The 49,309-nt window shown below is 67.9% G+C and carries 49 protein-coding genes and 1 pseudogene; 22 read left to right on the top strand and 28 right to left on the bottom strand.

What is annotated here, in order from left to right:
• Window positions 1-284: hypothetical protein (locus ADBZ5N_RS02875; protein ID WP_526255981.1), on the top strand; the 284-nt coding region annotated here is incomplete at its 5' end.
• Between the two features lie 30 nt (window positions 285-314).
• Here the strand turns inward: ADBZ5N_RS02875 and abmR are convergent.
• Window positions 315-869: an ATP-binding transcription factor AbmR gene (gene abmR, locus ADBZ5N_RS02870; RefSeq protein ID WP_526255980.1), complete on the bottom strand. Its 555-nt coding sequence runs from the start codon at window positions 867-869 to the stop codon at window positions 315-317.
• Between the two features lie 105 nt (window positions 870-974).
• Here abmR and ADBZ5N_RS02865 point away from each other — a divergent pair, with 105 nt between their 5' ends.
• Window positions 975-1,178, top strand: coding sequence for a hypothetical protein (locus ADBZ5N_RS02865; protein WP_526255979.1), 204 nt, complete (start codon window positions 975-977; stop codon window positions 1,176-1,178).
• Here ADBZ5N_RS02865 and ADBZ5N_RS02860 read toward each other — a convergent pair.
• Window positions 1,175-2,293, bottom strand: a complete 1,119-nt coding sequence (locus ADBZ5N_RS02860) for an adenylate/guanylate cyclase domain-containing protein (RefSeq protein WP_526255978.1) — start codon at window positions 2,291-2,293, stop codon at window positions 1,175-1,177. The genes ADBZ5N_RS02865 and ADBZ5N_RS02860 overlap by 4 nt on opposite strands.
• Before the next feature lie 15 nt (window positions 2,294-2,308).
• The gene (locus tag ADBZ5N_RS02855) at window positions 2,309-3,700 is read right to left on the bottom strand and encodes an amidase (protein WP_526255977.1); all 1,392 of its coding nucleotides are present in this window, start codon (window positions 3,698-3,700) and stop codon (window positions 2,309-2,311) included.
• A 50-nt stretch (window positions 3,701-3,750) separates the two neighbouring features.
• Between ADBZ5N_RS02855 and ADBZ5N_RS02850 the strand changes: the two genes are divergently transcribed.
• Entirely contained in the window at window positions 3,751-4,191 is a 441-nt protein-coding gene (locus ADBZ5N_RS02850; protein WP_526255976.1) for an HIT family protein, read from the top strand.
• Window positions 4,188-4,625 carry a nitroreductase family deazaflavin-dependent oxidoreductase gene (locus ADBZ5N_RS02845; RefSeq protein WP_526255975.1) on the top strand — a complete coding sequence of 146 codons (438 nt, stop codon included), beginning with the start codon at window positions 4,188-4,190 and terminating at the stop codon, window positions 4,623-4,625. The genes ADBZ5N_RS02850 and ADBZ5N_RS02845 overlap by 4 nt, the downstream gene beginning before the upstream one ends.
• On the opposite strand, the gene ADBZ5N_RS02840 is transcribed toward ADBZ5N_RS02845, so the two are convergent.
• The gene (locus ADBZ5N_RS02840; RefSeq protein WP_526255974.1) at window positions 4,622-5,440 is read right to left on the bottom strand and encodes a uracil-DNA glycosylase; all 819 of its coding nucleotides are present in this window, start codon (window positions 5,438-5,440) and stop codon (window positions 4,622-4,624) included. The genes ADBZ5N_RS02845 and ADBZ5N_RS02840 overlap by 4 nt on opposite strands.
• A gap of 20 nt (window positions 5,441-5,460) precedes the next feature.
• On the opposite strand from ADBZ5N_RS02840, the gene tap reads away from it, so the two are divergent.
• Both tap and ADBZ5N_RS02830 read left to right on the top strand, forming a co-directional pair.
• The gene (tap, locus tag ADBZ5N_RS02835) at window positions 5,461-6,690 is read left to right on the top strand and encodes a multidrug efflux MFS transporter Tap (RefSeq protein ID WP_526255973.1); all 1,230 of its coding nucleotides are present in this window, start codon (window positions 5,461-5,463) and stop codon (window positions 6,688-6,690) included.
• 9 nt (window positions 6,691-6,699) lie between these two features.
• Window positions 6,700-8,067 carry an FAD-binding oxidoreductase gene (locus tag ADBZ5N_RS02830; RefSeq protein ID WP_526255972.1) on the top strand — a complete coding sequence of 456 codons (1,368 nt, stop codon included), beginning with the start codon at window positions 6,700-6,702 and terminating at the stop codon, window positions 8,065-8,067.
• A 24-nt stretch (window positions 8,068-8,091) separates the two neighbouring features.
• Here ADBZ5N_RS02830 and ADBZ5N_RS02825 read toward each other — a convergent pair whose 3' ends face one another.
• Both ADBZ5N_RS02825 and ADBZ5N_RS02820 read right to left on the bottom strand, forming a co-directional pair.
• Window positions 8,092-9,228 (bottom strand): acyltransferase family protein, encoded by a 1,137-nt coding sequence (locus ADBZ5N_RS02825; protein WP_526255971.1) that lies wholly within the window; start codon window positions 9,226-9,228, stop codon window positions 8,092-8,094.
• Window positions 9,225-10,916: a DEAD/DEAH box helicase gene (locus tag ADBZ5N_RS02820; RefSeq protein ID WP_526255970.1), complete on the bottom strand. Its 1,692-nt coding sequence runs from the start codon at window positions 10,914-10,916 to the stop codon at window positions 9,225-9,227. The genes ADBZ5N_RS02825 and ADBZ5N_RS02820 overlap by 4 nt, the downstream gene beginning before the upstream one ends.
• Before the next feature lie 72 nt (window positions 10,917-10,988).
• Between ADBZ5N_RS02820 and ADBZ5N_RS02815 the strand changes: the two genes are divergently transcribed.
• Genes ADBZ5N_RS02815 through ADBZ5N_RS02805 form a run of 3 tightly spaced genes read left to right on the top strand, consistent with a single transcriptional unit; the run spans window position 10,989 to window position 14,038 of the window.
• Window positions 10,989-11,534, top strand: coding sequence for an LppP/LprE family lipoprotein (locus ADBZ5N_RS02815; RefSeq protein WP_526255969.1), 546 nt, complete (start codon window positions 10,989-10,991; stop codon window positions 11,532-11,534).
• 24 nt (window positions 11,535-11,558) lie between these two features.
• Complete coding sequence (locus ADBZ5N_RS02810; RefSeq protein ID WP_526255968.1) at window positions 11,559-12,680, top strand: calcium:cation antiporter; 1,122 nt, start codon at window positions 11,559-11,561, stop codon at window positions 12,678-12,680.
• Entirely contained in the window at window positions 12,677-14,038 is a 1,362-nt protein-coding gene (locus ADBZ5N_RS02805) for an FAD-binding oxidoreductase (RefSeq protein WP_526255967.1), read from the top strand. Before ADBZ5N_RS02810 ends, ADBZ5N_RS02805 begins: the two co-directional genes overlap by 4 nt.
• On the opposite strand, the pseudogene ADBZ5N_RS02800 reads toward ADBZ5N_RS02805, so the two are convergent.
• Window positions 14,034-15,488 (bottom strand): annotated as a pseudogene (locus tag ADBZ5N_RS02800) (DHA2 family efflux MFS transporter permease subunit); the annotation flags it as partial. The gene ADBZ5N_RS02805 and the pseudogene ADBZ5N_RS02800 overlap by 5 nt on opposite strands.
• Window positions 15,489-15,574: 86 nt before the next feature.
• On the opposite strand from ADBZ5N_RS02800, the gene ADBZ5N_RS02795 reads away from it, so the two are divergent.
• The 3 genes from ADBZ5N_RS02795 (at window position 15,575) to ADBZ5N_RS02785 (ending at window position 21,441) form a co-directional block, all read left to right on the top strand.
• Window positions 15,575-16,681 (top strand): Rv2629 family ribosome hibernation factor, encoded by a 1,107-nt coding sequence (locus ADBZ5N_RS02795; protein WP_526255966.1) that lies wholly within the window; start codon window positions 15,575-15,577, stop codon window positions 16,679-16,681.
• A 109-nt stretch (window positions 16,682-16,790) separates the two neighbouring features.
• Window positions 16,791-17,558 carry a hypothetical protein gene (locus ADBZ5N_RS02790; RefSeq protein ID WP_526255965.1) on the top strand — a complete coding sequence of 256 codons (768 nt, stop codon included), beginning with the start codon at window positions 16,791-16,793 and terminating at the stop codon, window positions 17,556-17,558.
• 118 nt (window positions 17,559-17,676) lie between these two features.
• A complete protein-coding gene (locus ADBZ5N_RS02785) occupies window positions 17,677-21,441 on the top strand; it encodes a multifunctional oxoglutarate decarboxylase/oxoglutarate dehydrogenase thiamine pyrophosphate-binding subunit/dihydrolipoyllysine-residue succinyltransferase subunit (RefSeq protein ID WP_526255964.1) in 3,765 nt (1,254 codons plus the stop codon).
• Between the two features lie 12 nt (window positions 21,442-21,453).
• Here ADBZ5N_RS02785 and ADBZ5N_RS02780 read toward each other — a convergent pair whose 3' ends face one another.
• Window positions 21,454-21,921, bottom strand: coding sequence for a DUF732 domain-containing protein (locus tag ADBZ5N_RS02780; protein WP_526255963.1), 468 nt, complete (start codon window positions 21,919-21,921; stop codon window positions 21,454-21,456).
• Between the two features lie 18 nt (window positions 21,922-21,939).
• Here ADBZ5N_RS02780 and ADBZ5N_RS02775 point away from each other — a divergent pair, with 18 nt between their 5' ends.
• The gene (locus ADBZ5N_RS02775; protein ID WP_526255962.1) at window positions 21,940-22,770 is read left to right on the top strand and encodes an SDR family NAD(P)-dependent oxidoreductase; all 831 of its coding nucleotides are present in this window, start codon (window positions 21,940-21,942) and stop codon (window positions 22,768-22,770) included.
• Between the two features lie 22 nt (window positions 22,771-22,792).
• On the opposite strand, the gene ADBZ5N_RS02770 is transcribed toward ADBZ5N_RS02775, so the two are convergent.
• Window positions 22,793-23,629: a glycine betaine ABC transporter substrate-binding protein gene (locus ADBZ5N_RS02770; RefSeq protein ID WP_526255983.1), complete on the bottom strand. Its 837-nt coding sequence runs from the start codon at window positions 23,627-23,629 to the stop codon at window positions 22,793-22,795.
• The gene (locus tag ADBZ5N_RS02765; RefSeq protein WP_526255961.1) at window positions 23,629-24,798 is read right to left on the bottom strand and encodes an NAD(P)-dependent malic enzyme; all 1,170 of its coding nucleotides are present in this window, start codon (window positions 24,796-24,798) and stop codon (window positions 23,629-23,631) included. Before ADBZ5N_RS02765 ends, ADBZ5N_RS02770 begins: the two co-directional genes overlap by 1 nt.
• Window positions 24,799-24,896: 98 nt before the next feature.
• Between ADBZ5N_RS02765 and corA the strand changes: the two genes are divergently transcribed.
• Entirely contained in the window at window positions 24,897-26,000 is a 1,104-nt protein-coding gene (gene corA / locus ADBZ5N_RS02760) for a magnesium/cobalt transporter CorA (RefSeq protein WP_526255960.1), read from the top strand.
• 3 nt (window positions 26,001-26,003) lie between these two features.
• Here corA and ADBZ5N_RS02755 read toward each other — a convergent pair whose 3' ends face one another.
• From ADBZ5N_RS02755 to ADBZ5N_RS02730, 6 genes are all read right to left on the bottom strand, one after another.
• Entirely contained in the window at window positions 26,004-26,618 is a 615-nt protein-coding gene (locus ADBZ5N_RS02755; RefSeq protein ID WP_526255959.1) for a suppressor of fused domain protein, read from the bottom strand.
• Window positions 26,615-27,769 carry an ABC transporter ATP-binding protein gene (locus ADBZ5N_RS02750; protein ID WP_526255958.1) on the bottom strand — a complete coding sequence of 385 codons (1,155 nt, stop codon included), beginning with the start codon at window positions 27,767-27,769 and terminating at the stop codon, window positions 26,615-26,617. The genes ADBZ5N_RS02755 and ADBZ5N_RS02750 overlap by 4 nt, the downstream gene beginning before the upstream one ends.
• A 7-nt stretch (window positions 27,770-27,776) precedes the next feature.
• Entirely contained in the window at window positions 27,777-28,601 is an 825-nt protein-coding gene (locus ADBZ5N_RS02745) for a carbohydrate ABC transporter permease (protein WP_526255957.1), read from the bottom strand.
• 2 nt (window positions 28,602-28,603) lie between these two features.
• A complete protein-coding gene (locus ADBZ5N_RS02740) occupies window positions 28,604-29,569 on the bottom strand; it encodes a carbohydrate ABC transporter permease (protein ID WP_526255956.1) in 966 nt (321 codons plus the stop codon).
• Complete coding sequence (locus ADBZ5N_RS02735; RefSeq protein ID WP_526255955.1) at window positions 29,566-30,966, bottom strand: ABC transporter substrate-binding protein; 1,401 nt, start codon at window positions 30,964-30,966, stop codon at window positions 29,566-29,568. The genes ADBZ5N_RS02740 and ADBZ5N_RS02735 overlap by 4 nt, the downstream gene beginning before the upstream one ends.
• Window positions 30,967-31,040: 74 nt before the next feature.
• The gene (locus ADBZ5N_RS02730; protein WP_526255954.1) at window positions 31,041-31,571 is read right to left on the bottom strand and encodes a general stress protein; all 531 of its coding nucleotides are present in this window, start codon (window positions 31,569-31,571) and stop codon (window positions 31,041-31,043) included.
• 64 nt (window positions 31,572-31,635) lie between these two features.
• Here ADBZ5N_RS02730 and ADBZ5N_RS02725 point away from each other — a divergent pair, with 64 nt between their 5' ends.
• Window positions 31,636-32,406 (top strand): DUF4190 domain-containing protein, encoded by a 771-nt coding sequence (locus tag ADBZ5N_RS02725; protein ID WP_526255953.1) that lies wholly within the window; start codon window positions 31,636-31,638, stop codon window positions 32,404-32,406.
• On the opposite strand, the gene ADBZ5N_RS02720 is transcribed toward ADBZ5N_RS02725, so the two are convergent.
• Window positions 32,403-33,374, bottom strand: coding sequence for an HpcH/HpaI aldolase/citrate lyase family protein (locus tag ADBZ5N_RS02720; RefSeq protein ID WP_526255952.1), 972 nt, complete (start codon window positions 33,372-33,374; stop codon window positions 32,403-32,405). The two genes, ADBZ5N_RS02725 and ADBZ5N_RS02720, sit on opposite strands and share 4 nt — an antisense overlap.
• 24 nt (window positions 33,375-33,398) lie before the next feature.
• On the opposite strand from ADBZ5N_RS02720, the gene ADBZ5N_RS02715 reads away from it, so the two are divergent.
• The 5 genes from ADBZ5N_RS02715 (at window position 33,399) to ADBZ5N_RS02695 (ending at window position 39,219) form a co-directional block, all read left to right on the top strand.
• Window positions 33,399-34,706, top strand: a complete 1,308-nt coding sequence (locus tag ADBZ5N_RS02715; RefSeq protein ID WP_526255951.1) for a magnesium transporter MgtE N-terminal domain-containing protein — start codon at window positions 33,399-33,401, stop codon at window positions 34,704-34,706.
• Window positions 34,703-35,269 carry a DUF1003 domain-containing protein gene (locus ADBZ5N_RS02710; protein ID WP_526255950.1) on the top strand — a complete coding sequence of 189 codons (567 nt, stop codon included), beginning with the start codon at window positions 34,703-34,705 and terminating at the stop codon, window positions 35,267-35,269. Before ADBZ5N_RS02715 ends, ADBZ5N_RS02710 begins: the two co-directional genes overlap by 4 nt.
• Before the next feature lie 93 nt (window positions 35,270-35,362).
• Window positions 35,363-36,496, top strand: a complete 1,134-nt coding sequence (locus tag ADBZ5N_RS02705) for a lysozyme family protein (protein WP_526255949.1) — start codon at window positions 35,363-35,365, stop codon at window positions 36,494-36,496.
• Window positions 36,497-36,619: 123 nt separating this feature from the next.
• Window positions 36,620-38,029, top strand: a complete 1,410-nt coding sequence (locus ADBZ5N_RS02700) for a lytic transglycosylase domain-containing protein (RefSeq protein ID WP_526255948.1) — start codon at window positions 36,620-36,622, stop codon at window positions 38,027-38,029.
• Between the two features lie 47 nt (window positions 38,030-38,076).
• Window positions 38,077-39,219 carry a P-loop NTPase gene (locus tag ADBZ5N_RS02695; RefSeq protein ID WP_526255947.1) on the top strand — a complete coding sequence of 381 codons (1,143 nt, stop codon included), beginning with the start codon at window positions 38,077-38,079 and terminating at the stop codon, window positions 39,217-39,219.
• A 4-nt stretch (window positions 39,220-39,223) separates the two neighbouring features.
• Here the strand turns inward: ADBZ5N_RS02695 and tatB are convergent, their stop codons facing one another.
• From tatB to sigE, 4 genes are all read right to left on the bottom strand, one after another.
• Window positions 39,224-39,604 carry a Sec-independent protein translocase protein TatB gene (gene tatB / locus ADBZ5N_RS02690; RefSeq protein ID WP_526255946.1) on the bottom strand — a complete coding sequence of 127 codons (381 nt, stop codon included), beginning with the start codon at window positions 39,602-39,604 and terminating at the stop codon, window positions 39,224-39,226.
• A 5-nt stretch (window positions 39,605-39,609) separates the two neighbouring features.
• Window positions 39,610-41,118, bottom strand: a complete 1,509-nt coding sequence (htrA, locus tag ADBZ5N_RS02685) for a serine protease HtrA (protein ID WP_526255945.1) — start codon at window positions 41,116-41,118, stop codon at window positions 39,610-39,612.
• An 85-nt stretch (window positions 41,119-41,203) separates the two neighbouring features.
• The gene (gene rseA / locus ADBZ5N_RS02680; protein WP_526255944.1) at window positions 41,204-41,599 is read right to left on the bottom strand and encodes an anti-sigma E factor RseA; all 396 of its coding nucleotides are present in this window, start codon (window positions 41,597-41,599) and stop codon (window positions 41,204-41,206) included.
• Between the two features lie 118 nt (window positions 41,600-41,717).
• On the bottom strand, window positions 41,718-42,488 hold the full coding sequence (gene sigE / locus ADBZ5N_RS02675; RefSeq protein WP_526255943.1) for an RNA polymerase sigma factor SigE: 771 nt from the start codon (window positions 42,486-42,488) through the stop codon (window positions 41,718-41,720).
• Window positions 42,489-42,704: 216 nt separating this feature from the next.
• On the opposite strand from sigE, the gene ADBZ5N_RS02670 reads away from it, so the two are divergent.
• Both ADBZ5N_RS02670 and ADBZ5N_RS02665 read left to right on the top strand, forming a co-directional pair.
• Entirely contained in the window at window positions 42,705-43,382 is a 678-nt protein-coding gene (locus tag ADBZ5N_RS02670) for an O-methyltransferase (protein WP_526255942.1), read from the top strand.
• Window positions 43,382-43,966, top strand: a complete 585-nt coding sequence (locus tag ADBZ5N_RS02665; protein ID WP_526255941.1) for a DUF4126 family protein — start codon at window positions 43,382-43,384, stop codon at window positions 43,964-43,966. Before ADBZ5N_RS02670 ends, ADBZ5N_RS02665 begins: the two co-directional genes overlap by 1 nt.
• 4 nt (window positions 43,967-43,970) lie before the next feature.
• Here ADBZ5N_RS02665 and glgC read toward each other — a convergent pair whose 3' ends face one another.
• From glgC to ADBZ5N_RS02630, 7 genes are all read right to left on the bottom strand, one after another.
• On the bottom strand, window positions 43,971-45,185 hold the full coding sequence (glgC, locus tag ADBZ5N_RS02660) for a glucose-1-phosphate adenylyltransferase (protein WP_526255940.1): 1,215 nt from the start codon (window positions 45,183-45,185) through the stop codon (window positions 43,971-43,973).
• Window positions 45,186-45,354: 169 nt separating this feature from the next.
• Window positions 45,355-45,522, bottom strand: a complete 168-nt coding sequence (locus tag ADBZ5N_RS02655; RefSeq protein WP_003931055.1) for a DUF3117 domain-containing protein — start codon at window positions 45,520-45,522, stop codon at window positions 45,355-45,357.
• Between the two features lie 118 nt (window positions 45,523-45,640).
• Entirely contained in the window at window positions 45,641-46,240 is a 600-nt protein-coding gene (locus tag ADBZ5N_RS02650) for a DNA-3-methyladenine glycosylase I (protein WP_526255982.1), read from the bottom strand.
• Complete coding sequence (locus ADBZ5N_RS02645) at window positions 46,237-46,560, bottom strand: DivIVA domain-containing protein (RefSeq protein ID WP_526255939.1); 324 nt, start codon at window positions 46,558-46,560, stop codon at window positions 46,237-46,239. Before ADBZ5N_RS02645 ends, ADBZ5N_RS02650 begins: the two co-directional genes overlap by 4 nt.
• Window positions 46,561-46,606: 46 nt before the next feature.
• A complete protein-coding gene (locus ADBZ5N_RS02640) occupies window positions 46,607-47,542 on the bottom strand; it encodes a glucosyl-3-phosphoglycerate synthase (protein ID WP_526255938.1) in 936 nt (311 codons plus the stop codon).
• The gene (folP, locus tag ADBZ5N_RS02635) at window positions 47,539-48,429 is read right to left on the bottom strand and encodes a dihydropteroate synthase (protein ID WP_526255937.1); all 891 of its coding nucleotides are present in this window, start codon (window positions 48,427-48,429) and stop codon (window positions 47,539-47,541) included. The genes ADBZ5N_RS02640 and folP overlap by 4 nt, the downstream gene beginning before the upstream one ends.
• A gap of 188 nt (window positions 48,430-48,617) precedes the next feature.
• The coding region (locus tag ADBZ5N_RS02630; RefSeq protein WP_526255936.1) for an AMP-binding enzyme at window positions 48,618-49,309 on the bottom strand (692 nt) is incomplete at its 5' end.

Here is a 49,309-nt window from a genome sequence, read left to right as displayed (position 1 = left end):
GCGGCGACGACGACGGCGACGACGACGGCGACGACGACGGCGACGACGACGGCGGCGACGATGACGGCGGCGACGATGACGATGGCGGCGATGACGACGGCGGCCTCGAGGGACTGACCGGATTGAGCGAGAGCGACGCCGAAGCTGCAGCTGGGGAACTCGGACTGACCGTGCGGGTCGTCGCCCGTGACGGCGAGTTCTTCGCCGTCACGAAGGATTACCGGACAGATCGCGTCAACTTCGTGATCGAAAACGGGGTCGTCATCAAGGCGAGCATCGGCTGAACCCCTGGTAAGGCCAGCTGAGCAGCGGGATTAGAGACCAGGTCCCTGCGCCCGCAGATCGTCGACGTCGGACATGGCGGCCCGCAACTTGCCCAGCCATTCGTCGGCGTGGTCACCAACAAGCCTGACCGACCACGCCAACGCGTCGGATCGGGATCTCGCGACCCCGGCGTCGACCAGGGTGTCGAGCACCTGGCGCTCCGGCTGGCGCAGCCGGGTCATCACCGGCACCGCGATGTGGGTGAACAGGAATCTCCGGGGTTCATCACCGGCGGCGATCTCCACACCCCAGGAGACCTTGCGGCCGTACCGCTCCTGAGCCTCCTCGGCAATGCGCATCCGTTCGCCCCGCGTCTCCTCGCGGAACCTCGATGCCCGGCCGGCCGCCCGGGACGCTGTTTCGTCGACGTCGGCGGGCAGCAGGCCGATCACGGTGATCTCCTCGCGGTCGACGATCACGGTGGGATCCGCGCTGAACCACCCGTCCGGGAGGCGGCCGGCGAACCACTCGCCGGCATCCCCGGCGTCGGGTTGATCGCCCAATTGCCAGCCCCCGGACCGGTGGTTATGCAGGTTGCGTTTCATGAATTACATGATTACATGCTTTCACTGAAGCCTGACATGGGTTCGCTCAGGGATGAACCGAGGAGTTCCGATGAATGTCGGCGGGCGCATCGGGATAATGGTGGTGTGGCAGGTAAAGAGATCGATCCTCAGCGCGCCCAGGCCGCCCGTGACGTCGTCCGTCAGCATCCGGCGATGGCGCTGTTCGCGGCGTCCCCCGTCCTCCTGGCTGCCGGGGTGGTGTGGTGGTTGGCCGGCCCCGGCTGGGCGATCGTCCTGCTGGTGGTCGCGTTGGTCGCCGGCGGGATGGCCGTCCTGCGCAAGCGCTAAGCGCCCTGGTCGACCCGGCGGGCACGGTACACCTTCACCTCGCCGGCGATGCCCTTGAACCGTTTCGTGCCGGCGAACGACCACCGGAACCGGTACTCGTCGCCGATCTCGTCGCGGGCCGGTCCGGACACCAGCACCGCCCCCGGCCGGGCGGCGGCCGTGACCCGGCTGGCCAGATTGACCGGGCTGCCGAACCAGTCGCCGGCGCGGCTCACCGCCGACCCGTAGGCCACTCCGACCCGCAGCCGGGGCAGCGACTCGTCGGCCGCCGCGGTGTCGAGGAGTGCCAGCACCGCATCCAGCAGCTCCGCCGGTTCCGGTGACACGAACATCACCGCGTCGCCGATGGTCTTGATGAACCGCACCGGCGGCTGTGCGACGTCGTGGGCGAGCTCGGCCAGCCGGTTGGCCAGCTGCTCGAGCTGCTCGGGTGGCAATTCCTCACCCAACGCGGTGAAGCCGACCAGATCGGCGAACGCCGCGCCGACCATCTTGGCCTCCGGCCGCGGTGTGCCGGCCGCACGCTCGTCAGCGTTGACCGCTTCGGTCTGCAGCGTGTTCCGAAGCTGAAGCAGCAAAAGATCATTGATCGTCGGCCCGAGTAGCGGGGCTGCGGCGCTGACCAACGCGTGGGTGCCCTGGGCGGTGTCCCGTTCGCTGGCCCCCGGCCGAAGCACCGCGGCCAGCGCCGCGACGCTCATGACTTCACAGGCGTTGGCCAGTCCCTGGGCCAGGACCCGCACGATGCCCAGCAGCAGATCGGGGTCGATACCCAGGTCGAGGAAACGTTTGACGTGGACGGCGGTGTCGGCATCGCTTTGCAGGAACACCCGCGCGTCGGGATCGTCGACCGCCGGTAGCCCCGCCGCGCGCTGAAAACGGATCAGTTGGTCAAGCTGCAGGCCGGTCTTCTGGCTGGTCTCGCGGGCCGACACGTAGTGACCGTCGTCGCCCAGTGCCCGCCGGGCCGCCAACAGCATCGGTGAAAACGAGGACTTGATCTCATCGACGGAGAAGCCCTGCTGCACAAGCCAATCGACCAGTTCGGCCCGTTCGGCACGGGCCTTCCCGGTCAATCCGTCCAACAGTCCGGAGGTGTCTTCGTCGGCGGCCATGACGTGTCACCCAACTCAGGAGACGGCCGGGTGCCGGTCCGCCCAGGGCCGGGCCTTCTCGATCTGGGAACTCAGCGACAGCAGGATCGCCTCATCGGAGGGCCGCCCGACGAGTTGCACCGACACCGGGAGGTTCTCACCCTCCAGAAACCACGGCACCACTGCGGCGGGTTGCCCGGTGGCGTTGAAAATGGCGTTGAACGGCGTCCGCGCGGCCACCAGAGACAGCGTGCTCACCCCACCGCGACGCTGGTACTGCCCGACCCGGGACGGGCCGGTGGCGGTGCCGGGGGTGATCAGCACGTCGACGTCGTCGAAGATCGACCCCACCCGTGCCGCCAGGGTGGCTTCGGCCGCCCGCACCCTGGCGATCTGGCGCTCGGAGATCAGACCGCCGATCCGGGCGATGGCCCGGGTCCTGGGCTCCAGACGTTCCGGATGCGGCAGTTTCTGGACGTCCTCGTAAACGCCGCGCCACATCCGCGGGAGCAGGTGTCCGTACATCGCCCACGCCGGATAGTCCGGATCGCGCCAGAGCACCTCATGGCCCAGATCCCGCAGCAGATTCTCCACCCCGTCGAGGGCCCGTTGCTGCGCGCGCCCCACCCGGGCGACCATAGTGGGAGGAAGCTTGGCGCTCAACGCGATTCGCAGCCGACCCGGCTTCCGGGCGGCAGCTTTGACGAATCCGCCGCGGGGGGCTTTGCCGGTGTGGGTGACGTCAAGGAACAACGCGGCGTCCTCCACCGTGCGCGACAGCGGGCCGTTCACGCTCAAGCCCAGCCAGGCGTCCTCGTGCGGGCCGATCGGCACCCGGTCGCGCTGCGGTTTGAGACCGAACAACCCGCACCAGCTCGCCGGGATGCGGATCGACCCGGCGCCGTCGGAACCCAGCGCCAGCGGGGCCAGTCCGGCGGCCACCGCCGCGGCGCTACCGCCACTGCTGCCGCCGGGGGTGTACGCCAGGTCCCACGGGTTATGGGTGGCTCCGAAGGCCACCGTCTCGGTGAACGGCCACAGCATCATTTCCGGCACCGCGGTCTTGCCCAGGATCACCGCCCCGGCCTGCCGCAACCGCCGCACCACCTCGCCGTCGGTGGTGGCCGGCAGGTCGTAGGCGTTGCTGCCGAAGCAGGTGTACTCACCGGCGACGTCGACATCGTCCTTGATGGCGACAGGCACCCCCAGCAGAGGCAGTCGCTCACCGGCGTTCAGGCGCTCCTGGGCTGCTGCGGCTTCTCTGCGGGCACTGTCGGCCATGACGACCCGGTAGCTGCGCACCTCGGGGTCGAACCGGGCGATACGTTGCAGATAACGCTCCAGCAGCGCCGGTGCGGTGATCGCGCCGCCGGCGAGCATGCGGGCCTGCTCGGCGGCGCCTGCGAAGGCGAGGTCGGTGGCATCCACTGGAGGCAGCGTAGCCGCTGGCACCGCAGGCAAGCCGTTACGGTGGTCCGATGCCCTCTGTCTCCTGCGAGCCCTGTGTCTTCTGCGAGATCGTCGCCGGCACCGCACCCGCCGTCCGGGTCTACGAGGATGAGGACTACCTCGGCTTCCTCGACATCCGGCCCTTCACCAAAGGACACACCCTGGTGATCCCCAAGCGACACAGTGTCGACCTGACCGACACTCCCGCCCCCACCCTGGCCGGCCTGCTGACCGTCGGGCAGCGCATCGCCCAGGCCACCCGGGCCTCCGGCTTGGCGGCCACCGGCAACAACGTGGCGATCAACGACGGCAAGTCGGCGTTCCAGTCGGTGTTCCACATCCACCTGCACGTCATTCCCCGCCGCGACGGCGACAAGGCGTCGTTCGTCAAAGGGGTTCTGTTGCGCCGAGATCCCGACCGGGAGGCCACCGGGAGGCTGCTGCGCGACGCACTGGCGAGGCAACTGTGAGCGCCCTGGCCGACAAGGCACTGCGGGCGTTCGTGCAGGTGCACGACGCGGTGTATCAGCGCTCCCACGGCTGGATCGGGCATCGTATTCCGGGGGCGCCGAACAGCCTGCTGCTGCACACCGTCGGAGCCAAGACCGGCCTGTCGCGCACCAGTTCGCTGTCCTACGCCCGCGACGGCCGCGACTACCTGGTGGTGGCGTCCAACGGCGGGGACCGGCGTGCGCCCGGTTGGTACCACAACCTCAAGGCCAATCCGTCCGTGGAGGTCAACGTGGGCCCACGGCGATTCCCGGTGACCGCGTCGCCGGTGCTGCCCGACGATCCCGACTACGCGCGGCTGTGGCGGATCGTCAACGCCAACAACGCCAATCGATACGACGGGTATCAGGCACGTACCACCCGGCCCATTCCCGTGGTGCGGCTGACGCCCTAGTCGAACCCGCAGGCTTTGTCCGCCGCGACGGCGAATACCGCGTCGAGCATGGCCGGGGTCAGCCGTCCGGTGAACATGTTCTGCTGGCTGGGGTGATAGCAGCCCAGCAGGGTCAGCCCGGAGGCGAGCTCCACCACCGCACCGTGGCCGAACTTCGGTCGGGGGGCGTCCGCGCCGAGCAGACCCAGCGCAGCCTGCCAGGCAAACCCGCCCAGCGCCACGACCACTCGGACATGCGGCGAGATCAGCCGCCACTCCGCCGCCAGCCACGGCGCGCACGTCTTTCGCTCCCCGGGTGTGGGTGCGTTTCCCGGTGGGGCGCACCGCACCGCCGCGGCCACCCGAATCATGTTGGTTCTCAACCCATCCGCCGCATCGATGCTCAACGGTGAGCTGACCAGACCGGCCCGGTGCAGCGCGGCGAACAACTGGTCTCCGGAACGGTCCCCGGTGAAGACCCGTCCGGTCCGGTTGCCGCCGTGGGCCGCCGGCGCCAACCCGAGGATCAGGATTCGCGGCCGCTGCGAACCCCATCCGGGGATCGGGCGCCCCCAATAGGGTTCCTCAGCGAACGCGCGCCGTTTGACGACAGCGACCTCCTCACGCCAGGCAACCAGGCGGGGGCAGGCCCCACACACGCTCACCGCGGCATCCAACACGTCCAGGGAATCGGCGGCAGCGGCCAGGTCGGTGACACCGGCGGCGTCGCGGGCCACCGCCGTCGCGGCGGTCGCCGGATCCCCCGGCCAGCCGGATCCCGGCGGCACCGGTGAGTCGAACAGCGCGCCGGTGCGCGGGTGGGGCCGACCGGTCACCGTTGGAATCTAAGCTGCCTGTGGTGAAGACGTCACGGGGACCGGTGCTGCTGATCCTGTGCTCGTGCTTCCTCGCCGCCGCCGCCAACGGCATTTCCCTGGTCGCCCTGCCGTGGCTGGTTCTGCAGCGCACCGGCAGCGCCGCCTCGGCATCGGTGGTGGCCGCGGCGGCCACCTTCCCGCTGTTGGCCGCAACGCTGATCGCCGGTACCGCCGTCGACTTCCTCGGACGTCGGCGCGTGGCGATGCTCGCCGACCTGTTATCCGCGCTGTCGGTGGCCGCCATCCCGGTGCTCGCGCTGATCGCCGGAATGGACGTCCTCAACACCGCCGTGCTGGCCGCGCTCGCGGCCCTCGGCGCGTTCTTCGACCCGGCCGGGATGACCGCCCGCCAGTCCATGCTCCCCGAAGCAGCCGAGCGCGCCGGCTGGACCCTGGACAAAACCAACAGCGTCTACGAAGCCACGTTCAGCCTGGCCTACATCACCGGACCGGGAATCGGCGGCATGCTGATCGCACTCATCGGCGCGGTGAACACCATGTGGGTCACCGCCGCCGCCTTCGGCTGCGCGATCCTGGCGATGGCCGGGCTGCGGCTGTCGGGGGCGCAGCCTCCGCAGCAGCAGCCGGATGGCGTGGTTTCCGGGATGCTGGAGGGCCTGCGATTCGTCTGGAACAACAAAGTTCTGCGCACCCTCGGACTGATCGACCTGTCCATCACCGGCCTCTACCTGCCGATGGAGGCCGTGCTGTTCCCGAAATACTTCTCCGACCGCAATGAGCCGTCCCAGCTGGGCTGGGTGCTGATGGCGCTGTCGATCGGCGGCCTGGTCGGCGCTCTGAGTTGGACGGTGCTGTCCCGGATCACCAGCAGGCGTGCCGTCGTGCTGACCGCGACGATGACCTTCGGGCTGGCCGCGCTGGCGATTGGCTTCCTGCCGCCGCTACCGGTGATTCTGGTGCTCTCAGCGATTGTCGGCCTGGTCTACGGGCCGATCGGCCCGATCTACAACTCGGTGATGCAGACCCGCACCCCCGAACACCTGCGCGGGCGGGTGGTCGGAGTCATGACGTCGATGGCCTACGCAGCCGGTCCAGTCGGCTTCCTGATCGCCGGTCCGCTGGTCGACCGGTTCGGCTTGACCGTCGCCTTCCTGGCGCTGGCGGTGCCGATCGTGATCATCGCGGCGAGTTGTCCCTGGATTCCGGCGCTACGGGAGCTCGACGACGCAGCGCCGCGCTCCTCCTAGGATGACGGTATGACCGCCAGCGCACTGTCGGAGCTCATCGCCGGCCTCCCCGACGGTGTCGTGGTCACCGACCCGGACATCCTGGCCTCCTATCGGCACGACCGGGCATCAGACCCCGCCGCGGGCACTCCGTTGGCGGTGGTGCGGCCCGCCACCACCGAGGAGGTGCAGGCGGTTCTGCGCTGGGCCAGTGCCCACCGGGTGCCGGTGGTGCCGCGAGGTGCCGGCAGCGGCCTGTCCGGTGGCGCGACGGCTGTCGACGGCGGCATCGTGCTGTCGACGGAGAAGATGCGGAACATCAGCGTCGACCTGCTCACCCGCACGGCGGTGGTGCAACCCGGCCTGCTCAACGCCGAGGTCAAGAGGGCCGTCGCCGAGTACGGACTGTGGTATCCGCCGGACCCGTCCTCCTATGAGATCTGCAGCATCGGCGGCAACGTCGCCACCAACGCCGGCGGTTTGTGCTGCGTGAAGTACGGCGTCACAACGGATTACGTGCTGGGCTTGCAGGTGGTGCTCGCCGACGGCACGGCGGTCCGCCTCGGCGGTCCGCGCCTCAAGGACGTCGCCGGGCTCAGCCTGACCAAACTGTTCGTCGGCAGCGAGGGCACCCTCGGGGTGGTCACCGAGGCGACCCTGCGCCTGCTGCCGCCGCAGCACACCACCGCCACCGTGGTGGCCACCTTCGACTCGGTGGAGGCGGCAGCGGGTTCCGTGGTGGAGATCACCGGCAGCATCCGGCCCTCGATGCTGGAGTTCATGGATGCCGTCGCCATCAACGCCGTCGAGGACAAGCTCAAGATGGGCCTGGACCGCAACGCCGCCGCCATGATGGTGGCCGCGTCCGACGATCGCGGCCCCGCCGGCGCGCAAGACGCCGAGTTCATGGCGAAGGTGTTCACCGAAGCCGGTGCCACCGAGTGCTTTTCCACTGCCGACCCCGAGGAGGGCGAAGCGTTCGTCGCGGCCCGCCGCTACGCCATTCCCGCGGTGGAGGCCAAAGGCTCACTGCTGCTCGAGGATGTCGGGGTGCCACTGCCCAGGCTGGCCGATCTGGTCGGCGGGGTGGCCAAGATCGCCGCCGATGCGGGCCTGACCATCTCGGTAATCGCCCATGCCGGCGACGGCAACACCCATCCGCTGATCGTCTACGACGCCGCTGACGCGGCGATGACAGCGCGCGCGGAGAAGGCTTTCGGCGACATCATGGACCTCGCCGTCGGCCTTGGCGGCACGATCACCGGCGAGCACGGGGTGGGAAGGCTCAAAAAGCCCTGGCTGGCAGGACAATTGGGCCCGGAGGCCATGGAGTTGAACCGCCGGATCAAGGCGGCGCTGGACCCGGACGGCATCCTCAACCCCGGCGCGGTGATCTAGCGGCCGCGGCCTTCGACGCACGGCTCAGCCCCGCACCCGGGTGAACCGATGCAGCACCCAGGCCACCGGAATGCTCAACGCCATCGTCGCCACGAGCAACCCCGGCATGGAACCGGTGTAGACCCGCCAGTGCAGCACGTCGGTCATCGCGACCTCCATGACGACGAGGTGCACCAGGAAGATCTCATAGGAGATCTCGCCGAGCCACACCATCGGCCTGCTGGCCATCAGCCGCGCGTACCAGCCGGAATTCCCCAAAGCCAGAGGGGCCACCAGCAGGGTGGCGATCACCGCGTAGAACACCATCTTCACCAGCGCCTGCGTCAGACCGGTCGGCGATGTCTGCGGCTCGCCGGCGATGGGCGTGCAGGCGATCAGAAAGCAGATCAGCGCCAAGGGCACCGCAACAAACCCGTACACGCGAACACCCGTGACGGACAGTACCGCCAGCGCCATGCCGCCGAGGAACCACACCAGATAGCCCGGCAACCACAGCTTGGCACCGTCGGGCAGGACGTCGGTGGTGTACACGAGCACAATCCAGGACAAGCTCAGCAGGGCCAGGACCCCGAGTCCGGTCAGCAACACAGTCGGCCGCCAGTGCCGTTGGCACAACACGACGAGGAGCAGGTACGCCAGCAGTGGCAGTGCCACGTAGAACGCGACTTCTACCGCCAGACTCCACATTTGGGTGAGGCCCTGGTGTAGCAGGGCGAAGGCGTAGTTGTCGGTGTAGATCTGGGTGAGGGTCAGGTTTCGAAACAGACCCCACCAGGTATGTCCGGGATTGGGGCCGCCGTCGCGGAAGTGATAGATCACATACGCTGCCACCACGGTGACGATGTAGGCCGGCATAATTCGGCGTACCCGATGCCATGCGTAACGCTTCACCGAGGGCGCGGATGACCCGGTGGCGGCGGCTTTGACCCACGGACTGAACAGCAGGTAGCCGGACAGCACGAAGAAGACCGGTACACCGATCTCCAGGCGCGAGTAAACAAGTCCGGCGAAGCCGTGGGTGTACTTGCCGGTGGTGTAGGCGGCGTGGGTGGCGACGACCAACAGGGCGGCGACGGCCCGGATACCGGTGAGAGAGGGCACCCGGTCGACGCGGGAGACGGCTTCCAGCCCGCCCTGGTCAACCTCGCTGGCGGCGGTCATTGCTTGGGGCGGCGCGGCTTCCCGGTGGACGACTGTGGACCGGCTCCTCGACCCCGATCAGGCTTGAGGTCGATCAACACCCCTGAAATTCGGGTGTTCGCAAGCTTTTTCCAGGCTTCCTTGGGAAGTCTGGCGGGTAACTCGACCAGGGAGAAGTCACTCTTGACGGTGATGTGCCCAAAGTCGCTGCGATGCAGTCCGCCCTCGTTGGCGATCGCACCGACGATTGAACCGGGGCCGACCTTGTGCTTCTTGCCGACTGCGATTCGGTAGGTGGCCAGGTCGTCGCGCACCTTTCGGGGCGGGCGCTCGTCGCGCTCCGGTCGCTCGCGGCGCTTCTCCGGCGGCGGCTCGGTCATCAGGAAGTCCGCACCGTCTCGGCTCAGCACCGCCAGCGCGGCGGCGATGTCGGCCATCGGCACATCGTTATCGCGCTCGTAGGCCTCGACGAGCCGACGGAAGGTGTCAAACCCCGGCCCACCGAGCGCGTCGGTGATCGAGTTCCGGAACTTCTCCACTCGCTGAGCGTTGACGTCGTCCACCGAGGGCAGTTCCACCTCGGTCACCGGCTGACGGGTGACCTTCTCGATGGACTTGAGCAGGTGGCGTTCCCGCGGGGAGACGAACAGCAGCGCGGTTCCTGATCGACCGGCCCGGCCGGTGCGGCCGATCCGGTGCACATAGGACTCCGGATCGTGCGGGATGTCGTAGTTCAAGACGTGCGAAATGCGTTCGACATCAAGGCCTCTGGCCGCCACATCGGTGGCCACCAGGATGTCGATGCTGCCGTCCTTGAGCGCGGCGATGGTCCGCTCCCGCACGGCCTGCGGGACGTCGCCGTTGATCGCTGCTGCCGAAAATCCCCGGGCGCGAAGCTTTTCGGCGACCTCTTCGGTGGCTTGCTTGGTGCGGACGAAGACGATCATCGCCTCGAAAGGCTCAACTTCCAGGACACGGGTCAGCGCATCCATCTTGCGCGGCCCGGACACCTGGATGTAGCGCTGGGTGATGTTCTCGGCGGTGGCGGTCTTGGTCTTGACGGCCACCTCGATCGGGTCGTGCAGGTACTTGCCGGTGATCTTGCGTATCGCCGGCGGCATGGTGGCCGAGAACAGCGCGACCTGCTTGTATTCGGGTGTGTCGGCGAGGATGCGTTCGACGTCCTCGGCGAAACCCATCTGCAGCATCTCGTCGGCCTCGTCGAGCACCAGATAGTCCAGGTGCGACAGGTCGAGCGTCCCGCGCTCGAGGTGGTCGATCACCCGGCCCGGCGTGCCGACCACAACCTGCGCGCCGCGGCGCAAGCCGGCCAGTTGGACGGTGTAGGACTGGCCGCCGTAGATGGGAAGCACGGTGATCCCCGGCAGATGCGCGGCGTACCGGCTGAACGCCTCGGCAACCTGCAGCGCCAACTCGCGGGTGGGCGCCAGCACCAACGCCTGGGTCTGCCTGCTGGCGGTGTCGATGCGGGACAGGATCGGGATGGCGAACGCCGCCGTCTTGCCTGTCCCGGTCTGAGCCAGCCCCACCACGTCGGACCCGGCCATCAAAGCCGGGATGGTGGCCGCCTGGATCGCCGACGGCGACTCGTAGCCGACCTCCCTGACGGCCTGCAGAACTGCCGGGTGAATGTGCAGGTCGTCAAAGGTCTCGGCGGCTGCGTCTGAGCCGCCCTGCGGGGGTGTCATTGGGATGGAAGTCTAGTGCGTAGGCGAGTCGCACCCCGGCGGGCCGCGCAGGCGCCGGTACCGTGCTGCGATGTGGGAAATCGGCTGACGGTTTCGGCGATCGGCATTGCCGCCGCAGCGGCGCTGGCGGCCTGCGGGTCCGGTGACTCCACGGTCTCCAAAACACCGCTGCCTGCCAGCAGCGCGGCCCCGGCCGCCCCGGCCACCTCCGCTGCGCCGCCACCGCCCGGCCCGCCGGCCCCCGACCCGTGCGCGGTCAACCTGGCAGCACCGGCGATCGCCAAAGCGGTGGCTGAACTGCCCCGCGATCCGCGCAGCCAGCAGGGCTGGAATCCCGAACCGGTGGCCGGCAATTACAACGAGTGCGCCAAGTTGTCGGCGGTGATCGTCAAGGCCAATACCAACGCCGCCAACCCCAACACCCGCGCGGTGATGTTCCATCTCGGCAAGTACATCCCCACCGGGGTTCCGGACACCTACGGGTTCAACGGCATTGATGCCACTCAGAGCACGGGCGACACCGTCGCGCTGACCTTCGCCGGCGGGATGGGACTGCAGAGTGTGGTGAAGTTGCGGTGGAACGGTGCTGCGGTGGAACTGATCGGCAACACGCGCTGAACGGAGCCAGTTAGGGTCATGTCAATGGTGACGACGGCCCTCGGCGGACCACTGCGGTGGACGCTGGCCGCGCCCGTCCTGGCGATCGTGGTGTTGGCGGCCACCTGGGTCCACCACGACCACCCCTTCACTCTCCTTCTGATCGGGGGAAACCTCGTCGCAGCGGTGCTGGCCGCCGTCCATCACGCCGAAGTAGTGGCCCACCGGGTGGGCGAACCGCTGGGTTCGGTGGTGCTGGCGGTGGCGGTGACGGTCATCGAAGTAGGCCTGATCGTCATGCTGATGATCGGCGGCGGACCGGGAGCCTCGACCTACGCCCGCGATACCGTCTTCGCCGCGGTCATGATCAGCCTCAACGGAATAGTGGGCCTGAGCCTGCTCTCGGGCGCGCTGCGACATCGACTGGTCGCGTTCAACGCCTCCGGTTCGGGTTCGGCGCTGGCAACCGCGGTGACCCTGTCCGGGGTCTGTCTGGTGCTGCCCGGGTTCACCACCAGCGCCGCGGGGCTGGAGTACACCGTTTCTCAACTGGCCTTCGCCGCCGTCGCTTCGCTGACCCTCTACTGCGCGTTCGTGTTCACCCAGACGGTGCGCCACCGTGATTTCTTCGTGCCGGTGTCCTCTGATCGCCACGGCCACGTCACCGGAGTCCTCGACCCCGACGGCGCCGAGCACGCCGACCCTCCGACGCGACAGCAGGCCCTCCTAAGCCTGGTACTGCTCATCACCGCACTGATCGCCGTCGTCGGCCTGGCCAAACTGCTGTCGCCGGCGATCGAAGGCGGCGTCGCCGGGCTGGGCCTGCCCTACGCCGTCGTCGGCGTGGTGATCGCCCTGTTGGTGCTGGCCCCGGAAACCATCGCCGCGGTGCGCAACGCCAACCGCGACCGGGTGCAGACCAGCCTCAACCTTGCCTACGGGTCGGCAATCGCCTCGATCGGTCTCACCATCCCGGTGATCGCACTGGCGATGATCTGGCTGCCCGGGCCGCTGACCCTGGGCCTGGAACCAACTCAGATCGTCTTGCTGACCCTGTCGGTGATCGTCTCGGTGCTGACGCTGGCACAGGGCCGGGCGCTGGCGCTGCAGGGGATGGTGCATCTGGTGCTGCTGGCCACGTTCCTGTTCCTCTCCGCCCAGCCATGACCCCGGTGGACACCGTCCTTTCCGGCCGCCTCGCCGCGGCCGTGGGGGCCACCCACGTCAGCACCGACCCCGACGTGCTCGCCGCCCGCAGCGCGGACTGGACCGGCCGCTACCGGGGACGCGCCGGTGTGCTGGTCCGGCCGGCCGACGCCGACGAGGTTGCCGCGGTTCTCACCATCTGCCGCGACGCCGACGCGTACGTGACGGTGCAGGGCGGGCGCACCTCGCTGGTGGCCGGCACCGTGCCCGAACACGACGACGTGCTGTTGTCCACCGAACGGCTGACCGGGATCGGCGAGGTGGACACCGTGGAGCGCCGGGTGCGCTTGGGCGCGGGTGTCACCTTGGCGGCGGCGCAACACACGGCGGCCGTGGCCGGATTGCTCGTCGGCGTGGACCTCGCCGCCCGGGATTCGGCCACGATCGGCGGGATGGCCGCCACCAACGCCGGCGGACTGCACACCGTGCGATACGGGAACATGGCCGAGCAGGTCCTCGGCCTGCAGATCGCACTGCCCGACGGGTCGGTGCTGAGCCGCCGGCCGCGCGTCCGCTGCGATAACACCGGCTACGACCTGCCGGCTCTGTTCGTCGGATCCGAGGGCACCCTGGGTGTGATCACCGCGGTGGAGATGCGCCTGCATCCGACGCCGACGCACCGGGTTACCGCGATCTGCGGGTTTGACGATCTCGAGGCATGCGTGGCGGCCGGACGGAAGCTGCGCGGCATCGAGACGATCGCCGCACTCGAACTCATCGACGGCCGCGCTGCCCGGTTGGCCGGCGAACACCTCGGGGTGCCGGTGCCGGTGGCCGGTCAGTGGCTGCTGCTCGCCGAACTGGCCGGCGCCAACGATCAGACCGACCGACTGGCGCAGGTGCTGGACAGCCTGGACCTGCGATCACAGCCCGCCGTCGGTGTCGACAGCACTAGCCGGGAACGGCTGTGGCGAGTGCGGGAATCCCTAGCCGAGGTACCAGGACTCTTCGGCCCACCGCTGAAATACGATGTTGCGCTGCCTCTTTCAGCTATCGGAGCGTTCGCGGCGGCGGCCACTGAACTGGTAGACAGACATGCGCCGGAGGCGATCGCCATTCTGTTCGGCCATATCGCCGAGGGCAATCTGCATCTCAACGTGCTGCGCTGCGGCGCCGCCGACGAGTCCAGGATCGAGGGCCCGATGATGGCACTCATCGCCGCCCACGGCGGCAACGTCAGTTCCGAGCACGGAGTCGGCAGCCGCAAGCGGGCCTACCTGTCGATGTCGCGCACGCCCGCCGACATCGCAGCGATGCGGACCGTCAAAGCCGCCTTCGACCCGACCGGTTACCTCAACCCGGCGGTGCTGTTCGACTAGCGCCAGCCGGGCCGATCAGGAAGATCGCAGCGAGCACACCGAACAGCGCTGCGAATGCGGGCAGCATCATCGACTGCGACATCGCGTGGGCGAAGGGCTCGTGCAGTCCCGCGGGGATGTTCATCACGTCGGGCTCCACCCGGGCCGCCGGACCGCCTGGTTCGCGTGGCATTTCAGCGGTTATGCGCCCGGACATCAGAGCAGCCATGCTCGCGCTGCCGAGCACCGAACCCACCTGCCGAGTGGTGTTGTAGACACCCGAACCGGCCCCGGCCAGACGGTCGGGCAGATTGCGCGTCGCGATGGCACTCAACGGCGCCCAGATGAACGCCATGCCCACTCCCATCACACCCAACGGCACCAGCAGTCGCCAGATCGGGGTCGTCGGCGTCATCTCGACCGTCAGCCAAACCAGCGCCACTGCCAGCGTCGAGAAGCCGAACCCGATGATCGGCCGCGGAGGCCTACGGTCGACGATCCGGCCCACGAACGGGGCCAGCACACCGCTGAGGATCGACATCGGCGCGGTCAGCAACGCCGCCCCGGTCGGGGTCAGGCCGCACACCGACTGCGCGTAGAACATCAGCGGCAGGATCATCGCCGTCGCCGTGAAACCCATCACCGCGATCCCGACATTGCCCATGTTGAAGTAACGATCCCCGAATAGCGTCAGCGGGATCAGGGGTTCCTGGCGGTTCACCGCCTGCCAGTAGACGAACACCGCCATCACCGCGACGCCGGCCGCGATCAGCGCCCAGATCCACGGCGCCCAATCCCGGGTCTGGCCTTCCTGTAGGCCGAAGACGATGAGGAACAGGCCGATTCCGGAGAGCAGCACGCCGGGAATGTCGAAACGGTGCCGATGTGTTTCCAGCACGGGGATCAGCCGGGCGGCCAAGATCAGGCCGATGACGCCGATCGGCACGTTGACGAAGAAGATCCACGACCAGCCGAGGCGGTCGACGAGAACGCCGCCGGCCAGTGGGCCGGTGAGCGTGGCGACCCCCGCAGTGGCTCCCCACATGCTCAGTGCCACCCCGCGCCGGTCGGCCGGGAAGATCCGGGTGATCGTCGACAGCGTCTGGGGGGTGAGCAGGGCGGCACCGACACCCTGGACCACCCGCGCGGCGATCAACATGCCGAGAGACCCGGACAACCCACACCACAGCGAGGCCGCGGTGAACACGGCCAAACCGGCCATGTAGAGGTTCTTGGGGCCGAACCGGTCACCGAGTCGCCCGGACAGCAGCAGCGGCACCGCATAGCCCAGCAGGTAGGCGCTGGTGACCCAGATGATGCTGTCGTAACTGCGAATGTTCAACGCCGCCATGATGCTCGGGTTGGCCACCGCAACGATCGTCGAATCGACCAGAATCATGAAGAAGCCGATCAACATGACCCACACCGTTTTCCATGGACTAACCGGCTGCCCGGTCGCCGTCATGGTCATGGGGCTGATGCTGCCAGCCATCGCCCGGCCGGTGCGGTGCGGGGGTGCGGGGCTTGTTAGGTTGAGCATGAGGGGGAGGGGGAAATATGCACGCCGATCGTTTCCGTCCGCTAGTGGAGGTCACCGGCCCGTTCGTGTCGGTCTACTTCGAGGACACCCACGACACCGCGGATGCCGACGCGCAACTCGACGCCCGTCTGCGTGATATCCGCAAGCATCTCGAAGACGCGTCGGTGGACACCGCCGTCATCGCCGCGATCGACGCCGCGGTGCACGCCAAGCATCCGCCGGTTGGCCGCAGCGGCCGCGGGCTGATCGCATCCGGGACCCGCATCGTCATCGACCAGCACCTGGCGGTGCCGCCGGTCTCCACGATCGTGCGGGTGTCCGAATTGCCCTACATCCTTCCGGTCATCGAGCACGGCATCCCGCACACCTCGTACCTGCTGGTGGCTGTTGACGGCAACGGCGGCGACATCTCGCTGCACGACAATGGCCGCTACGGCAGCAGAACCGTCGAAGGGTCGGCCTACCCGGTGCACAAGGCTCACAGCGCAGACACCGCCGGCTACGGAGGACCGCAGGGACGCGTCGAGGAAGCTGTTCGGCGCAACATTCGGGAAGTCGCCGAGCACCTGACCAAACTGAGCGACGAGACCGGCGCCGACGTAGTGTTCATCACCGGCGAGGTGGCATCCCGCGCCGAACTGCTCGCGCAACTGCCCGAACGGGTGGCCGCCAAAGCGGTGCAACTGCAGGGCGGTGGGCGCACCGGCGGGACCGACCCCGGCGAGGTCGCCCACGACATAGCCGAGGAGTTCGCCAAGCGGCGGCGGGCAGTTATTGAGGACGCCGTCGAGCGGTTCAACGCCGGGCACGGCGCCGGGCTGGCGATCGAGGGCCTGGCCAGCGTGACGACCGCACTGCGGGACGGCTCGGTGGATACCCTGATCATCGGTGATCTCGGCGAGGCCACCGTCGTGGCCGACCACGACCAGTTGATGATGTCGGGGCCCGACCCGGCGACCGTGTCCGCGTTGGGCGGATCACCGGACCGGGTGCTGGCGGCCGACGAGGTGCTGCCGTTGCTGGCAGTCACCTGCGGTGCATCGTTGGTCAGCGCCGGGCAGCGACTGAGCCCCGCTGACGGGATCGCTGCGGTGCTTCGCTACGCCGACCCGAACGTTGGCTGACCGGGGCACTCGGCGAGCCTGCAGTTCGTTAGCCTGACGGGACGTACCCGGATCGAACGGGCTCCCACAACTGGCCCACACGAATTCGGCCCGCAGAGAAAGGCCTGCCATGAGGCTCCGCCGTAAGCAGTCGCAGCCGGAAAACCTGCCCGCCCGCGCCGAGGACCCGGGGACCTCGGCGAAGCTGCTGTCGCACATCCTGGAGTCCAGCGCACGGGTGCAGGCCCCGGCGGTGAAGGCCTACGTCGCACGGCTGCGCCGGGCCCACCCCGACGCCACACCCGCCGAGATCGTTACCAAGTTGGAGAAGCACTACCTGGCTGCGGTCATGGCTAGTGGCGCAGCCGTCGGCTCCGCAGCCGCCTTCCCGGGCATCGGGACCATCGCGGCGCTGTCCGCAGTCGCCGGGGAGACCGTGCTGTTCCTCGAAGCCACCGCCGCCTTCGTGCTCGCCGTCGCGGAGGTGCACGGAATTCCGGTCGAAGACCGCGAACGGCGGCGCACCCTTGTGCTGGCCGCGCTCGTCGGCGAGGACGGCTCCGGGGCGGTCAAGGACTTCCTGGGGGCCGGCCGCACCAGCGGTGCCTGGCTGGCCGAGGCCGAATTGCTGCCGCTGCCGGTGGTTTCCCAACTCAACTCCCGGCTGACCCAGTACTTCGTGAAGAAGTACGCGATCAAACGCACTGCCATGGCGTTCGGCAAGATGCTGCCGGTCGGTATCGGCGCCGCCGTCGGCGGGGGCGGTAACCGGATGATGGGCAAGAAGATCGTCGCCAATGCCCGGAAAGCCTTCGGCCCGGCGCCGGCACGATGGCCCGGCGCCCTTCGGGTGCTGCCCGGAATGGATGACATGCCAGCCATCGAGGAAGCTCAGTAGCGCCGACTTCCGGCGGGTTCGGCATGCGCCTGACCTGCTTCAGGAACACCGAAGACGAGATAGCCTTGAGGCGGCGTCCATCGGGGCGGCTGGGCACAGAATCGAGGCGAGCGCATCCGTGAGCAGTGCAAGTTCACCTTTCGGCCAGAACGAGTGGCTGGTCGAGGAGATGTACCGCAAGTTCCGCGACGACCCCTCCTCGGTGGATCCGAGTTGGCATGAGTTCCTGGTCGACTACCGGCCGGAGCCGACGGACGTCGGCAATCAGCTCCCGCCGACGGACGTCGGCAATCAGCTCCCGCCGACCGCGCCGGCGAACGGTCAGCCCGCCCCGAGCGCGGCCTCCGTACCGTCGAACCCACCGGCACCGGCACCCGTCCCGGCCCCGGCGGCCACCCCACCGGCCCCGGCGGCGCCCGTGGCAGCATCGGCCCCAGTTGCATCGGCCCCAGTTGCATCGGCCCCAGTTGCATCGGCAGCCGAACCGGCCGGCGAAGATGCGCAGGTATTGCGCGGTGCCGCGGCCGCCGTCGTGAAGAACATGAACACCTCGCTGGAGATCCCCACCGCCACCAGCGTGCGGGCGATCCCGGCGACGCTGGTGATCGACAACCGAATCGTCATCAACAACCACCTCAAGCGCACCCGCGGCGGCAAGATCAGCTTCACCCACCTACTGGGCTACGCCATCGTTCAGGCGGTCAAGAAGTTCCCGAATATGAACCGCCACTTCGCCGTCATCGACGATAAGCCGAACGCGGTCACTCCCGCCCACACCAATCTGGGCCTGGCGATCGACCTGCAGGGCAAGGACGGTAAGAGGTCCTTGGTGGTGGCGGCCATCAAAGGGTGCGAGAGTAAAGGTTTCGCCGAGTTCGTGGCCTCCTACGAGGACATCGTGCGCCGGGCCCGGGACGGCAAACTCACCGCAGAAGACTTTGCCGGAGTGACGATCTCACTGACCAATCCCGGCACGCTGGGCACCGTGCACTCGGTGCCGCGCCTGATGGCCGGGCAGGGCGCGATCATCGGCGCCGGCGCCATGGAATACCCGGCGGAGTTTCAGGGCGCCAGCGAGGAACGTATCGCCGAGTTGGGCGTCGGCAAGCTCATCACGCTGACTTCGACCTACGACCACCGCATCATTCAGGGCGCGGAGTCCGGGGACTTCCTGCGCACCATCCACCAGTTGCTGCTCTCCGATGATTTCTGGGACGAGATATTCTTCGACCTCGGTATCCCCTACGAGCCGGTGCGGTGGCGCACCGACAATCCGGACTCGATCGTCGACAAGAACCCTCGCGTCATCGAGTTGATCGCCGCCTACCGCAACCGCGGCCACCTGATGGCCGACATCGACCCGTTACGGCTGGACAAGAATCGGTTCCGGATGCACCCCGACCTGGACGTCCTGACCCACGGGCTGACGCTGTGGGACCTGGACCGCGAGTTCAAGGTCGACGGGTTCGCAGGTCAGGAGCGCAAGAAACTGCGCGACGTGCTCTCGGTGCTGCGTGACGCCTACTGCCGGTATGTCGGCGTGGAGTACACCCACATCCTCGAACCCGAGCAGCAGAAGTGGCTGCAGGATCGCATCGAGGTCCGCCATGACAAGCCGACGGTCGCCCAGCAGAAGTACATCCTGAGCAAGCTCAACGCCGCCGAGGCATTCGAGACCTTCCTGCAGACCAAATACGTCGGGCAGAAACGTTTCTCCCTCGAGGGCGCCGAGTCGGTGATCCCCATGATGGATGCGGTGATCGACCAGTGCGCCGAGCACGGCCTCGACGAGGTGGTGATCGGTATGCCGCACCGCGGGCGACTGAACGTTCTGGCCAACATCGTGGGCAAGCCCTACTCGCAGATCTTCAGCGAGTTCGAGGGCAACCTCAACCCGTCGCAGGCGCACGGATCCGGCGACGTGAAGTACCACCTCGGCGCCACGGGCACCTACATCCAGATGTTCGGGGACAACGACATCGAGGTGTCGCTGGTGGCCAACCCGTCGCACCTGGAAGCCGTCGACCCGGTGCTGGAAGGTCTGGTGCGGGCCAAGCAGGACCTCATCGAGGGAGTCGGGCCTGACGGCGAACCCCGCGAGTTCACGGTGGTGCCGTTGATGCTGCACGGCGACGCCGCGTTCGCCGGTCAGGGTGTGGTCGCCGAGACGCTGAACCTGGCTCTGCTGCGGGGATATCGCACCGGCGGCACGATCCACATCGTCGTCAACAATCAGATCGGCTTCACCACCGCACCGGAGAACTCGCGCTCCGCCGAGTACTGCACCGATGTCGCGAAGATGATCGGCGCGCCGATCTTCCACGTCAACGGTGACGACCCCGAGGCCTGTGTCTGGGTGGCCCGCCTGGCGGTGGACTTCCGGGAGCGGTTCAAGAAGGACGTCATCATCGACATGCTCTGCTATCGCCGCCGCGGGCACAACGAAGGCGACGACCCGTCGATGACCAACCCGGCGATGTACGACGTGATCGATACCAAGCGCGGCGTCCGCAGGAGTTACACCGAGGCGCTCATCGGCCGCGGCGACATCTCCACGAAGGAGGCCGAGGACGCACTGCGCGACTATCAGGGTCAGCTTGAGCAGGTGTTCAACGAAGTCCGCGAACTGGAGAAGCACGAGGTCGAGCCCAGCGAATCGGTGGAGGCCGCGCAGATGATCCCGCGAGGGATGAACACCGCGGTGGAGAAGGCTCTGCTGGCCCGTATCGGCGATGCGCACCTGTCCTTCCCCACCGACTTCACCCCGCACCCCCGGGTCAGACCGGTGCTGGAGAAGCGCCGCGAGATGGCCTATGAGGGCAAGGTGGACTGGGCCTTCGGTGAACTGCTGGCCCTGGGCACGTTCCTGGCTGAGGGCAAGCTGATCCGGTTCTCCGGTCAGGACACCCGCCGCGGTACCTTCACCCAACGGCACGCGGTGATCATCGACCCGACCAGCGGAGCGGAGTTCACCCCACTGGACTTGCTGACCGTCAACCCCGACGGCTCTGCGAACGGCGGCCGGTTCCTGGTCTACGACTCTCCGCTGTCGGAGTACGCGGCGGTCGGCTTCGAGTACGGCTACTCGGTGGGCAACCCCGAGGCGATCGTGTTGTGGGAAGCCCAGTTCGGCGACTTCGTCAACGGCGCACAGTCGATCATCGACGAGTTCATCAGTTCCGGCGAAGCCAAGTGGGGGCAGCTCTCCGACGTCGTGCTGCTGCTGCCACACGGCCATGAGGGCCAAGGTCCCGACCACACCTCCGGCCGTATCGAACGGTTCCTGCAGTTGTGGGCCGAGGGCTCGATGACCATCGCGATGCCGTCGACGCCGGCGAACTACTTCCACCTGCTGCGCCGGCATGGTCTGGACGGGGTGCACCGCCCGCTGATCGTGTTCACCCCTAAGTCGATGCTGCGCAACAAGGCCGCGGTCAGTGATCTGCGCGACTTCACCGAACGGAAGTTCTGCTCGATCCTGGAGGAGCCGACCTACACCGACGGCGACGGCGACCGCACGAAGGTCACCCGGGTTCTGCTGACCAGCGGCAAGGTGTATTACGAGTTGGAGGCCCGCAAAGCCAAGGACAATCGCGACGACGTCGCCATCGTCCGGGTCGAACAATTGGCTCCGCTGCCCCGACGGCGGCTGGCCAACACCCTGGACGGTTACCCGAATGCGCGGGAGTTCTTCTGGGTGCAGGAGGAGCCGGCCAATCAGGGCGCTTGGCCGACATTCGGGTTGACCCTTCCCGAACTGCTGCCCGACAAGCTCACCGGCATCAAGCGGATCTCCCGGCGCGCCATGTCGGCACCGTCGTCGGGGTCATCGAAGGTGCACGCGGTCGAGCAGCAGGAAATCATCGACGAGGCGTTCGGCTAACCGAACGCGCGCTCAGCCCCCGAAAAGCGGCAGCAGCGGCTTGCCGTCGACCAGGTTGTTGGTGACGTTCTCCACCGCCCGCGGGCACAGGAACGAGATTGCCGCGCCGGTGAACATCGTCGAGGGACCCAGCGGGCGGCCGATAGCCTCGGAGAACTGGGCGGCGATGTCCGCGGTGGTCTGACCGCGATCTGCGAGCATCGGACACAGCGACTGGCCGATGGCCACCGCCTGACCGGGATCGATCCCGGTCAGCCCTTCAAGATCAAGGGTCGACAGGATATCGCCGACGTTGCCGACGGTGTCGACGTTGCCGTCGGGCTGGGCCTGGGCCGGGGCGGCGAACACTCCGCTGGCCAGCCCTGCGGCGAGGAACAACGAACCGGTGACACGGCGCAACTTCATGATGATGGCATCGTCGCTGCCCGCGCGGATGTTACGGAACTGAATCCCCGCTGTAGCCTGGAGCGGACTCGACACCCGTCAACAGGAGCGTTCATGCAGGGATTCGCCGGCAAAGTGGCAGTTGTGACCGGAGCAGGCTCAGGTATCGGGCAGGCCCTGGCGGTCGAGTTGGGGCGATCCGGTGCATCGGTGGCCATCAGCGACGTCGACACCGACGGACTGAAAGTCACTGAGGACCGGCTTGCCGCGATCGGCGCGAAGGTCAAGGCCGACCGCCTCGACGTCACCGAGCGGGAACGCTTCGAACTCTACGCCGACGAGGTCAAGAACCACTTCGGCAAGGTCAACCAGATCTACAACAACGCCGGTATCGCCTACACCGGCGATGTGGACATCACCCCGTTCAAGGACATCGAACGGGTGATGGACGTCGACTACTGGGGTGTGGTCAACGGCACCAAGGCGTTCCTGCCGCATCTGATCGCCTCTGGCGACGGCCACGTCGTCAACATCTCCAGCGTGTTCGGCATCTTCGCGGTGCCCGGGCAGGCCGCCTACAACTCGGCCAAGTTCGCCGTCCGCGGGTTCACCGAGGCGCTGCGACAGGAGATGATCCTGGCCAACCACCCGGTCAAGGTGACCACCGTGCACCCGGGCGGGATCAAGACCGCCATCGCCCGCAACGCCACCGCCGCCGAGGGCGTGGACTCGGCCTCGCTGGCCGAGTGGTTCGACTCCAAGATGGCGCGCACCTCACCGGAGCGGGCGGCACAGATCATTCTCGAGGGCGTGGCCAAGAACAAGGCCCGCGTGCTCGTCGGCACCGACGCCAAGATTCTGGACGCGTTCGTTCGGATCAGCGGACCGGGCTACCACAAGGCCCTCGTCGCGCTGGCCCGCCGGGCGATGCCGCCCAGCCGGTAATGCCCGGTCGGATTTAGAGCGGTCAGCGCCCCAGCGGGTTGGCGGCCAACCACTCCTCGGCGACCGCCTGCGGGTCCTCCCCGGAGCGCACCCGGTCAGACATCTGCACCAGCGAGGCGGTGTCGAGCACCCCGGCGATCTCGTTGACCGCCCGCAACTGCATTGCGCTCATTTCGTTGCGCCGGTACAGCGCGACCACATTCTGGGCCGGGATCAGCGCCGGCTTGCGGTCGACCAGCACAACCACCCCGGCGGGGGTTCCGGTGGCCGCGGTGCTGGTCCAGGCGGCGGTGATGACATCAGCGCGCAACGCGTCGAACATCGTTGCCGGGGTGGGGAACTCGCGGCCGGGCGCCAGCGTGCACTCTCCCACCGTGCGCGGCGGTCTGGTTCCCGCCGCCGACCCGACACGCACCCGGGAACAGTTGTCCACCAGTGTGCCCAACTCTCGACTGCCCCAGGCCTCAGCAGTTGACTCAGTGACGGCCAGGGCCGCTTTGTCCTCGGCGGCGACCGCGTAGTCCGCCGCGGCGAGCCCCTCCGGCAGAGCGCCCGCCATGGCGCGGTACACCTGCTCGGCGGAACGGGCCGTCGATCCGGGGTCGAACCGCTGCAGCAGTCGGCCAGTGAAACCCGCTGTCACGGTAGCCTTTCCGGCGTCCAGAGCAGCCATCGGATCGTCGAAAACCTCCACCCGCGCGGCGGTCCCGTAGTAGCGCAAACCGGCGGCGTAGATGTTGGCCAGCAGGGTGTTCTGCGGATCCGCCGCGGCGCTGACCGTCAGCGACGGACCGGGACCGGGGCTGGTGCAGGCCACCATCAGCGCTGCCAGGGTCGCCAACAGCAGCCGGCGGAGCATCACACCTGCGCGGCAGCGGCCACCGCGGCCGCGACGGCCGGTCCGACCCGGGGGTCCAGCGGGCTCGGCACGATGTGATCGGCGGCAAGGTCGTCACCGACCACCGAGTAAATCGCCTCGGCTGCAGCCACTTTCATCTTCTCGGTGATCCGGCGGGCACCGGCGTCCAGCGCGCCGCGGAACACGCCGGGAAATGCCAGCACGTTGTTGATCTGATTCGGGAAGTCACTGCGGCCGGTCGCGACGATCGCGGCATACCGCTTGGCCACCTCGGGGTGGATCTCGGGGTCGGGGTTGGAGCAGGCGAACACGATGCCGTCGGGGGCCATGGTCGCGATCAACTCCTCGGGCACCTTGCCGGCCGAGACCCCCAGGAACACGTCGGCGCCCTTGAGGGCTTCGGCCACCCCGCCGGTGCGGCCCTCGGGATTGGTGCGGGCTGCCAGATCGGCCTTGACGGCGTTGAGATCGTCGCGGCCGCTGTGCACAATGCCGCGCGAGTCGACCACCGTGATGTCGGTCAGGCCGGCTTCGATGAGAATGTTGGCGCAGGCCACCCCGGCCGCACCGGCACCGGAGATCACCATCTTCAACGAGCTCATCTCGCGGTCGAGCACCGCGGTGGCACCCAGCAGTGCGGCGAGCACCACGATGGCGGTGCCGTGCTGATCGTCGTGCATCACCGGACAGTCCAGCGCCTCGATCACCCGGCGCTCGATCTCAAAGCAGCGCGGCGCCGAGATGTCCTCCAGGTTGACCGCTCCGAATGTGGGCCGCAACCGCACCAGCGTCTCCACGATCTCGTCGGGATCTTTGGTCGCCAGCACGATCGGGATCGAATCCAGGCCCGCGAAGGTTTTGAACAGCGCCGACTTGCCCTCCATCACCGGCAGCGACGCCGACGGGCCGATATCGCCCAATCCCAGCACCGCGCTGCCGTCGCTGACCACCGCCACCAGGCGATGTGCCCAGGTGTAGCGGGCCGCCAGGGTGTGGTCGGCGGCAATCGCACGGCTGACTTGGGCCACCCCGGGGGTGTAGGCGATGGACAACGCTCGCTGGGTGTCCAGCGGCGCCTTCAATTCCACCGACAGCTTGCCGCCCTGGTGGGCGGCGAAGATTTCCTCGTCGTCGATGACGAGATGGGATGCGGGCACCGTTTCAGACACGGCGCAAGGGTACTCGACGGCCCGGGCGGGTTCGCAGCGTCGCCCCAGCTAGCGCCACCGGCGCGTAACATCTGGTGCGACTGGCGAGAGGTGGAGAGATGGCGACCTTCCGACCGCGGCCACCCACGCTGCTGGGAATCAATCGCGCCCGGCAACACGACTACGACCCCGGCCGCATTCACCTTCCGGTGACTGAGGCAGTGGTGGATTGTGCGATCTACCTGGATGGCGCGCGCCTTCCGTGGAAGTACACGCCGGCCGCGGCCGTCGAGAAGGTGCGAGAACTCCAAGCCCAGGGGCAGCCGGCATTCTCCTGGATCGGCTTGCACGAACCCGATGAGCAGCAGATGCAGTCGGTCGCCGAACTGTTCGGTTTGCACCAGTTGGCGGTCGAGGACGCGGTGCACGCACACCAGCGGCCGAAGGCCGAGCGCTACGACGACACGATCTTCATGGTGCTCAAGACGGTGGTCTTCATCCCGCATGACACCGTCGCCCTGGCCCGCGAGATCGTCGAGACCGGTGAGATCATGGTGTTCGTCGGCGCCGACTTCGTCGTCACCGTCCGCCACGGGGAACACACCGGACTGGCCGACGTGCGGCAACGCCTCGAAGCCCTTCCCGATCAGCTGCGACTGGGGCCGATGGCGGTCTTGCACGCCGTCGCCGACCACGTCGTGGACAGCTACCGGGATGTCACCCGCGCGATGGAGGCCGACGTCGACGCCGTCGAGGAGTCGACGTTCTCCCCCACCACCAAGACCGACATCGAACCCATCTATCTACTCAAGCGCGAAGTGGTCGAACTCAAACGCGCCGTGACGCCGCTGACCGATGACATCGAGTGGCTCAACTCCAGCAATCAGGATCTGTTGTCCAAAGAAGTGCGCCGTCAGATGCGCGACGTCCTGGACCATCAGATCCTGGCCGCCGAGGAGATCGCCGAATACGACGAGATGCTGTCCTCATTGGTGCAGGCCGCATCGGCGAAGGTCGGCATGCAACAGAACCAGGACATGCGCAAGATCTCTGCGTGGGCTGCGATGGCGGCAGTGCCGACGGCTATCGCGGGCATCTACGGAATGAACTTCGAGAACATGCCGGAGTTGACGTGGACCTGGGGCTACCCCGCGGTACTGGTGGTGATGGTCTCCATCTGCTTCTTCCTGTACCGGACCTTCCGGCGCAACCACTGGCTGTAAGCCTCAGCCTGTTCCCGCCGACGATGCCGGCCGCAACGGGTCCAGCACATCCACGCGATCATCAGCCCACGCCTGACGCATCGCCTCCGCACCCTTCAGGCGCACCCAGGCACCCTCGGTCTGAGTGATGGGTGTCGCGGACAGGAACTGAACCGGCTCCCGCGGCGGGTCCAGCGCGCAATCGCCGATATCCGAAACACCAAGCAGCACAGCAGTGAACGGCGTGGCCTCCCACAGCGGCCCGGACAGGTCGACCAGCGCGTCGGGAGCCAGCACCACGCCTTCGACCGCCGGCGTGGCTGCCACCACTGCAAGGCTTCGGGCCAGTCCGGTGGTCGGCCTGCTCGCGCGCAGGCTCACCACGATCTCCGCCCGCGGCCCTCGCAGCGGATCCGACACCGCCGCAGCCGGGTCGGTCATCGGGTAGCGGGAGCAGCCCAGCGAGACGTGATGGAAGACGTTCTCGTAACCGGGGCGGGGGTCGGGCCCGAAACGCAGCACGTCGATGCGCTCTACCCCCAGAAAGGTCACCCCGGCGACGTCAGGCTCGGAATCCATTCCCAGCGCGACGAAGTGGGCACGCAGATGATCGGTGACCGCCGCCAGCGGATCGCTCACCTCTGGACAGCGGTGAGGTTCACCCCGGAATCGGCATCGAAGATCTGCAGCCGTGACGTGTCGAGCGCGAGTTCAACCGTCTGGCCGGTGGCGGCGAAGGAATCAGCGGAAACCCTTGCCACATAACGGTTGTGGCCGACACCCGAGTCGGCGGCAAGCTCGGCCAGCTGCGCTGAGCTCGCCCCGGCGCCGCCGGTGGAGAAATACACGTACTTGTCGGCGCCAAGGGACTCCACCAGATCGGCTCGTACCCCGAAGGTCAGAGCGCGGTCCCGCTCGTGGGGCTCCAGCAGCGCGGCGTCCTCGAAATGCTCCGGACGCACACCCACGATCACGTTAGCGGGCACTGCGCGGCCGTCCATCCCGTACAGCGCGATCTGACCGAACGGCAGGCGCAGGCCGGCCCCGGTGGGGGTGGCGGGAAAGAAATTCATCGCTGGTGAGCCGATGAATCCGGCCACGAACAGATTCGCCGGGCTGTTGTACAACTCGTCGGGGGTGCCGATCTGCTGGGCCTCCCCGGCGCGCAACACCACAACCCGATCACCGAGAGTCATCGCCTCCGTCTGGTCGTGGGTGACATACACGGTGGTGGTGCCCAATCGGTTCTGCAGTCGGGCGATCTCGGCCCGCATCTGCACCCGAAGTTTGGCGTCGAGATTGCTCAACGGCTCATCCATCAGGAACGCCTTGGGTTTACGGACGATGGCCCGGCCCATCGCCACCCGCTGCCGCTGACCGCCGGACAGTTGGGAGGGTCTGCGGTCCAGCAGTTCGGTGAGGTCGAGAATCCTGGCGGTCTCGGCCACCTTGGCCTCGACCTCGGACTTGGGCAGCTTGGCCAGGGTCAGGGGGAAGGCGATGTTCTGGCGGACCGTCATATGCGGGTAGAGCGCATAGGACTGGAACACCATCGCGATGTCGCGGTCCCGGGGCGCCTTCTCGTTGACCCGTTGTCCGCCGATCCGCAACTCCCCGGAGGTGATGTCCTCCAGTCCGGCGATCATGTTCAGCGTGGTCGACTTTCCGCATCCCGACGGCCCGACCAGGATTACGAACTCACCGTCGCCGATGGTCAGCGAGAGGTCCTTCACCGGTGTGGCGCCATCGGGATACCGCTTGGTCACACCGTCCAGCACGATTTCGGCCATGAACCCGCTACCCCTTCACCGCGCCGGAGGTCAATCCGGCGACAATTCGACGTTGGAAGATCAGGACGAAGATGATGATCGGGATGGTGATGACCATCGCACCCGCGGCGATGGATCCCGTCGGCTCCTCGAACTGGGAACTGCCGGTGAAGTTCGCGATTGCCACTGGTGCGGTGATCGCGGCGTTGGTCGCGGTCAGCGACAGGGCCAGCAGTAGGTCGTTCCAGGCGAAGATGAACACCAGGATCGCCGCAGTGACGATCCCCGGCGCGGCCAGTGGCGCAATCACCCGACGGAACGCCTGGGCCGGTGTGGCACCGTCCATCTTGGCGGCCTTCTCCAGATCCCAGGGAATCTCCCGGAAGAACGCCGAAAGTGTGTAGATCGCTAACGGCAGCGCGAAGGTGATGTACGGGATGATCAGTCCGGGCCAGGTGTCGAACAGTCCGATCCGTCGTTCGATATTGAACAGCGGTGTGACCAGCGAGATTTGCGGGAACATCGCGATCAGCAGGGCGGCGCCGATGAGGACCCGCTTACCGGTGAAGTTCAGCCTGGCCACCGCATAAGCCGCCATCCCGCCGATCACCACCGCGATGGCGGTGGTGATCAGGCCGATGCCGATCGAGTTCATCAGCGCAGCGGTGAACACATCGCCTTTGAAGATGCCCTTGTAGTTGTCCAGGGTGATCGACGACGGAATCAGCTTGCCGTCCTTGACCATTGAACTCGGCTTCAGCGACAGGCTGAGGATCCACAGCACCGGCAGTAGCGCGTAGATCACCACCAGGACGTTGATGACGGCCCAACCGGCCGCTCTGCGCGTGCTCATCATCACCGCATCTCGTTGTCGGCGCCGGGCGCGGCCGCGCCGAACAGTTTGATGTAGATGAACGCGATGACGGCCACGATCAGGAACACCAGCACGCTGATCGCCGAGCCCAGACCGAGGTTGAACGCCTTGAACAGGTTGTCGTAGCCCAGGATTGACACCGATCCGGTGTCATTGGATCCCCCGGTGAGCACATAGATATTGTCGAAGATCCGGAACGCGTCCAGAGTGCGGAACAGCAACGCAACCAGAATGGCCGGTTTGATCAGCGGGATGATCACCCGGGTCAACCGGGTCCAGGCGTTGGCGCCGTCGACTTCGGCGGCCTTGAGCAGATCGTCGGGGACCAGCGCCAGACCGGCGAGCAGCAGCAGAGCCATGAACGGCGTGGTCTTCCAGACCTCAGCAAGGATGATCACGGCCAGTGACGGAATCTGTTGGGTCAGTGGGGCTGTGCCGTCGGGCAGCAGGTTGGCCAGGTAACCGGTTCCCGGCGTCCACGCGTAATACCAACTGTAGGAGGCGGCCACGGTCACGATGCCGTAGGGAATCAGGATGGCTGTGCGCACCAGCCCCTTGCCGAAGATGGTGCGATGCATTACCAAGGCCAGCGCCAGCCCCAGTGCGAACTCGATAGCCACTGAGATGACCGTGATGATGAGCGTGACGAAAAAGGCTGTCCACCAGTACTTGTCGGTGAGAATGGTGGCGTAGTTGTCGAATCCGACGAATCGGGTGTCAGCCGGGCTGGCGAGGTTGTAGCGATGCAGACTCAGCCAGACGGCGTAGACGATCGGGTACGCGGTGACGGCCAGCATCAGGAAGACGGCGGGAGCGATCAGCCAGTAGGCCAGCCGGCGCTGAGACGCGGCGTCGCTGGTCAACACGGTGCGCGCCGGGTTTGTCCCTGCCGGATTGGTCCCTGCCGGATTGGTCCCTGCCGGATTGGTCCCTGCCAGATTGGTCATGGGATCAACCCCTTGCCGTCGATGGCTTTCTGCACCTGCACGGCCAGTTCGTCAGCCGTGCGCTCGGGGTCGATCTCGGTGATCGGCGCCAACGTCGCCGAGATCCGGGTGGACATGGCCTGGTAGTTCGGCGTCGCCGGCCGGACGGCCGCGTTGGTCAACTGATCCCGGATGATCGCGTACTGCGGGTACTTCTTCTGAAACGCCGGATCGGAGTACAGCGACGCGCGCACCGCCGGCAAACCGCCCTCGATCGAGGTGTAGCGCTGGTTGGCTTCGCTGCGGATGCAGCGCACCGCCTCGAAGGCCTCCGCAGGCTTGCCAGTGGTGGCGGCCACTGCGAGGTTCAGCCCACCGAGGGTGACCCGGGCAGGCTGATCCGGGATCACGCCGGGGTAGGGCGCAAAGGCGAACACCTCCTTGCTCGCCTCGAAAGCCACCTGGAACTGCTCGTCGGTGGGTGAAAAGGTGCCGGCCTCGTTGATCGCGCTGGCCAGTTCCGGTCTCTCGTTGAGTGGCAGGAACGACACCCCGCCCTTGACGGCGTTCTCCAGCATCGAGGCGAACACGAATGGCCAGTTCACTTCCAGGGCGGCATTGCCCTGTTCGAGCGCAAGCCGGGCGGTGCCCTCATCGGTCTGGGTGACCGACGGGTCGGCGCCCGGCGCGGTCGCCACCGATTTGATGATCTGCAACGCCTTGACGGTGGCCGCGCGGTGCTCGGGGGTGTCGACCAGGGTGACGGTCTTGCCGTCCTCGGAGAGCACCCGGCCGCCGGCGCTCTCCAGCAGCGTGTTGAACCACACCACCAGACCCTCATACTGCTTGGCCTGCACCGCGATCCAACTCGGCTTACCCTCGGCGTGCAGGCGGGTCGCCTCGCTGACCATCTGATCCCACGTCGGCGGTGGTGGGGACACCAAATCCGGTCGGTACCACAGCATCTGGGTGTTGGTGGTGACCGGAGCGGCGAACAGTTTGCCCTGCCATTTGGCGGTTTCAAGTGGGCCGGGCAGGGTGTCTGCGGCAGCGTCGGCCTCGGCCTGTCCGGCGGGGTCCGCCGACAGCGGCAACGCCCAACCCGCCTCGGCGAACTCCGCGGTCCACACGACGTCGAGGGCCATGATGTCGAGCGTCCGGTCATTGCCGGTCAGCCGGCGGGCCAGCTGCAGTCGCTGATCGTCGGCGCCCTTGGGCAGGCTGAACTGCTTAATGCGGAACCTGCCGCCGAACTGCTCGTTGCACCGTTTGGCGACGGCAGTGAAGGTCGCGGTCTCACTGGCCGGGGTGTAGAGGGTGACCGTCTGGCTGTCCACGCCGGATCCGCACGCCGAGGTGGCGGTGGTCAGCACCGCCAGGCCGACGGCGGTAGCACGCCGGGCACGTCTGCTCGTCACCACGACCGCCCTTTCTCCCTGGAGTCTCCTCCAGTCCGGGCGTTACTTTAACCGCGCCCCGGACGTCGTCAGCGCTAGATGGTCAGGCGCGAGAGCATGTCCCGCGCCCGTTCGGCGCTTTGCGGGTCGCACAACACGTCGTAGCGACCGGCCACCAACTGCATGGTGGAGCTGAAATCCCTGGTGCCCTTCGACATGGCGTACGGGACCGCGGAGGTGATCAGACCGAACATCACACCGGCGGGAACGGCGGCGATCAGCGCCTGAGCCAGGTTTCCGGTCAGCAACCCCAGCAGCAGACCGATGAAGACACCCAACCAGGCACCACTGAGCACGCCGCCCAGCAGCACTTTGCCCCAGCTGAGCCGCCCGATGACCCGCTCGACCTGCATCAGATCCACCCCGACGATGGTCACCTGCTGCACCGGGAACTCGTTGTCGGAGAGGTGGTCGACGGCTTTTTGCGCTTCGGCGTAGGTGGGATACGAGCCCACCGGCCAGCCTTTCGGCGGCGTCGGCAGACTCAACGGGCCCCGCCGTGACGAGCCCATTGCGCCGCCGGGGACTCCGCCCGGGTTCTGCGTTGGTGGAAAGGGACTGGTCATTGGTGTTCCTCACTCCAATCGAGGGTGGCCTGGTTCAGCCACCTACATACGCTAGGTTGACAGCATGACAGCCGCCAGCGGCGACCCCGGCGAAAGGCCGCCCAGCGAGGTCGAAAGTCGCGGCTACGAGGCACCCCCGATTGAGCAGACACCGACCCACGGCGGCTATGACGTTCCAGCCGGCGAACCGGCCGGCGGACCGGCACCGCCGGTGTACCCCGCCTACGAAACACCGGTATACCCCGCCTACGAAACACCGGCATACCCCGCCTACGAAACACCGGTGTACCCCGCCTACAGAACCTCGCCGGATCCCGCATACGGACTGCCCCCCAGTCCGGCCTGGGGACCGGCCGCCGTCGGCCCGGCATCCCCCGGCCTGCCGCCGCCGCCCGGATCTGCGCCGCCGGGATCTATGCCGCCCGGTTTTCCGCCGCAGGTGTTCCCGGGCGGGCAGGGAGGCGAGCGGGGATCGGGCTACCCCGGCCCCTATCCCCCGCCGCCGGGCTATCCCCCGGCCTACGGCCCCGGATACCCGCCCGGCCCGATGGGTTACCCCGGCTACCCCGGCTACCCCGGCTACCCCGGCTATCCGGCGCCGCCGCAGACCGGCACCAACTCCCTGGCTATCACCGCGCTGGTCTGCTCAATCCTCGGACTGGCACCTTTTTGCGGGTTTCTGTTCTCCATCGCCGGCATCGTCGCCGGGGCGGTGGGAATGAACCAGATCAAACGAACCAGGCAGTCCGGCTACGGACTGGCCATCGCCGGCATCGTCATCGGCATCGTCACCCTGCTGATCTGGATGGTCGGCATAAGCTTCGCCTGGGGCTAGTCGACCGGCGCGACGAACGGCGGCACCGTCCGGGTCATCCCGGCGGCACGGCCCTTGGCTGCCACCACCAGCGCCATCTTTCGGCTGGCCTCATCGATCATCTCTTCGCCGAGCATGACCGCGCCGCGTGCCCCGCCGGCACTGGAGGTGTGCCACTCATAGGCCTCCAGGATCAGTTCGGCACGGTCGTACTCGTCTTGACGCGGACTGAAAATCTCATTGCCGGAGTCGATCTGGTCGGGATGCAGCACCCATTTGCCGTCGTACCCCAGTGCGGCCGAACGTCCGGCCACCCGCCGGAACGCCTCGACGTCGCGCACCTTCAGATACGGCCCGTCGACGGCGGCGACGCCGTGCGCGCGGGCGGCGATCAGGATCGTCATCAGCACGTGGTGGTAGGCGTCACCGACGTCGTATCCCTCGGGTTGCTCGCCGACGACCAGGGTGCGGGTGTTGAGGCTGGCCATCAGATCTGCCGGCCCGAGGACCAGTGCGGCGACCCGCGGCGCGGCGGCGATGGCGTTGATGTTGGTCAGGCCCGCGGCATCCTCGATCTGGGCGTCGATCCGAATCCGGCCGACCGGCAGGCCGTGAGTGCGCTCCAGTTGGGTGAGCAGCAGGTCCAGGGCGTGCACGTGCGAGGCGTCTGCCACCTTCGGCAGGACGATGACGTCGAGGTGCTCACCGGCGGCCGACACCACGTCGATGACGTCGCGGTGAGTCCACGGGGTCGTCCAGTCGTTGACCCGAACACCCCGTAACTGCCCCGCCCAACCAGTCCCGGCCAGGGCGGCGGCGACCTGGGTGCGGGCGGCGGCTTTGGCGTCCGGGGCGACAGCATCTTCCAGATCCAGGAAAACCTCGTCGGCGGGGAGTCCTTTGGCCTTCTCGACCATCCTGGGGTTGCTGCCGGGAACTGAAAGGCAGGTTCGGCGCGGGCGATAGGCGGGTCGATCAGCGTGGTGCACCCGCAGACTCCTACCCTCGTATTCATGGCGTCGGTGAACAGGGTATATGCGGCGCGACTGGCGGGAATGGTCGTGCTGGGACCCGACGGCGAGTCCCTGGGCCGGGTGCGCGACGTCGTCATCAGCATCAGCTTCGTCCGCCAGCAGCCGCGGGTCTTAGGCCTGGTCGTCGAATTACCCACCCGCCGAAGAATTTTCGTTCCGATCCTGCGCGTCACCGCGATCGAGCCCGACGCCGTCACGTTGACCACCGGGAACATGTCGCTGCGCCGTTTCGTGCAGCGGCCCGGCGAAGTTCTGGTACTCGGGCAGGTGCTCGACACCCGGGTCCGGGTCAACGATCCCGAACAAGAACAGCTGGCCGGGGTCGACGTCGTCGTTGTCGACCTGGGTATCGAGCAGACCCGCACCCGTGACTGGGTGGTCACCCGGGTCGCGGTGCGCAGCCAGCGGCGGCTCGGCCGGCGCGGGGCGGTCGTGGTGGTCGACTGGCAGACCGTGCAAGGCCTCACCCCGTCTGGACTGGCGATGCCCGACCAGGGGGTGACGCAGTTGCTGCACCAGTTCGAGGGGCAGCGTCCCATCGTGGTGGCCGACGCGCTGCGCGACCTTCCCGCCAAACGGCGGACCGAGTTGATCAATGCCCTCGACGACGAACGGCTGGCTGATGTCCTGCAGGAGCTCTCCGAGGACGACCAGAGTGCCCTGTTGCGCCAACTCGACACCGAACGGGCCGCCGACGTTCTGGAGGCGATGGACCCCGACGACGCCGCCGACCTGCTCGGGGTGATGAACCCGACCGAGGCCGAGGTGCTGCTGCGCCGGATGGACCCGGAGGACTCCGAATCGGTGCGCCGGCTGCTGAGCCACTCCCCCGACACCGCAGGCGGCCTGATGACCTCTGACCCGGTGGTGTTGGCCCCGGACACCACGGTGGCCGAGGCGCTGGCCCGGGTCCGAGACCCCGACCTGACCCCGGCGCTGGCGTCGCTGGTGTTCGTGGTGCGCCCGCCCACTGCCACCCCGACCGGGCGCTACCTGGGGTGCGTGCACCTGCAGGCGCTGCTGCGCGAACCGCCGGCCAACCTGGTCAGCGGCATCGTCGACGCAGATCTGCCGCGTTTGGATCCGGACACCACGCTGGGCGCGGTGACCCGTTACTTCGCCGCCTACAACCTGCTCTGCGGGCCGGTGCTCGACGACGAGGGCCATCTGCTGGGCGCGGTGACCGTCGATGACGTCCTCGACCACCTGTTGCCGGATGACTGGCGGGAGAGCTTCGAAGAGGCCGGCGCTGCACCCATCGGGACGGCGATCGGTAATCCGACATGAGCGATGCCCGCCAACGCCTGGACACCCCGCTCACCTCGCGGCGGCCGTCGCTGAACCTGGACCCGGAGGCCGTCGGCCGGGTCAGCGAATCGGTGGCCCGCTTCCTGGGAACGGGTCGCTATTTGCTGTGGCAGACGGTCATCGTGATCGTCTGGATCTGCCTGAATCTGTTCGCCGTGACGCTGCGCTGGGATCCCTACCCGTTCATTTTGCTCAACCTGGCGTTCTCCACCCAGGCGGCCTACGCCGCGCCGCTGATCCTGCTCGCCCAGAACCGGCAGGAGAACCGCGACAAGGTGGCCCTCGAAGAGGACCGGCGGCGCGCCCAACAAACCAAGGCCGACACCGAGTTTCTGGCGCGCGAACTTGCGGCGCTGCGGCTGGCGGTCGGGGAGGTGGCCACCCGCGACTATCTGCGCCGCGAACTCGAGGAATTGCGCGAACTGGTCGAAAACCTGCAACCCACCAAACCCGAGTCGGCCAAGAAGAACGTCGGCGACCGCCGCGCAAAGAAGGGCAAGGCAAAGCCGGACGACTCCGGCGATTGGCCTTCGCCGACGTAGCTGAGGCCGGTAGGGTGAGGTGGGTCACAAGGACCGTGCGGTGGGGAAGATAGCGAGGATCAACAAGTGGGACGACGCAAGGTAAGCGGAGCGATGCGAGCGCCCGCGTTCGGGATGGCGATCTTGACGCCGGTCCTACTGGCCGGGGCGGTGGCCGCCTCCCCGGAACGGCACTCCGTGGCTATGCCCGTTGCCGCAGCACCTGCGCCGGCGCCGGCACCGCAGGCCGTCGCCCCCCGCCCGCTGGCCGAACCCGCTGCCGGCCTTCGGATTCCGGCCAAGGCGATGTCGGCCTACCGCAAGGCCGAACAGACCATGGCCACCGCGGCCCCCGGTTGCGGAATCAGCTGGAACCTGCTGGCTGGGATCGGCCGGATCGAGGCGGCGGCGGTCGGCGGGGGCGCCACCGCGGTGCGCTCGGTCTACGCCCGCCCGACGGCGCCCGCCAAGTTCATTTCGGCGACCTGGTCGCGATTCGCCTCCGACGGCGACAGCGATGGGAAGTCGGATTCGAAGAACCCCTTCGACGCGACCCTGGCAACTGCCAAGCACCTGTGCAGCAGTGGGATGAACTTCCGCAACCAGTCTCAGGCGCTGAAGGCCCTCCTGCGCTACAACGACTCGATGGCGTTCGCCGCGAACGTGCTGGGCTGGGCGGCGGCCTACTCCACGGGCACCAGCCCGCTGAACCTGCCACCGATCTACGGCCCGGTGCCGGTCCTCCCGTACCTGCCCGGCTCCTTCTGGGCGCTGGCTGGCGCCACGCAGGCCGGATATCTGCTGCCAGCACCGGCTGCCGAAAATCCGGTGCCGGCGCTGTCCGCCGTACCGCCGGTGGTTGTCGTGCCACCGGAGCCTGCTCCGATGGTGGAGGTACCGATTGCTGACGCCGCCGTGGCGCCGGTCGCCGCACCGGGTCAAGCGGCTGTCGGTTCGGCAGTCGCGCCGCAGCTGGCTCTGCAAGGAGACCGGCCCCGGGCCGAGCCGACAGAGGCATTCAGCGCACCGCCACCGCCCGCCCCGGCGCCGCTGCCGCCGGCACCGCAGGTTCCCGAGCCGCAACTTCCCGAACTGCAGCTGCCGCCCCCCGAGCCGCCCGCGGTGCCCGAGAGCCTCGGCCGCCAGGCCGGTCGGGCCCAGGCCGACATGCCGGTGCAGGCATCAGGCGGCAGCGATGGCGGCGGCGAGAGTAGGTCCGGCGGTGCGCGGCGCGGTGGCCGCGGCTGACGACTCCTGAGGGAATACGTTTCGCCGCCGTCACTACCTTATGTATGGTGACTTCGTTTACAGGATTCGACCGGAATTGGTGAGGGCGGACGAGTGGGGTTAAGGCGCGGGGTGAGCCGGGTCGTGCGATCTCCTGCGTTCGGAATCGTCGTGCTGACGCCGGTTGTGCTGTCCGGCGCGGTAGCCGCATCACCGAACAGACCGGATGTCACAGTCCAGACCGATGACGCCGGCCTGGTCGACCCCTCTTTGGAGCAGCGTTCCGAGGGTGTTTCCGTGGTGGCGATGGCTAAGACGCCCGGTGACCTTCGCTTCGGGTCGGCGGCCCTGGGGCCGCCGCCGCCCGCTGCGGTGCTGGGCATCGGCGGCATCGGCTCCGGTGGCTTGCGGATCCCCGCGATGGCGCTGTCCGCCTACCGCAAAGCCGAGCAGACCATGGCCGTGGCCGCCCCGGGTTGCGGGGTGAGTTGGAATCTGCTCGCCGGCATCGGGCGGATCGAGTCCTCGCACGCCAACGGCGGGGCCACTGATGACCGTGGCACCGCGGTACGCCCGATCTACGGGCCCGTGCTGGACGGAAGCCTGCCTGGCAACGAGATCATCGTGCAAAGCAACCTGGGCGGCCGGGCGGTCTACGCCCGTGCAATGGGGCCCATGCAGTTCCTGCCCGGAACCTGGTCGCGGTTCGCTTCCGACGGAGACGGCGACGGCAAGTCCGACCCGCAGAACCTGTTCGACGCCAGCCTGTCCGCAGCGCGTTACCTCTGCAGCGACGGGTTGAACCTGCGTAACCAAGCCCAGGTCCTGACGGCGATCCTGCGCTACAACAACTCGATGGCCTACGCCCAGAACGTGCTGGGCTGGGCGGCGGCCTATGCCACCGGCGTCGCCCCGTTGAACCTGCCGCCGATCACCGGCCCCGTCCCGGCCCTTGGCGACACCCACCTGGAGAGACCGGGCGGCCTCGGCCCCGGACTAAATGGCCTCCCCGGCGGAGACCCGCTGGCCCAACTGGCGCTGGGCAACAGCGCTGAGGCCGGCCAGTTGCGGGCCGGCCATACTCCCGGCCCGGCCAACGCTGTAGCGCCCGAACACGGCTGCGAGGTGATCTGCATGGCTTCGCAACTGGCGCCGTCGCAGACCGCGACCTCCAACCTGCCGCCGTGGATGGCTCCGCCGCCGTGGATGCCCCAGCCGCTCGGTGCACCGATGCCCGGTATGGCGCCACTTCCGGGTGCCCCCCTTCCGGGTCCGGCCCCCGCCGGCGGCCCGCTGCCCGGTCCGGCACCGGCGGGCGCCCCACTGCCCGGCATGCCGGCCACGGCTGAGGTCCCGCTGCCCGGCCTGCCCCCGGCTCCGGCGGGTGTGCTGCCCGGCATGCCCCCGGCCCCGGCAGCTCCGCTGCCCGGCATGCCGCCCGCGCCGGCCGCCGAGGTTCCGCCGCCGCCCGGACCGCAGACGCCGCCGCTGCTGCTTCCGCCCCCGCCGCCGGGCCCTCCGGCCCCGGGTGCACCTCCCGGACCACCCGCCTAGAACCCGCCGCGCGGCCACCGCGTCGCGGCGACCTAGACTCGGCAGCGATGAGCACCGAACTGGAGAACGCCGTCCGCGCGGCCCTGGCCAAAGTCATCGACCCGGAGCTGAGGCGGCCGATCACCGAACTGAACATGGTCAAGAGCGTCGCGGTCGAACCCGACGGCGCCACCCATGTCGGGATCTACCTGACCACCGCGGCCTGCCCCAAGAAATCCGAGATCAGCGAGCGGGTCCGTACCGTCGTGGCCGACGTGCCCGGCACCGCTGCGGTGACCGTCGACCTCGACGTGATGAGCGATGAGCAGCGCACCGAGTTGCGCAAGCAACTGCGTGGCGACCAGGGGCTCTCCGGTGAGTCGGTGATCCCGTTCGCCCAGCCCGGTTCGCTGACCCGTGTCTACGCGGTGGCGTCGGGTAAAGGTGGCGTCGGGAAGTCCAGTGTGACAGTCAATCTCGCCGCCGCGCTCGCCGCTCGCGGGCTGTCGGTCGGCCTGCTCGACGCCGATATCTACGGCCACTCGGTACCCCGGATGATGGGCACCGACGATCGTCCGACCCAAGTCGAGTCGATGATTCTCCCCCCGATCGCGCACGACGTGAAGGTCATCTCAATCGCCCAGTTCACCCACGGCAACGTCCCGGTGGTGTGGCGCGGGCCGATGCTGCACCGGGCGTTGCAACAGTTCCTCGCCGACGTGTACTGGGGGGACCTGGACGTGCTGCTGTTGGACTTGCCGCCCGGCACCGGGGATGTGGCCATCTCGGTGGCCCAACTGTTGCCTAGCGCCGAGATCCTGGTGGTCACCACTCCGCAGACCGCGGCCGCCGAAGTGGCGGAGCGCGCCGGCGCCATCGCCCTGCAGACCCGTCAACGCATCGTCGGCGTGGTGGAGAACATGTCCGGTCTGGTGTTGCCGGACGGTTCGACCATGCAGATCTTCGGCGAGGGCGGTGGCCGCCAGGTGGCTGAGAACCTCACCCGTGCGGTGGGGGCCGACGTGCCACTGTTGGGCCAGATCCCACTGGATCCGGCATTGGTGACCGCGGGGGATTCCGGTGTCCCGCTGGTACTTTCGACGCCGGATTCAGCGGCAGCTCAGGCGCTACGCAGCGTCGCGGACAAGTTGGCGTCGCGTCGGCGCGGATTGGCCGGAATGTCGCTCGGCCTGGATCCGGCGGGCCGCTAGCGGCCTAGGTGGCGTCGGCGTCGAAGGGCGCCGGACCCGGTGGGGGCACCGGTGCGCTCTGCGGTTTGACCTCCCGGTCGCTTCGTGGGCTGTCGAACTCGCCGGTGATCCACGAGTCGTCGCCGTCGAGCAGGTGTTTGGTGATCGCCGCCTTGGGCGTCATCCCGCGGAGCTTCTGCAGTTCGTCGATCGGCTGGCGCAGGTCGTCGAATTCCGAGCCGAACTCGTCCCGCAGTTCCCGGGTGGCGCCGCTGAGGTATTCGCGCGCCTTGCGGATCGTGGTGGCGCTCCAGCGGATGGCCTCCGGCAACCGTTCCGGCCCCAGCACCACCAGACCCACCACCACAAGCAGGAACATCTCGCCCCACCCGATGTTGGCGAACACGGCGGTTAGCTAGCCGAAGGCTTGTCCGGCGCCGGATTCACCGTCACCGTGACCTTGCGACCCTCCCGGATCACCTCGATCGGGGCGTCCTGGCCGATGGCCAGCTGGCGAACCGCCACGACGAACTCGTCGGCGTCGGCCACGGTCCGGTCCCCGACCTTGACCACCACGTCGTTCTCCTTGATGCCCGCCTTGTCTGCGGGCCCGCCGGCGGTCACATTGCGGACCTGCGCCCCGGAGGCCAGGTCGTTGCTCACCGACGAGGCGGTCAATCCGAGCGTCGGGTGGGCGATCTTGCCGTCCTTGATCAGGGCCTCGGCGGTGGCCTTGACCTCGTTGACCGGAATCGCGAAACCCAGGCCACTTGCGCTGTCGGACAACGACTTTCCGGCGGTGTTGATACCGATGACCTCTGAGTTCATGTTGATCAGCGGCCCACCGGAGTTGCCGTGGTTGATCGAAGCGTCGGTCTGCACACCGTCGATGACGGTGTCGGTGTCGGATCCGTCGCCGGACAGCGGCACCGGACGGTCGAGCGCGCTGATGATGCCGTGCGTCACGGTGCTGCGCAAGCCCAGTGGTGCGCCGACCGCGACCACCTCTTCGCCCACCGTCAGCTTCTCCGAGTCACCCAGCCGGGCCACCGTGAGGTTGTCGACGTTGTCGACCTTGAGCACGGCCAGGTCGGTCTTGGGATCGCGGCCGACCAGGTTTGCCGGCACCTCTTTGCCGTCGTTGAACACCACGGTCATCTTGAACTTGCCGGGGGTGGCGGCGGCCTCGGAGATGACGTGGTTGTTGGTGACGATGTAGCCGCGACCGTCGACGACGACGCCGGAGCCCTGCGAGCCCGTCTCGTCGCTCTCGGTTTCGATGGTCACCACCGAATCGGCGACGGACGCGGCGACCTGAGCGAACCGGCCGGCCGGCACCTCACCGGTGTCAGAGGTCGACAGCGTCACCTTGGAGGTGGTGAATGCCTCGACCACCTCGGCGGTCTTGCGTCCGACCCAGCCTCCCACCAGCCCGATCAGCAGGGCGGTGATGCCGAGGACGGCCAGTGCGACGTAGGACACCCGGCCGCCGAAGAGCACATCGCGAACGCCGAGCTTGCCCGGCGGCGGCCCGACGACGACCGGAGCCGACCGTTCCAGCGCCGGGGTGCCCAAGGCGACACCGGCGGCCGGGTCGCGCCAGGGATCATCGGGCTGTTCGGCCTGCAGGTCCCGGGCGTCGAGGGCACCGGCGTCGGCCGGATGCCGCTGCAACGATTCGGTTCCCGGATAGGGGCGGCTGAACGCCTCCTGCAGAACCGGATCCGTCCGCGTGGCGCTGGCCGTGTACTCCTGGGAGTCCCGGTACCGGGCCGGCCGCAGCTTCTCGGCGACGAACGAACCGTCCACCCCGTCCGGGCGACCGAAGGTACGGACCGCCTCCGGGTCCACCGGTGGCCGTGAAACGGGCCGGGGCGCCAACCGGGGCGCACCGCCGGCACTGTCTTTCTCGGAGCTCACATCAACCTCTATCCGAACCCTCTATCGACGCCGGGAGCAGGGGGGCGTCAGTTCTGGTCTGCACTGCTCGATGTTGGCCTTCACCCTACCGGCGTCTACGCCGGCCACGGGTCGCGCCGGTCCCGTCGTCGTCGCCGGCCGGAGGGGCAGGCTCGTCGGGCGTGGACTGTGGGATCTGGGACAACAGCCCCATCAGGGTGCTGGGCATGGTCACCGGCCGGCAGTCCCGCAGGGCCTCGCGGGCCTGCCCCTGGGCCTCCACTTCGGCACGGCACTGCGGGCACGCCGACAGATGGCTGCTGGCCCGCAGGTGGGCCTTCATCGGGAGCTCGCCGTCGACGTAGGCGGCCACCGCTTCGGCCGAGAGGTGGTCGATGGAACTGAACCGCCGGGGGGCCTCCAGTGCGGCCTCGTCGACCGAGACGAAGTGCGGCGGCAACCAGGACAGCGCCCGACGGAAAACATGCCCCGGATCGACCATCGAGTGCACTCCCTTCCAGCTGCCGCGCACGTCCGCCCGATAACGGCGGGAGACGCCTAGCTCGAATGTAGCGCGAAGACGACGAGATGACATGGCGTGACGGGTTTGCCGTGGCGCGTCAGGCCAATTCGGAGTCGGTGCGGCCGTGGGCGGCCAGATAGTCCCGCAGCGCCTGGCGGCCGCGGTGGATCCGGCTGCGCACGGTGCCCAGTTTGACTCCGAGCGTGGCCCCGATCTCCTCGTAGGACAGACCTTCGATGTCGCACAGGACTACGGCGGCGCGAAACTCCGGTGGCAGCGAATCCAGGGCAGCCTGCAGGTCCGGGCCGAGTCGCGAATCGTGGAAGATCTGCTCGGGGTTGGGCTCGCCGGCCGGTACCCGGTCGTAGTCCTCCGGCAGCGCTTCCATGCGGATCCGGCTGCGGCGACGAACCAAGTCGAGGAACAGGTTCGTGGTGATGCGGTGCAGCCAGCCCTCGAAGGTGCCGGGTTGATAGTCCTGCACGGAGCGGAACACCCGGATGAAGGTTTCCTGGGTCAAGTCCTCGGCGTCGTGTTGATTGCCGGAAAGCCGGTAGGCCAGCCGGTAGACCCGGTCGGCGTGCTGGCGCACCAATTCGTCCCAGGACGGCATGGCTCCCCGGTCGCCGGTGGCGTCGAACACTGCGGTGCCCTGCAACTCGTCGGACGGCTCCACCCAGTCGGCTTCCCCGGTTGGGGTGACGTGCGACATGGTGATCGGGGCCGTCAAGGTGGCGTTCGTCGGATCCTCCTGGATATCGTGCGCTGTTGGCGCTGCGTCAACGGATGCCGCACCAACGAACGCGTCAGGACTCACAACGTCGACTCCCACGGGAGTATTCCCCGCCCAGCCGCTGAGGCTTTTCATGGGCGTCAGCTTTCCCGACTGCGGTGAGGGAGCTATGTGGGCAAAGTAAGCGTTGACTGAGAAATCTTCGCGCAACTGGCTTTTAACAGCGCCGATGTCAGCGATCGGTCATTTCTTAGCAATTTCATTAGATTAGCTCATCGGCGTGTCGGCCAGACGCCGCGGCAACGGGCGCGTCGGCCCATTTGGCGACGTGGTTCATCTACGCTGCTGAGAATGTCCGCTACCGACGAACCGCCACCGAGCCGGGCAGACGAACCGGCACCGAGCCGGGCCGAGCGGGTACTTGCCCACGCCGAGGGTTCGATCTCCGAGGACGAGATCGTCGCCGCCGCCCGAGAACGTGCGATGGACGTCGGTGCCGGGGCGATCACCCCCGCGGCCGGTGCGCTGCTGGGCCTGTTGACCCGACTCTCCGGCGGTCGGGCTGTTGTGGAGGTCGGTACCGGGGCGGGCGTCAGCGGCCTGTGGCTGCTGTCCGGGATGCGCGATGACGGTGTGCTGACCACCATCGACATCGAGCCCGAGCATCAGCGCCTGGCCAAACAGGCCTTCACCGAGGCGGGTGTCGGGCCGGGCAGAACGCGGCTGATCGCCGGGCGCGCGCGGGAAGTTCTGACCCGACTGGCCGATGCGTCCTACGACCTGGTGTTCATCGACGCCGCCCCGGTCGACCAGCCGCACTTCGTGGCCGAGGCGGTGCGACTGCTGCGGCCCGGTGGCCTCATCGTGATGCACCACGCGGCGCTCGACGGCCGGGCCGGTGATCCGGAGGCCCACGACAGCGATGTGGTCGCGGTACGTGAGGCCGCCCGGATGATCGCCGAGGACGAGCGTTTCACCCCGGTGCTGGTCCCGCTTGCCGATGGAATCCTGATCGCGGTGTGCGACTGATGGAACTGCTGACCGGGTTCGGTCTGGCCACCGCCGCCGGTTTGAACGCCTACATTCCGATGCTGCTGTTGGGCCTGCTGGGCCGATTCACCGGTGTGATCAACCTGCCGACGGGCTGGTCCTGGCTGGAGAACGGCTGGGTGCTGACCATCGTCGCGGTGCTGTTGGCCGTGGAGATCGTCGCCGACAAGATCCCGGCGCTGGATTCGGTCAACGACACGGTGCAGACCCTGGTGCGGCCCACCGCCGGCGGCATCGTGTTCGGAACCGGCACCGCCGCGCAGACCGCCGCGGTCACCGACCCCGGCGAGTTCGCCCGGGCCGGTCAGTGGGTGCCGGTTCTGATCGGGGTGGTGACCGCGCTGGTGGTGCATCTGACCAAGACCGCGGTGCGACCGGCGGCCAATGTGGCCACCGCCGGCGTGGCGGCGCCGGTGCTGTCGACCGTCGAGGACCTCACCAGCGTGGGTCTGACGTTGATCGCGATACTGATACCCGCCCTGGTGCTGATCGTCCTGATCGCCTTGATCTGGGCCGCGGTCTGGCTGTTGCGCCGACGGCGCCGACGGCGCGCCCTGCCGTGATCGGCTAAATCCAGACGCCCTTACCGACCGCGACCACCCCGCCGGCGCTGATCGCGAAGCGTTCGCGGTCCTTCTCGAGGTCCACCCCGACCATCTCGCCGGGCCCGACGACGACGTTCTTGTCCAGGATCGCCCGGCGGACCACCGCGCCGCGCCCCACCCGGACGCCCGGCATCAGCACGCTGCCCTCGACGATCGCGCCGTCATCGACCACGACATTGCTCGACAGCACCGAATTGCTCACCGAGGCCGCCGAGATGATGCTGCCCGCCCCGACCACCGACTCCTGCGCCGAGCCACCATTGACGAACTTCGCCGGCGCCAGGTTCTCGGACTCACCGCGGATCGGCCAGCGCTTGTTGTACAGGTTGAACACCGGGTGCACCGAAACCAGATCCATGTGGGCGTCGTAGAAGGCGTCCAGTGTGCCGACGTCGCGCCAGTAGCCGTGGTCGCGTTCGGTCGCGCCGGGCACCTCGTTGTCGCTGAAGTCGTAGACCGCAGCCATCCCGTCGGCGACGAGATTGGGAATGATGTTGCCGCCCATGTCGTGGTCGGAGGTGTCGTCGTCGGCGTCGGCGCGGATGGCGTCGATGAGAATCTTGGTGGTGAAGATGTAGTTGCCCATCGACACGAAAGTCTGATCCGGGTTGTCCGGAGCGGCGGGGGGGTCGGCTGGTTTCTCCACGAAATTGCGGATCCGCCCCGATTCGTCGGCGTCGATGCATCCGAACGCGCTGGCTTCGGCGCGCGGCACCCGGATTCCGGCCACCGTGGCGCCGGCACCGCTTTCGATGTGGAACTTGACCATCTGCTCGGGATCCATCCGGTAGACGTGGTCGGCGCCGAACACCACGATGTAGTCGGGATCCTCGTCGTAGATGAGGTTCAGCGACTGATAGATCGCATCGGCCGAACCGGTGTACCACCGCGGCCCCAGACGCTGCTGGGCCGGAACCGGGGTGATGTACTCCCCGGCCAGGCCGCTCAGCCGCCAATTCTGCGAGATGTGCCGGTCCAGGGAGTGCGATTTGTATTGGGTCAGAACGCAAATGCGTAGGTAGCGGGCGTTGACCAGGTTGGACAGCACAAAGTCGATGAGCCGGTAGGCACCGCCGAACGGGACGGCTGGCTTGGCGCGGTCCGCTGTCAGCGGGTAAAGCCGCTTGCCCTCACCGCCGGCCAGAACGATGCCCAACACGTGCGGCAACTCCCTCATGGATGTAAACCTAACCTGCCCCAGCCGTCTTCGGGAGGGGAAGTTGGGCCACGAGTTCGGTGGCCTGCACACCCGCGCCCAGTAAAGCCGAACCACCCGGTAGCGCCGAACTCCCACCGGCAGCAGGAAACCCCGTGCGCCAGGCACGGGGTTTCCTGCGAACGGGCTGTTAGCTGGTGACGCCTTTGAGCTCATCACCGAGAGCTGCGGCCTCTTCCGGAGTTAACTCGACTACCAGTCGGCCACCGCCCTCCAGTGGTACCCGCATCACGATGCCCCGCCCCTCTTTGGTCGCTTCAAGCGGACCGTCGCCGGTCCGGGGCTTCATCGCCGCCATCGAGTGCTCCCTCCAGATCGAGCAAACCCGCCGGCGCCGTCGCCGGTACCGGTCTGGTTAATCCTAATGGTTACCATTGTTCCCTATCGGCAGGCAGAGAGCGAAAATGGCCCGGTGGTCAACGCCTTCGCCGAGGCCGTCCCTCCTCGCAGCGGGACTGATCGCCCAGGGACGGGACCCAGCAGTCGCGCAGGTGATCGTCGACCATCCCGGTGGCTTGCATCAACGCGTAAGCAGTGGTCGGGCCGACAAAACGGAAGCCCAACCGTTTGAGATCACGCGCCAGCGCGGCCGACTCCGGCGACTGGGCGGTTACGTCGGCGCTGCTGGCAGGCCTTCGCCGCGGCGCAGGCGCGTAAGACCACAGCAGGTCGGACAGGTCGGCGTCCAGGTCGGCCGCCACCCGGGCGTTGGTGATCGCGGCCTCGATCTTGGCCCGGTTGCGGACGATGCCGGGGTCGGCGAGCAGCCGTTCCACGTCGCGGTTGGAAAACCCCGCCACCGTCTCGATGTCGAATCCGGCGAACGCGCGCCGGAAATCATCCCGTTTCCGCAAGATGGTCAGCCAGGACAGGCCGCTCTGAAAGGCCTCCAGCGTCATCCGCTCGAACAATTCGGTGCGCCCGCGCAACGGCCGGCCCCATTCGTCGTCGTGGTAGTCCGCGAGGAGCCCGGCCGTCGCCCAGGGGCATCGAATCCTGCCGTCGACCCCGCTCACCGGTCCGGCGGGCGGGCGGGTTCGGTCCATCCCGTGGCGGCCCGGGCCACGGCCAGTTCGGCACGCAGTTGGTCCAGTTCGGCTCCCAGCCGGTCGAGCACCCAGTCCACTTCGCTGGTCTTGTAACCGCGCAGCACCTGGGTGAACTTCACAGCCTCAACGTCGCGGCCGGTGACCCCGCAGGCCGGGAGAACGGTCGCGGTGGTGGCCCGCGGCAGCGGCGGCAGTTGTTCGCCACGGCCGAACAGGAAACTGGCTATCCCGAACAAAACGGTGGCCACCAAGATCAGCACTACGAGGTACATCAGGATCAGCGTCACACGCCCGATCCTGCCTCAGCCGGGTGCGGGCAGGACTGGGGGGCCGTCAGCGCAGGGTGTTCATCGGTGGCCGGTCGGCCAGCGAGACCACCGATGTCCGGGGAACCATCGCCGGGCCGTCGTGGATTGCCTCGCCGGGGAAGAATTGAGTGAGCCCGACTCCGGAGTCCGCGATCCCGCATCGGGTGAGCAGTGTGGCGATGATCTGCCGGCTCATCGGTCCCAGTTCACTCAGCGGTCGGTTGCGGTGGGTGCGGACTCCCAGGTTGACCTGGGCGATGGCGCCAAGCCCGAAGCGGTCGTAGGTGTCGATCAGGATGCCGATCTCCACCCCGTAGCCCGGGGCGAATGGCACCGCGGTCAGCAGTTCGCGGCTTCCGGCGTACTCTCCGCCCAGCGGCTGCGACACCCAGCCGAGTTCTGGCCGCAGCGCCGCCAGCAACGGCCGGGCAACCAATTCGGTGACACGCCCGCCACCGGTGGCTTGCTCAGCGGCGCCGAGTCTCAGCGGACGCCGGTAGAAACCGCGGACCAGGTGGATCCCGTCCCGGGTCAGCAGCGGACCAACCAGCCGTGGCACGAACATCGGGTCCGGGTCGATCAGGTCGGAGTCGATGAACACGATGATGTCGCCGGTGGTCGCCGCCAGCGAGCGCCACAGCACCTCACCCTTTCCGGGCTGCGGCGGGATCTCGGGCAGCACGTCCTCGCGGCGCACCACCCGGGCGCCGGCGGCCACCGCGCGGGCTTCGGTGTCGTCGGTGGACCCGGAGTCCAGCACGATCAGTTCGTCCACGAGGCCGCCCAGCATCGGGGTGATCGTGTCGATGACGGCACCGACGGTCGCGGCCTCGTTCAGAGCGGGCAGGACCACCGAAATGGTGCGCCCCCGCTTGGCGGCTTGCAGTTCGGCCACCGTCCAGGGCGGTCGCTGCCAACTGTGGTCGGCCAGCCAGTCCGCGGGTGTGACGATCCCGGTCATGCCAGCCCCCGTACCGTCCGGGCCGGGGGGCGCCCACCTTTGATCGAGGCGACCATCTCCAGCACGCGGCGGGTGGGACCCACCTCGTGCACCCGGAACATCCGCGCCCCGTCGGCCGCGGCCAGTGCGGTCGCGGCCAGTGTCCCCTCGAGGCGTTCGGTCAGTTCCACGCCCAGAGTCTCGCCGATGAAGTCCTTGTTGCTCAGTGCCATCAGCACCGGCCACCCGGTGTTAACGAGATCTTTCACATGCCGCAACAGGGCGAGTCCGTGGAAGGTGTTCTTGCCGAAATCATGAGTCGGGTCGATCAGGATCCCGTCCCGGCGCACCCCGACCTTGGCGGCGTGTTCGGCGGCCGCGGTGACCTCGGCGATCACCGCGTCGACCACCCCGGTCACCGAGGTGCCGTAGTTCACCCGGAACGGCCGCGTCCGGGGCACCGCCCCGCCGGTGTGCGAGCAGACCAGTCCGGCGCCGAATTCCGCGGCAACCTCGGGCAACTCCGGGTCGTGGCCGGCCCAGGTGTCGTTGATGATGTCGGCGCCGACCGCGCAGGCCTGTTTGGCCACCGACGCCCGCCAGGTGTCGACGCTGATGCACTGCTGCGGGTAGGAGGCGCGAACCCATTCGATGAACGGCACCACCCGTCGGCTCTCCTCCTCGGCGTCGACGACGGTGCCGGGGCCGGCCTTGACTCCGCCGATGTCGATGACGTCGGCGCCCTCGGCGACGACCCGGTGCACGGCTTGCATGGCCGCCTCGTCGGTGAAGGTGGCGCCGCGATCGTAGAACGAGTCCGGGGTGCGGTTGACGATCGCCATGATCAGGGCGCGGTCGCCTGCCACCGACTTGCCGCAGAAGGTCGCGCTCACGCCGACAGTATCCATCACCACCTTTGCCAAGAGTGTGGGCTATCCATGCAAAACAGCCCGCGCACCTACGGAGGCCGCACATTTGGGCGTCAGCCCCTTGGACACCTCCCGGCTGATGGGTCGGCGCTCCGGCGGGGCTTCGTCCCTCAGCCCCTTGGACACCTCCCGGCTGATGGGTCGGCGCTCCGGCGGGGCTTCGTCCCTCAGCCCCTTGGACACCTCCCGGCCGCCACCTCGCCTGGGTAGCCGTCGTAGAACGCGACGTAACCCTCCTCGCGGCCGGCCAGCACGTACAGCGGGTCGCTGATCGCCGCCGCGGGGGCTCCGTAGGCCTGGTTGCGCAGTTCCACCTTGCGACTCTTGAACGTGCTGGTGGTCTCCAGCGACGTGACGATCCGCACGAACAGCGGGACGGCGTAGGGCGGCAGGATGCGGTAGAGGGTGTCCGCCAGCACCTTGCCGTCGAACTTCGCGCCGTCGCGCAGTTTGATCGCCGCCATGCCGGCCCGCCCGCCGGTGTCGGGGATCTCCACGCCGAACACCGCGCACTCCTCGATGCTGCGGTCGGCGGCAAGGGCCGCCTCGACCTGCGTGGTGGCGACGTTCTCACCTTTCCACCGGAAAGTGTCGCCGAGCCGGTCGGTGAACGCGGCGTGGCCCATGCCCTGCGGGTTCATCACGTCACCGGTGTTGAACCAGACGTCGCCGTCCTTGAAGGCGTTGCGCACCAACTTCTTCTCGCTCGCCGCGGCGTCGGTGTAGCCGTCGAAGGGCGCCAGCCGCGTCACCGGACTGATCAGCAACCCGGGCTGACCGGACGGGACGCGGCGCACCCGCCCGTCGGAACCGCGAACCGGTTCCCCGGTCTCTGGGTCGTATTCGACGTAGGCCATCG

This window comes from Mycobacterium sp. (assembly GCF_044370595.1).
In the GTDB taxonomy this organism is placed as follows: Bacteria; Actinomycetota; Actinomycetes; order Mycobacteriales; family Mycobacteriaceae; genus Mycobacterium.
This window is presented reverse-complemented; position numbering and strand designations above follow the sequence as displayed.

What these genes read in the sequence shown, in the direction of transcription:
- ADBZ5N_RS02795 (WP_526255966.1), top strand. Translation starts at nt 15,575, where the DNA reads ATGCACGCCGATCGTTTCCGTCCGCTAGTGGAGGTCACCGGCCCGTTC.
- ADBZ5N_RS02790 (WP_526255965.1), top strand. Translation starts at nt 16,791, where the DNA reads ATGAGGCTCCGCCGTAAGCAGTCGCAGCCGGAAAACCTGCCCGCCCGC.
- sigE (WP_526255943.1), bottom strand. Translation starts at nt 42,488, where the DNA reads ATGAAAAGCCTCAGCGGCTGGGCGGGGAATACTCCCGTGGGAGTCGAC.
- ADBZ5N_RS02665 (WP_526255941.1), top strand. Translation starts at nt 43,382, where the DNA reads ATGGAACTGCTGACCGGGTTCGGTCTGGCCACCGCCGCCGGTTTGAAC.
- ADBZ5N_RS02740 (WP_526255956.1), bottom strand. Translation starts at nt 29,569, where the DNA reads ATGACCAATCTGGCAGGGACCAATCCGGCAGGGACCAATCCGGCAGGG.
- ADBZ5N_RS02695 (WP_526255947.1), top strand. Translation starts at nt 38,077, where the DNA reads ATGAGCACCGAACTGGAGAACGCCGTCCGCGCGGCCCTGGCCAAAGTC.
- ADBZ5N_RS02725 (WP_526255953.1), top strand. Translation starts at nt 31,636, where the DNA reads ATGACAGCCGCCAGCGGCGACCCCGGCGAAAGGCCGCCCAGCGAGGTC.
- ADBZ5N_RS02850 (WP_526255976.1), top strand. Translation starts at nt 3,751, where the DNA reads ATGCCCTCTGTCTCCTGCGAGCCCTGTGTCTTCTGCGAGATCGTCGCC.
- ADBZ5N_RS02705 (WP_526255949.1), top strand. Translation starts at nt 35,363, where the DNA reads ATGCGAGCGCCCGCGTTCGGGATGGCGATCTTGACGCCGGTCCTACTG.
- glgC (WP_526255940.1), bottom strand. Translation starts at nt 45,185, where the DNA reads ATGAGGGAGTTGCCGCACGTGTTGGGCATCGTTCTGGCCGGCGGTGAG.
- abmR (WP_526255980.1), bottom strand. Translation starts at nt 869, where the DNA reads ATGAAACGCAACCTGCATAACCACCGGTCCGGGGGCTGGCAATTGGGC.
- ADBZ5N_RS02730 (WP_526255954.1), bottom strand. Translation starts at nt 31,571, where the DNA reads ATGACCAGTCCCTTTCCACCAACGCAGAACCCGGGCGGAGTCCCCGGC.
- ADBZ5N_RS02830 (WP_526255972.1), top strand. Translation starts at nt 6,700, where the DNA reads ATGACCGCCAGCGCACTGTCGGAGCTCATCGCCGGCCTCCCCGACGGT.
- folP (WP_526255937.1), bottom strand. Translation starts at nt 48,429, where the DNA reads ATGGATACTGTCGGCGTGAGCGCGACCTTCTGCGGCAAGTCGGTGGCA.
- ADBZ5N_RS02860 (WP_526255978.1), bottom strand. Translation starts at nt 2,293, where the DNA reads ATGGCCGCCGACGAAGACACCTCCGGACTGTTGGACGGATTGACCGGG.
- ADBZ5N_RS02825 (WP_526255971.1), bottom strand. Translation starts at nt 9,228, where the DNA reads ATGACCGCCGCCAGCGAGGTTGACCAGGGCGGGCTGGAAGCCGTCTCC.
- ADBZ5N_RS02715 (WP_526255951.1), top strand. Translation starts at nt 33,399, where the DNA reads ATGGCGTCGGTGAACAGGGTATATGCGGCGCGACTGGCGGGAATGGTC.
- ADBZ5N_RS02640 (WP_526255938.1), bottom strand. Translation starts at nt 47,542, where the DNA reads ATGACCGGGATCGTCACACCCGCGGACTGGCTGGCCGACCACAGTTGG.
- rseA (WP_526255944.1), bottom strand. Translation starts at nt 41,599, where the DNA reads ATGGTCGATCCGGGGCATGTTTTCCGTCGGGCGCTGTCCTGGTTGCCG.
- ADBZ5N_RS02775 (WP_526255962.1), top strand. Translation starts at nt 21,940, where the DNA reads ATGCAGGGATTCGCCGGCAAAGTGGCAGTTGTGACCGGAGCAGGCTCA.
- ADBZ5N_RS02805 (WP_526255967.1), top strand. Translation starts at nt 12,677, where the DNA reads ATGACCCCGGTGGACACCGTCCTTTCCGGCCGCCTCGCCGCGGCCGTG.
- ADBZ5N_RS02710 (WP_526255950.1), top strand. Translation starts at nt 34,703, where the DNA reads ATGAGCGATGCCCGCCAACGCCTGGACACCCCGCTCACCTCGCGGCGG.
- ADBZ5N_RS02770 (WP_526255983.1), bottom strand. Translation starts at nt 23,629, where the DNA reads ATGCTCCGCCGGCTGCTGTTGGCGACCCTGGCAGCGCTGATGGTGGCC.
- ADBZ5N_RS02655 (WP_003931055.1), bottom strand. Translation starts at nt 45,522, where the DNA reads ATGGCGGCGATGAAGCCCCGGACCGGCGACGGTCCGCTTGAAGCGACC.
- ADBZ5N_RS02820 (WP_526255970.1), bottom strand. Translation starts at nt 10,916, where the DNA reads ATGACACCCCCGCAGGGCGGCTCAGACGCAGCCGCCGAGACCTTTGAC.
- ADBZ5N_RS02670 (WP_526255942.1), top strand. Translation starts at nt 42,705, where the DNA reads ATGTCCGCTACCGACGAACCGCCACCGAGCCGGGCAGACGAACCGGCA.
- corA (WP_526255960.1), top strand. Translation starts at nt 24,897, where the DNA reads ATGGCGACCTTCCGACCGCGGCCACCCACGCTGCTGGGAATCAATCGC.
- ADBZ5N_RS02745 (WP_526255957.1), bottom strand. Translation starts at nt 28,601, where the DNA reads ATGAGCACGCGCAGAGCGGCCGGTTGGGCCGTCATCAACGTCCTGGTG.
- ADBZ5N_RS02750 (WP_526255958.1), bottom strand. Translation starts at nt 27,769, where the DNA reads ATGGCCGAAATCGTGCTGGACGGTGTGACCAAGCGGTATCCCGATGGC.
- ADBZ5N_RS02810 (WP_526255968.1), top strand. Translation starts at nt 11,559, where the DNA reads ATGGTGACGACGGCCCTCGGCGGACCACTGCGGTGGACGCTGGCCGCG.